Below are 56959 nucleotides of genomic sequence, written 5' to 3'. Positions count from 1 at the left end.
GTGAAGGCAAGATAGGTTGGCATCCCGAACATCACTTGCCGCACCGGATCGACCGCCACGCCACCCCAGTTGAACGTGCCGAAATTGCCGGAATAAACCAGCGATCCCTGCAGCGAAGGCGGCGTGTAGCGGCCTTCATAGCGCAATTTGTGAAGCGCGATGCGGCACGCCAGCTGGTCGAACATGGTGATGCCCCACATATCGTGCTCGGTCAGCGGCGGCGGGTTGAAGGAAAGGTCGGACGCCGGCTGCGCCGGCGATGTGTGGTCGCCCTCGATGGCGCCGCCGGGCGCCGCCACTTCCTTGACGGGGATGACCGGCTCGCCGGTGCGCCGGTCGAGCACATAGAGGTCCCCCTGCTTGGTCGGCCCGACCAGCGCGGGCACCACGGAGCCGTCGGCCTTGGTGATGTCGATCAGGCTCGGCTGCGCCGGCACGTCCATGTCCCAGAGGTCATGGTGCACGGTCTGGCGCACCCATTTCAACTGCCCGGTGTTGAGGTCCAGCGCGGTGATCGAGGAGGAGAATTTCTCCACATTGGCACTGCGGCCCATGCCGAGCTGGTCCGGCGTCTGGTTGCCGAGCGGCACGTAGAGCAGGCCGAGCTTCTCGTCGGCGCTCGGCGTCGACCACATGTTGGGCGAGTTGGCGGTGTAGGTCTGGCCGGCCGGCAGCGGCGTCGTCTGGTCCGGATTGCCGGAATCCCAGTTCCACAGCAATTTGCCGCTGCTCGCATCATAGGCGCGGATGACGCCGGACGGCTCCTGCGTCGAATAATTGTCATTGACCGCCCCGCCGACGATGATCTTGCCGCCGGCAATCAGCGGCGCCGAGGTCGAGTAGTAATAGCCCGACTTCGGATACGGCATGCCCGTCAACAGATTGAGCGTGCCGCCCTCGGCGAAGGCCGGGCAAACCTGCCCGTTGGCGGCGTCGAGCGCGATCAGCCGCGCATCCGAGGTCGGCAAGTAGACGCGCGCCGCGCAGGGCTGGCCGGCGGCGCCCGCCGCATCGGCATAATAGGAGACGCCCCGGCAGGTCTGGTGCTGGCGGTCCTTGTCGAGCTTGACCTTGGGATCGTAGCGCCACTTCTCCTTGCCGGTCGCCGCATCGACGGCGATGGCGAAGTTGTGCGGCGTGCAGATATAGAGCGTGTCGCCCACTTTGAGCGGTGTCACCTGATAAGTGGTCTCGCCGACATCGTCGGGGCCTTTGACGTCGCCGGTGCGATAGGTCCAGGCCGGCTTCAGGTTGGCGACGTTTTCCGGCGTGATCTGGTCGAGCGGCGAATAGCGCTGGCCGAACTGCGTGCGCCCGTAATAGTGCCATTCGCCCGCAGGCACATCGCCGCCGAGATTGGCGTTGGGGATCACCTTGTCGGTGTCGAGGGCGCCGCCGATGTCCTTCGGGTCCGTGGTCATCGAATAGCCGGCCACCGCCAGCGATGCCAGCACGGCAAGGATCAAAGGGGCTCGCCCGTCCGGACCGGCAAGGCCGCGCCGCGCCCACGGCGTCAGCAGCCACAACGCCACCAGCACGATGATGCCGCCGCGCGGGCCGAGCTCCCACCAGTCGAAGCCGGTTTCCCAGACCGCCCAGGCCAGCGTGCCGAGCACGATCGCCGCGTAGAGCCAGAGCGCCGTGGAACGGCGCCGGTAGAGCAGCCAGGCGGCGACCAGGAAGGCGAGACCGACGATGATGTAGTACCAACTGCCGCCCAGCGAAGCCAACCAGATGCCGCCGGCGCCAAGCGCCAGGCCTATGAGGAAGAGAATGAGGGAGGTGATGGTGACAGCCAAGATGATACTCCTTCGACTGTTGCGCGCATGGGGCGGGCTAGGGCAACCCGGCATTGCGTGTTGCCCGTGCAACTTTCTCCCGACGGCGGCGCCTGTCAAGCGTAGGTCGCGGACCCGCGAGCAGCAACCTCGTTCCGCCTGGGATTGTTCCACAACGGCGGTTCCCATATCGGTGAAGCCGCCGTATCGGGCACTTTGCCGGAACAAAACGTAGACAGTTCTGGTCTTTCCCTCCCGAATCACTACATTCGGGGGAGATGTCCGGCTTTTCCGAAGACATGCCCTTTTTCGACGAACCCAATGCGCGGCCCACGGCCCCGTCGGGCATTGCCGCGCGCGCCATGGCTGCCCGCGGCGGCCAAAACAATGCGCCCGACTATCTCAGGGGCTTGAATCCCGAGCAGCGGCTGGCGGTGGAGACCACCGAAGGCCCGGTTCTGGTGCTGGCCGGCGCCGGCACGGGCAAGACGCGTGTGCTGACCACCCGCATCGCCCACATCCTTGCCACCGGCAGGGCCTTCCCCTCGCAGATCCTGGCCGTCACCTTCACCAACAAGGCCGCGCGCGAGATGAAACAGCGCATCGGCATCCTGATCGGCGAAGGCAATGTCGAGGGCATGCCGTGGCTCGGCACCTTCCACTCGATCGGCGTGAAGCTGCTGCGCCGCCATGCCGAGCTTGCCGGCCTGAGGTCCGACTTCACCATCCTCGACACCGACGACGTCGTGCGCTTGATCAAGCAGCTGATCCAGGCCGAGGGCCTGGACGACAAGCGCTGGCCCGCGAAACAGTTCGCCCAGATGATCGACGGCTGGAAGAACAAGGGCCAGGGTCCGGCCGATATCGCCGAGGGCGATGCGCGCAGCTTCGCCAACGGCAAAGGCCGCGAGCTCTACAAGGCCTATCAGGAGCGGCTGCAGACGCTGAACGCCTGCGATTTCGGCGATTTGCTCTGCCACCCGATCCGCATCCTCCGCGCCAATCCCGATGTGCTGAAGGACTATCACCGGCGGTTCAAATACATCCTCGTCGACGAGTACCAGGACACCAACACCGCCCAATACATGTGGCTGCGGCTTCTGGCGCAGAGGCCGAGCGGACCACAACCAGCGCGAAGTGGTTCTCCGGATGGGCGCGTTCCAAGTTTTTCCGGTGTTTCGGATAGAACGGAAGCGGCTAGCTATAGACCCGCAACTCCAGAGGACGATTCAGCAGTTTCGGCCGAAGGCCGCAAGTCCGACCGGGCGTCCGAGCCGTTGCGAGGCCCCCGCGGAGGGCCCGCGCCGGCAGGCGCGGAACAGCCCGTGAGCGAAAACAAAGTCAATATCTGCTGCGTCGGCGATGACGACCAGTCGATCTACGGCTGGCGCGGCGCCGAGGTCGACAACATCCTGCGCTTCGACAAGGATTTTCCGGGCGCCACCATCATCCGGCTGGAGCGCAACTACCGCTCGACCGCGCACATACTGGGGGCCGCCTCCCATCTCATCGCCTACAATGAGGGCCGTTTCGGCAAGACGCTGTTCACCGACCGCAACGATCCGGAGGACGGCAAGGTCAACGTCCACGCCGCCTGGGATTCGGAGGAGGAGGCCCGCGCCATCGGCGAGACCATCGAGGCCTACCAGCGCCAGAAGCATAATTTGAACGACATGGCGATCCTGGTCCGCGCGTCCTTCCAGATGCGCGCCTTCGAGGACCGCTTCATCACGCTCGGCCTTAACTATCGCGTCATCGGCGGTCCGCGTTTTTACGAGCGCATGGAAATCCGCGACGCGCTGGCCTTCTTCCGCGTCGTCGCCAACAGCACCGACGACCTCGCCTTCGAGCGCATCGTCAATGTGCCCAAGCGCGGCTTGGGCGAAGCGACCATCCGCCAGATCCACGACACGGCGCGCGGCTTGCGCATCCCGATGCTGGAGGCGGCGGGTACACTGGCGGAAAGCGACGAGCTGAAGCCGAAACCGCGCGCCGCGCTGCGCGAGGTCGCGGCCAATTTCGAACGCTGGCAAAAGGCGCTGGAAACCACGCCGCACACCGAACTCGCCGAGACCATTCTCGAGGAGAGCGGCTACACCGACATGTGGAAGAACGACCGCTCGGCGGAAGCCCCCGGGCGGCTTGAGAACCTGAAGGAACTGATCCGTTCGATGGAGGAGTACGAATCGCTGCGCTCCTTCCTCGAACATGTCGCGCTGGTCATGGATGCCGAGCAGAATGCCGGGCTCGATGCCGTCTCCATCATGACGCTGCATTCGGCCAAGGGCCTCGAATTCGAGACCGTCTTCCTGCCCGGCTGGGAAGAAGGCCTCTTTCCCCATCAGCGCGCGCTCGACGAAGGCGGCCGCTCGGGGCTCGAGGAAGAGCGGCGTCTCGCCTATGTCGGGCTGACGCGGGCCAAGAAGAACCTGCATATCTGGTTCGTCTCCAACCGCCTCATCCACGGGCTCTGGCAATCGACCATCCCGTCGCGCTTCCTCGAGGAACTGCCGGAAGCCCATGTCGAGGTCGCCGAATCCGGCAACTCCTATGGCGGCTACGGCAATCCCTATGGCGGCGGCTCGTTCGCATCCGGCCGCGGCGGCGGCCAGGGGGCAGGAAGACAGAACCCCTATGGCGCTTCGCGCTTCGACAATATCGGCGGCACTTCGGGCGGCGGGGAAAAATCCGGCGCCTTCTCCAACACCTATTCGACGCCGGGTTGGCAGCGTGCGCAGGCCAACCGCACCGAGGCGACCGACCGCAACTGGGGCACGCGTTCGGGCCATCAGGTCGAACGCATCGGCTATGGTGAAACAGACTCCGGCTACGGCGCCGGCCGCACCAGCGTCAAGGGCCGCACCATCGACGGTGAACTGGTCGCCAAGTCCGTCTCCGACACGCCGTCCGCCTTTAGCGTCGGCGACCGCGTCTTCCACCAGAAATTCGGCAACGGCAACATTTCAGCCATCGAGGGCAACAAACTGACCATCGATTTCGACAAGGCCGGCCAGAAACGCGTGCTGGACGGGTTTGTAACCGGGACAATAAAATAAACTGGATAGGTCGACAAAACATGTCCCTTGAAGACGATTTGACTAAACTATTTAAAGCAAAGGCGGCTGGCCCTTTTCTATTTGTTGGATCTGGTTTTTCTAGAAGATACTTGGGCCTCGAGGATTGGTCAGGATTGCTAAGGCGATTTTGCCGCGGCGAGCAACCATTTGAGTTTTATCTTGCGTCGGCCGATGGAGATCTGCCACTCGCTGCCAAATTGATCGCAGAGCAGTTCAATGAGTTTTGGTGGACAGCCGAGGAGTTCAAAGAAAGTGTATCCAAGAATAAATCAAAGATAAAAGGAATAACATCCGCCCTCAGGATCGAAATTTCCAATTACTTATTGAAATTAGATCAAAACACAGCAAAAAAATCCGAATACGAAGCTGAAGTAAAACTACTTTCGTCCCTAAACGTTGACGGCATAATAACTACAAATTGGGATCCATTTCTAGAGCAAGTTTTTCCAGATTATAAAATTTACGTGGGTCAGGAGGAGCTACTTTTTTCTAATCCTCAGGAAATCGGCGAGATATACAAAATTCATGGATGCGCTTCTCGCCCAGAATCTCTCACACTAACATCCGATGACTACCATGATTTCAACAACAAGAATGCCTATCTTGCTGCGAAACTAATCACAATTTTTGTTGAACATCCGGTCGTTTTTATAGGGTATTCGATATCTGATCAGAACATTAGTATGATGCTGCGATCAATTTCATTATGCATAGGAAAAGAAAACGTTGAGAAACTCAGAAGAAATTTGATATTTGTTCAGAGATCAAACGGAACAGAGAAAGACAGCATTTCTGACACGTATATATCTATTGATGGAGTACAAATACCACTTGTCCTTGTAAAAACAAATGATTTCACTCAGATATACCGATCACTAGAATCGACCAAGAGAAAGATACCAGCTAGAGTTCTGAGATATTGCAAAGAGCAGCTTTACGAGCTGGTGAAATCTTCTGAGCCAGAAAAGAAAATTTGTGTAGTAGACATCGATGAAATCGATAGAAAGGAAGATGTCGAATTTCTGGTGGGAGTGGGAGTTGTATCGCAACAGCAAGTTCCCATTTCAGGCATAGGTTATGCCGGCATAGATGCGAGGGATCTGATCTCAGATTTGCTTTTCGAAGATCGAGGGTACGACCCGAAGCAAGTTATCGAACAATCAATAAAGATCGCAGGCCGAAATACGAAAAATGTTCCTGTCTTCAAGTACTTGCATGCTTGTGGCACTAGGACTAGAGGCGAATATTCGAAATCAGGATACAACCTTGACAAATGGGTTAACAGGCCGCCTAAAGATTTCAAACTTGGAATGTACGCAAAATCCTTTTTGTCCAAATACAGAAGCTTTAAATTGGAGGAAATATAGGAAAATGCACACCTGAGAACGCGGCAATATACATTCCATTTTTGAAAATTGACGAAATTGACCTAGATAAACTGCAGTCATTTCTAATCGAGAATTTTGATAAAACCGACTACTCGAAATCAAATTACGCAAGTTATTTTCGGAAGCTTTGTTCCTTTTACGACAAGCTGAAGTGGGGGTTCTGACAACGGGCTTTGATCCCGCTGAAATTGGGATAGATGTATCAGGTCGGTGGACATTCAGATTCGCTCAATCCACCTTCTTCTCGCCCTTCTCCCCGGCCTTCACGATATCCCCCGTCGTAAACAGGATTTCCTTCAGTTCCACGCGCCAATCCGTCTTCTGGCGCAGCAGGAATTCGAGGTCCATGCCGAAATGCTTGAACTCCTCGCTCTGCGCGTTCTTCATGATCGCCTTGGCCTGCGGGTTCTTCTCGACCGACATGCGCTGTTCGTACCAGCTGATCGCTTCCGCCTCCTCGATCAGCGAGGTGATCATGCGGGCAAAGGTCCGCACTTCCTGCGACAGTTCTTCCGGCGGTTCGTGGTACTGGTCGAAACCCATGTCGTCCTCCCTCAACGGCTCGCGGATGGAGCCAGGCATTGGCCCGCATCCATGAATGCGTGGGACGCGCCGCGGGTTCCGGGATCACGGCCACAATTCGGGATGATGGATCCGCGAACTATCTCACGACACCGGCGCAGCGCCGCCCTCTTCCGTGCGCCGCGCGATGAACGCGTCGAGCACGCCTGACGTGGCGGCCGCCGCGGCCGGCGGCTCGAAATCGGCAAGGGTGCGCTTCCAGATGCCGGTGGCGCGTTCGGTGGCGGTCTTCGAGCCGCTTTGCGTCCAGTTGCCGAAATTCGACCAGTCGGCCACCAGCGGCTCGTAGAAGGCGGTGCGGTAGCGCGCCATGGTGTGGCCGGCCGAGAAGAAGTGGCCGCCCGGCTGCACTTCGGCGATCGCCTCGAAGCCTATTGCGTCGTCGTCGCCGGGGGTCGCCGCACAAAGTTCCGCGACCGTCTGCAGCGCCTCGATGTCGGTGACCAGCTTTTCCAGGGAAACGCTCAAGCCCCCTTCCAGCCAGCCGGCCGCGTGGATGCAGACGGTGGCGCCCGACAGCACCGAGCCCCATAGCGCGAACTGCGTCTCGTGCGCGGCCTGCGCGTCCGAAGTGTTGGCCGCGCTGCCGCCCCCCGAGCGCCAGGGCAGACCGGTGAAGCGCGCCAATTGGCCTGCCCCCAGTGTGGCTTTGACGTGCTCCGGCGTGCCGAAGGCCGGTGCGCCCGATTTCATGTCGACATTGGAGGAGAAGGAACCGTAGACCACCGGCGCGCCCGGCCGCACGATCTGCGCCAGCGTCAGCCCGGCCAGCGCTTCGGCATGCTGCAAGGTCAGCGCGCCGGCCACGGTGATCGGCGCCATCGCACCGGCCAGGCAGAACGGCGTGATGATCAGGACCTGGCCCGCCTTGGCGAAATCGATGATGCCTTGCGCCATCGGAATGTCGAGCTGGCGCGGCGAGTTGGTGTTGATGACGGTGTAGCAATGCGCGCCCGAGCGGAACTCGTCCTCGGACAGCCCGCGCGCCAGCCTGATCATCTCGAAACTGTCATCGACCTGCGGCGTGCCGCGCGCGAACACGAACGGAAATTTGTCCGACAGGGTCAGCTGCGCCCGGTTGACGGCATAGTGGCGGAAACGATTGTCGATGTCCTGCGGTTCGATGCATGGCCCCAGCATGTGCAAGACGTCGAAATGCTGCACCAGCTTGATCAACTCCTCAAAGGCGACCAGCGTCCCGGGCCGCCGGCCGCGCTCGAGATCGGTGACATTGGGCGCGCCGGAGCCGGCCAGGAACGTCATCGAGCCCAGTTCGAGCGACAGGTCCCGAGAGCGCGCGCCGGCATAAGCGTGGATCGATCGCGGCGCCGAGGCTAAGGCTGCCGCCACCATGTCGCGACCGATGCGCACCATGTCGGTGTCGGGGTCGACCAGGGCGCCGGCGCGGGCGAGCACCTCGCGCGCCTCGGGCAGCAGCACCTTGATGCCCAATTCTTCCAGCACGCGCAGCGCCGTGTCGTGGATCGACGCCACCTGGTCGTCGGAAAAGATCGGCTGCGGCAGGAATGGATTCTTCAGCGACCGGTAATTGGGCTTGCGGCTTGATTCGCTGCCCGCCTCGCCCATGCGTCCCCGCCGGCGTTCGCGCCTCGTATCCCGTGCAGCGTCATCGACCATCAGAAACTCCTCCTCATTGCCGCATCGCCCTGCCCTGGGGACCGTAGGGCGAAGCCGCGATGACCCGCGCCGTCCGTTCGACGCCGACAATGTGCACGCAAAGCGCCATCCCCTCCCCGGCGAAACCGTCGTCCACCAACGCCAGCGCGACGCTCTTGCCGATCGTGGTAGCCAAATCCACCCGAGGCGCCGACAAAGCCACCCCCGATAACCACTGCGCGATAGTGCGGCTTCAAGGCCTCCGCTCGCGGTCAGTTCGAAGCCGGCATCATATCCGTACTAGACATAAGTGTCTATTACGCCAGAGACGCTCATGGGCGGTCACCAATTCCCGCTCTCCAGCGTTTTTCATCTGCACATGGAGAGACCGGCGGACCCGTATCGCGCGCTGTCACGCAAGCATCATGTTGACGCCTTAGATCGCTTTCGGGGAGGCACGCGCGGCATCATCGATGCGGCACCTCTTTTTCATTTTTCCTTCGGCCGCTCCGGCGTGCTTCGTAATAAAGAGGATTGTCCATGAAACACCTGCACCGAACCGCCTCGCTCGGCGTCGCGCTGGCCTTGTTCACCGCCCTCACCCCGGCGCTTGCCGATGGCGTGGCCTACATCAACAAGGGCCTCGTCGGCGTCGGCCGCATCCGGGCCGACCAGCGCGACAAGTTCGGCGAGACCTTCGGCTCGGGCTCGGGCATGGCGATTGACATTTCGGGCTGGACGCATGATGCCGGCACCTACAAGGGATCGCTCTGGCTCTTGCCCGACCGTGGCTACAATGTCGCCGGCACCACCGACTACCGGCCGCGCCTCAACACCATCGCCATCGAGTTCACGCCTGTCGCGCCGGGCGCTGCTCCCGCCGCCGGCCAGGAACAGACGGGCGTCAAGGCGACGCTTGCCGACACCATGCTTCTCACAGACGACAAGGGCGCCGATGCCACCGGCCTCGATCCGCTGTCGGACGTACGCGCCGCGGCCGGCGACATGCCGATGCTGCCCGTCGCCACCAATGGCAAGCTCGCGCTCGACAATGAAGCCATCGTGCGGCTGCCGGACGGCTCGATGTTCATCTCCGACGAGTACGGCCCAAACATCTACAGGTTCTCCGCGCAAGGCCGCCTGATGTCGGCGACCCAGCCGCCGGCGGCTCTAGTGCCGATGCGCAAGGGAGCGCCGAACTTCTCCTCCGACAATCCCGGGCCGGGCGCCGCCGACCCTGATCCGAAGGATCCCGAAACCGGGCGCCAGAACAATCAGGGCCTCGAAGGCATGGCGATGACGCCGGACGGCAAGTTTCTCATCGCCGTGCTGCAGTCGGCGCCGCGCCAGGATGGCGGCGATTCACCCTCGACACGGCAGAACACGCGGGCGCTGGTCTACGATGCTTCCGACCTCGCCCATCTGAAGCTCGCGCATGAATATGTCGTGCCGCTGCCGGTGTTCAAGGATGCCAAGGGCAAGACTAAAATCGCCGCGCAGAGCGAGATCGTGGCGCTTTCGGCCACGTCCTTCCTGATGCTGGCGCGCGACAGCGGCAACGGCCAGGGCTTGAAGAAGGGTGACGCTTCGCTCTACCGCCAGATCAACATCGTCGACGTCTCCGGCGCGACCGACATCGCGGGCGGCGCGTTCGACGCGGCCGACAAGCCGGTCGCGCCCAAGGGCGTGCTTGATCCCTCGGTGACGCCGGCCAAGCTGACACCGTTCATAGACATCAACGACGCCACCGCGCTTGGCCACTTCGGCCTGCACAATGGCGGCGCGAAGGACCACAACGAGCTTTCGGAGAAGTGGGAAGCGATGTCGTTGGCCAGCGTCCTCGATCCCAAGCTGCCCGACGACTATTTCCTGTTCGTCGGCAACGACAATGACTTCCTCGCCCAGGACGGCTTCCAGGTCGGCGCGCCTTACAAGGCCGACGACGGCGCCGATGTCGACACCATGTTCCTGGTCTATCAGGTCACGCTGCCAGGTCTCGGCAAGAAGTAACGATCACTGCTCAAGCGGGCGCGCCTGGCGCGTCCGCTTGAGCAGGTGGTGAAGGCCTACTTCAGGAATTCCGCGTCCTTCGGCACGCCGGCATCGATCGGCTCGGCCGTCCTGCTCGACACGGCCATGATCTTGCCGGCTGCCGACAGGTTGGGCCGCACGAAGACCTGAGCGGGAGGTCGATGATGTCCTGGTTCATAAGCGCACGCAGCCGGACGACGTTCTTGCCGATGGAATTCCATTCCGGCGTGCCTGACCGATCGACGGTCACTGCGCCTCGGCGCAGGGTGCATCTCGGTCCGGCCTGCGATATCGTCGCGGGCCAGAGTCACATTTGCCAGGTTGGCCGCCATGGACGAAAAAATGCCCGCACGCCGGCGTACCGGCGACCTGACCAGCGGCCCGATCCCGCGCACGCTGCTGTTCTTCGCCTTGCCGGTGCTCGGCTCCAACGTGCTGCAATCGCTGAACGGCTCGGTCAACGCCGTCTGGGTGGGCCGCTTCCTCGGCGAGTCGGCGCTGACCGCGACGTCCAACGCCAACCTCGTCCTGTTCCTGATCCTCGGCACGGTGTTCGGCATCGGCATGGCGGCCACAATCCTGGTGGCGCAGTCGGTCGGCGCCCGCGACCTGCCCGAGGCGCGCCGCATCGTCGGCACCAGCGCCACCTTCTTCTTCCTCGTTTCAGTGGTGTTCGCGGTCTGCGGCTGGATCTGGGTCGACGCCATCCTGGGCGCGCTCGGCACGCCGGCAGACGCCTTGCCGCTTGCACGCTCCTACCTGCGCATCATCTTCGTCGCCGTGCCGATGATGAACCTTCTGTCCTTCGTCATGACCGTGCTGCGCGGTGCGGGCGATTCACGCACCCCCTTCATCTTCATGGCGCTGGCGGTCGTGCTCGACATCGTGCTCAATCCCCTGCTCATCCGCGGCATCGGCCCGTTTCCTGAACTCGGCATCGCCGGTTCCGCCACCTCGACGCTGATCGGCCAGACCGTGAGCGTCGTCGCCATCCTCGTCGTGCTCTACGCGCGCAAGCATCCGTTGCGGCTGGCCGGCGCCAATCTCGTCCTGCTGCGCCCGGATCCGGCGCTGCTGCGCATCGTCGTCTTCAAGGGCGTGCCGATGGGCCTGCAGATGATCGTCATCTCGGCGGCCGCCCTGACGGTGATGGGCATCGTCAATTCCTACGGTTCGCAGGTCGCCGCCGCCTACGGCATCGCCGCGCAGCTCTGGACCTACATCCAGATGCCGGCGCTCGCCATCGGCGCCGCGGTCTCTTCCATGGCGGCGCAGAATGTCGGCGCCGGCCACTGGGACCGGATCGGCCGCATCGCCGCCTCCGGCGTCGGTTTCAACCTTGTCCTGACCGGCGCCCTCGTCGCGCTGCTATGGGTCTTCGACCGTTCGATCCTGAGCCTGTTCCTGAGCAGCGACAGCGCGGCGATCGATATCGCCGCGCATATCAACACGGCCGCGTCCTGGTCGTTCATCCTGTTCGGCATCACCATCGTGCTGTTCGCCACGGTGCGCGCCACGGGTGCCGTGATGCCGCCGCTGATCATCCTGGTGATCTCGGTGCTCGTCGTGCGCACCGGCTTTGCCTATTACATGCGCGGCGTGATCGGCGAGGAAGCGCTGTGGTGGAGTTTTCCGGCCGGTTCGATCACCTCTCTGATCCTGGCCGCGATCTACTACCGCTTCGGCGGCTGGCGCAGCTTGCACATGATCGAGAACAGGCCGGCTGCCGGCGAACCGCCCGACACCGGCCTTGGCATGCCGCGCCAGCGCGCGAACATGGCGCCTGAAACACCGAACGGCTGATGCCGGCCCGCCTTGCCGGCGTGCCTTGCCGGGCTGGCGCGGCGGTCTCAGCGCCTCTGTCCGAGCCCGAAGGCGAGCGCCACCAGCGCGAACGCGATGATCATGGCCGCGAAGGCCAGGCTCGCGACGACAGCACTGGCATAAGTCGACACGACGCCGATGCCGATGACAGGCAAGGCGTTGCCGACAAAGCAGCAGACGAAGAAACTGGACACGACCTCGGCGCGGCGATCCCGCGACGCGATCTCATTCACCACTTGCAGGCCGCCGCGATAGCCGAGCGCTGCCGCCACGCCGCAGCAGGCCGTCGCCGCGATCATCAGCGCCATCGAGGCCAGCATCTGCGCCGCCACCACAAGCATGGTGCTTGGGATCATCAAGGCCAGCGCGGCCAGCATCGCCTTGCTGCTCCCCATCCGCGCCAGCGCCACGATGCTGATTGCCGCGACCATCGCCAGTTCGAAGAACAGCGCACCGGCCACGGCGTGGTTGGCCTCATGCAGTTGCTGCGCCAGGATGCTCGGCGCCACCGCCGCATAGAAGCCGACCAGCGCCATCGCGCCAAAGCCGGTCACCGCCGGCGCCACGAAGCGCGAACGGATCTGCGCCGGCACGGAAAGCCGCGGCCGCATGGAGACCTTGCCAAGGCCGCCTGGCTTCATCACCGTTTCGCGCGTGCGCCAGACCATGATCGTCACCACCGCGAGCGCCGCCAGGTAGACAATGAAGACCAGACGCAATGGCCACGGCTCGTATTGGGCCAGCAGCCCCGAAACAAGCGCCCCGAAACCGAGGCCGAGAAAGTTGGTGCTGGTGGCGATGACGCTGGCGCGCGACTTGCCGGCCTCTGGAAGAAGCTCGGCGATCCACGCGGTTCCCGTCCCGGCGCCCACGCCGATGCCAAGTCCGCTCAGGATCCGCGCAACATCGAGCGACGCGACATTGCCGGCAAACAGGAACACAACCGCGCTGATGACGGCGACGATCATGGCTGCAAGCGCCGCCGGCCGGCGCCCGACGACATCCGAAACGCTGCCGAACACCAGCAGGGCGCCGAGATTGCCGACGACATAGACCGCGTAGGTCAGCGTCAAGGTGATTTGCGAAAAGCCGAATTGCTGCTTGTAGACGATATAGAGAGGCGTCAGCACCGTGCTGCCGGCAAACAGCACCGCGATCATCGCCGCGACAGTCGGGATCGCGAGGACGTCGCTGCCGGCTTCGTTCTGAGTTTGCGTCAGATCGCGAAAGGCCATGGCCAACCTCGTCACCAGGTTCAGGGGTCGCGACGTTAACGCCTCCTCACCGCCGACGTTCCGGTCGATGGCCAGGCTCCTGACACCACGCTGGGCGTTGCCCGGCCAGCAAGCCGATGATCGCAAAAAATGGCTCGGGGCCAGCGGCCCGATCCATCACGGCATCCTTGCCGTACTAGGCGCAATCAGTCCTGTTTGCAGAAAAAACCGGGCCTACTTGCAGGAGAAACCAGGTGCGATCTTGCACTTGCCGGGACGCGGCTTGTGCGGCGGGCGGTGGTGGGGAGGACGGTGATGGGGCCGATGATACCAGTGCGGCGGCCGATGCGGCGGGCGCACGATGATAACCGGCGGATGCACGACTTGGGTCCGCGAGAGATAGCCGGAACTGGCCCAGCCGCTGACACCGCCGCCATGGATCCTGCACCAGCCCGGCTGACAGCCGGTCACGTCGACCCTGAGACCGGCCGGCAACGTCCCGACCTTCGCGTATCCCGCGCCAGGTCCGGTACGCACGTTGAGGCTCGTCGTCGTGTGGGCGCCGTAGGCGAAGGCCGCGGCGGACGTCCCGAAGACGGCGGCCAGAATGGTCGCTATCGCAAGCAGAAATCGAAATCTCATCAGTCCCTCCATCGAGCGCCGGCCGTTCGACTGCTTCGGCCGGGACTGCGTCGCAAGGGGAGAGGCTGGGCAGGGAAAAGTCAACAAGTTACCAAGGCCAATCACCACGATCACCGATCCGGGTGGAAGTTTCCCCTGATATAGTTGAGGAATTTTGCGTACGCCGTTTATCGGCATGCCAACATCCGCTAACGATTTACTATCTTTCGGCAATTCGTCGCGGACCGAGGTGGTGATCATGGGCAAGGGCAGGGTCGAGGCATTCACCGACGGCGTGGTGGCGATCATCATCACCATCATGGTGCTGGACTTGAAGGTACCGGAAGGCGAGGATTTTTCGGCGCTGCTGCCGCAGTGGCCGGTCTTCCTGTGCTACGTGCTTTCGTTCATCAATGTCGGCATCTACTGGAACAATCTGCACAACATGTTCCATACCGTGCAGCGTGTCGACGGCCGCGTGCTGTGGGCGAACCTGCATCTGCTGTTCTGGTTGTCCCTGATGCCGGTGACGACCGCCTTCATGGGCGAGAACCATTTCGCCGCGGTTCCGGTCGCGGTCTATGGTTTTGACCTTGTAATGTGTGCGACCGCCTACAGCATCCTGGTCATTGCGCTGCATCGGCTGCATGGGCCGGACACCGCATTCGCCAAGGCAATCGGCCGCGATCGCAAGGGAAGGATTTCGCTCGCCGTCTACATAGCGGCCGTTGGGCTGACCTTCCTCGACCGGTGGATCGGCGTGGCGCTCTATGTCGCCGTCGCCCTGATCTGGCTGGTGCCGGACACGCGCTTTGCGCGGGTGATCGAAAAATAGCCATCTGCCTGACGCAATCCGGCAGGGCAAACCGCTTCACACGTTTCGTGGAATTGCCTAACCGCGCATCGCCTTCAGCTTTTCCGCCACGGAAGCGGCCAGATCGGCATAGCGCTCTTCCAGCCGCTCCGCCGCCTTGATGATCGAGAAATCATGGCCGAACTTTTCCAGCGCCATGCGCAGTTTCTCGACGAACTCGGCCTGTTGCTCGAGCGCCGAAAACAGAGTCTTCACCTGGGCTTCGCTGATATCGGGGTTGGCCAGCATCTGCGGCACCTCGCGCCCCATCCGGTCGCCGGTGGCGGTCTGTTCCTTCAGAATTGCAACCCAATCCGTCAATCGGAAATCTCCTTTTTGGCGTCGTAGCATGCGCAGCCCCGACCGGGCCGGTCAACCCGACAAGCCCGACGGAGGCTTGCGCAGGCCCGTTCCGGCGCTAAGTTCGGCGCCATAAAAAAAGGAAACCATCGCCGATGATCGCCGACACCGAGATCCAGACCGCCCTGCCAGCGCTTGCCCCTGGCAACACCGCCGTCATTACCGGCGCCGCCAGCGGCATCGGCCTTGCCGCGGCCAAACGGCTGGCGCTGATGGGCATGAAGATCGTGCTGGCCGACATTGGCGGGCCGCGCCTCGACGATGCCGCGCGGGCCGTCTCCGCGATTGCCGGTGACGACGCCGTGCTTGCCGTCGCATCGGACGTTTCGAAGGCCGATGAGGTCGATCGCCTCGCCGACCGGGCATTCGGCGCCTTCGGCGAGGTCTCGCTGCTGATGAACAATGCCGGTGTCGGCGACAACCCCGGAAAGCCCTGGGAAAACCGCGACGGCTGGAAGCGGCTGCTCGACATCAATTTCTGGGGCGTGGTGCATGGCGTCGAAGCTTTCGCGCCGCGCATGCTGGCGTCGGCCAAGCCGGGCCTGATCGTCAACACCGGCTCCAAGCAAGGCATCACCACACCGCCCGGCAACCTCGCCTACAACGTTTCCAAGGCTGGCGTGAAAACCTTTACCGAGGGCTTGGCGCATGCGCTGCGCAATGAACCCGGCGCCCGCCTGTCGGCGCATCTGCTCATCCCCGGCTTCACCTATACCGGCCTGACCGAGGGCGCGACCGAAAAGCCGGCGGGAGCGTGGACGGGCGAACAGGTGATCGATTTCATGCTGGAATCGCTGGTCGGGGGCGACTTCTATATCCTGTGTCCCGACAATGAGGCGGCGCGACCCATGGACGAAAAGCGCATGGCCTGGGCGATCGGCGACATCATCGAAAACCGCCCTGCCTTGTCGCGCTGGCACCCCGACCACAAGGATGCATTCGCGGCGTTCATGAAGCGATGAGCATGTCCCGAACATTGGCTGCGGTGCGGATCACATAACTCGAACACCGGCGGAACACTCGGGATTGACCGCGGGTTCAGCCGCCGGCGCTTCGTGCTACCTCTTTTTTCGGTTTGCGTTTTGCCGCCACGACTTTCTTTGCGGCCATGGTCGCGACTTTGTCGTCATGCCGCTTCGCCGCGACCTCGCATTTGGCGCGGATCTCCTGGACCTCGGCTTCAGTCAGGTGCTCGATGCCGATGAAGGTGTTTTTGGCCTCGCTGACCCGTATCAACTCGTCGAGCTTGGCCTGGATCGCGGCGCCGTCCCGATTCTGGGTGTTTTGGATGAGAAACACCATCAGGAAGGTGATGATCGTGGTTCCGGTGTTGATCACCAACTGCCAGGTGTCGGAAAAATTGAAGAACGGCCCGCTCACCGCCCAGACGATAACGATCAGGCAACACACCGCAAACGTCAGCGGTAGGCCGGTGAGATGGGCGATCTGGTTGGCGAATTTGGTGAAAAGCTTCTCGATCATGAGGTCCCTCAAAACAGCGCCGCGTCATGCGGTCCGCCGGAAGAAACAACCAGCAGCCATTTCGGGTTCCCGCCGGTAAAAAATACGACCCACGCAATCGAATGCACGCAAAGCGCGCATCTGGAACAAAACACACCTTATCGGTTTAAGGTCATTGTAGCCGTGCAGGCAAAGAGCCTGTTCCTTCCGCTTCACAGCGGTTTACCTCCAGCCCCTTCCGCTGCGCCACCCCCGCATGGCGGAAGGGGTTTCATTCCGTCAGACGGCGTCGTTTTCCCAGCGGTCGAGGAAAGCCTCGATCGGCATTGCCTGCATGTCGGGAACCGCCCTGGCGAGTTTCTCGACGGGCCAGTCCCACCAGGCGAGAGCTTCGATGCGTGCCGCTATTTCAGGGGCAAAGCGCTGCTTGAGCGGCTTCGCCGGCACGCCGGCAACGATCGTGTAGGACGGCACGTCCCGCGTCACCACCGCATTGGCGCCGACGACGGCGCCATTGCCGATGGCGATCCCAGGCAAGATGACCGCGCCATGGCCGATCCACACATCATGGCCGATGGTCACGGCCTTCGACCGCCGCCGCTCACGGAACGCGGCATCGACGCCCAGCCAGCGGAAATACTCGTTCGGCCGATAGCTGACCTTGTGCTGGGTCAGCCGCTCGATCGGATGCTCCAGCGCATTGATGCGGCTGTTGGCGGCGATCGAGCAGAATTTGCCGATCGTCGTGTAGATCGCCTCGGCATGGCGTTCGAAATAGGAGAAATCGCCGACGATGACCTCGCGCAGCACGACGCGTTCGCCGATCGCGGCGTAGCGGCCAAGCTTGCAGCCCTTCATCTCAGCGGTTGGATGAATGCGCGGCTCGGGATCTTTCGCAACGAGATCTTCAGAACGGTCCATGCCGGCGGCTTTACGTCAGACCGATTGGTCCCGCAAGCGGGGCCAATCGTCAGTCGGAACGGACAGGGTAGAGTTCGACCCGCCTATTTCGGCTTGCCGTTGCTCCACACCACGTTCTGGCCATAGAGCGGCACCGTCGTAACCGACATCTTGGCCGAGCCGTTCTGGACTTGGCGCGAATGCGACAGATAGATCAAGGTCTCGTTGGCCTTGTCGTAGATGCGGTTCACCACCTGCTTCTTCCAGATCAGGCTGATGCCTTGTTTGAAAACCTCCTCGCCGCCTTCGCTCGTATCAATATCCCCGATGGTGATCGGACCGGTCTGACGGCAGGAGATCGAGGAATCGCTGGGATCCTCGAACCAGTTGCCCTTGTGCAAGCGGTCGATGACACTGCGATCGAAATAGGAAACGTGGCAGGTCACGCCCTCCACTTTCGGATCCTTGATCGCCTCGACGATGATGTCGTTGCCGATCCAGTCGACGCCGACCTTGCCGACTTCCTCGGCAATGGCGCTACCGGCGGCAAGCACGACACACGCGGCCAAGGCACCGCCGATCAGTTTTCGCCCAATCAATCCTCGCCCAATCAATCCTCGTCCGATCAATCCTGGCCCAGTCAATCCCGGCAAAGAATCCTCCTGCGGTTCGGGTTGCCGGGGTCTCAAGTGGGGCCAAGGCTGACACATTGCAAGCCGGAAGGTCGGATCAAACCGCAGGCATCCGCCACAGCCGGTTGCGTCAACGCGGCATCTTTGCGTGTACCCCGTCGAACCGCTAAGACTGTGGCCGACAACGGGTGCATGGTTCTGGCCGGCGCACCGTGACATTACGGACGGACTTTTTTGATGATGCGTTCTATCCTGGTCGGCATTCTCGTTCTGATGGCGGCCGGCATCGGCTGGCTGACCTTCGACTGGTATCGCGGTCACTATGGCGGCGAACCGTTCGGCGCGCCCTTTACCCTGGTCGACCAGAAAGGCGCACCGATCACCGAAGCCGCTTTCCGGGGCCAGCCCAGCGTCGTCTTCTTCGGCTTCACCCACTGCCCCGAAGTTTGCCCGACCACGCTGTTCGAACTCTCCGGCTGGCTGAAGACGCTCGGCGACGACGGCAAGAACCTGCATGCCTATTTCGTATCGGTCGATCCGGAGCGCGATACGCCGCCGGTGATGAACGCCTATGTCAGCAATTTCTCCGACCGCATCACCGGCATTACCGGCGATCCGGACAAGGTCCATGCCATGGCCAAGGCGTTCGGCATCTATTGGAAGAAGGTCGATACCGGCGACGGCGACTACACCATGGACCACACCGCCTCGGTGCTGCTGCTCAACGCCAAGGGCGACTTCGCGGGCACGATCGCCTATGGCGAGAATGCCAGCACCGCCGTGGAGAAGCTGAAGCGCCTCGCCGCGAAGGGCTGACAAGAATTCACATGACCCAGACGCGGCTCCATTTCACCACCGGAAAGATCGAGGCCGAGCGCATCTTCGCGGCGCTCGAAACGGCCTTCGAGGATGAGGGCCTGCCGATCGCCGTGCTGGAGGTCGATGAAGAGGCCGACATCCACGAGGTCTCGCTCTACGCCGATGACGACGTCGAAGCGGTCGAGGCGCGGCTGAAGGATGTTCTCGCCGGCCTGGCTTTGTCGAGACCGGTCGAGCGCGAGGCGTTGCCCGACATCGACTGGGTGGCACGGTCCCTGGAAGGGTTGAAGCCGGTGCGCGCCGGCCGTTTCTTCGTCCACGGCGCGCATGACAGCAGGAAGCGCCACAGCGGCGAACTCGCCATCGAGATCGAGGCGGGCCTTGCCTTCGGCACCGGCCATCATGGCACCACTGCGGGCTGCCTCGAAATGCTGGAGAAAGTCGTGCGGCGCGAGCACCCGCGCAACGCGCTCGACCTCGGTACCGGCAGTGCGGTGCTGGCGATCGCCGTCGCCAAGCTGGCACATATTCCGGTGCTGGCCACCGACATCGATCCGGTCGCGGTCAAGGTCGCCGCCGCCAATGCGCGTCTGAATCACGTCAAAGGCCTGATCGAGACGGTGACCGCGCCTGGCTTTCACCACCCGATCTTTGCCAGGCGCGCGCCCTTCGACCTCATCGTCGCCAACATATTGGCGCGGCCGCTGATGCGGCTGGCACCGCAAATGGCAGGGCATGTCACGCTTGGCGGCTCGATCGTGCTGTCAGGCATTCTCGACCGCCAGCGCGACGCTGTGATCTCGGCCTATGTCGGCCAGAATTTCCGCCACGTCAGTACTTTGCACCGCGAAGGCTGGGTGACGATCCATCTCAAGCACTGAGGCCGGCAAGGCGGTTGCCGGCCCTCAACGGTCCCGGTTGCTGGACTTCGATGCGTGTCGGCAAGAGAATGCCGCCGCCCCTTCATCCATGGCTGGACCAGCCTCATTTGGTTGTCACCCGGCGGACGCTGTAGCAGTTTGCACCAGCCGGAAATCGATTCCGCTTTCCAGGCCCATAGGTTACGGTCGCGCGGATCCCAAGGAGGCCCCATCATGTTCCAGAGCTTCGATTCCACGGGCGACCCGGCAGTCGGCAAACCGCGCGTGGCGCTGCTGCGCCAGTGGCTGGGCGCCAATGGCCTCGATGGCTTCATCGTTCCGCGCGCTGACGAGCACCAGGGCGAATACGTCGCCGACCGGTCGGCACGGCTGAAATGGCTGACCGGCTTCAGCGGCTCGGCCGGCGTCGCCATCGTGCTGCGCGACCGTGCCTTCGTCTTTGTCGACGGGCGCTACACGCTGCAGGTGCGCAATGAGGTCGATCTCGGCATCTTTTCGATCGAAAGCCTGGTCGACAATCCGCCCGCCGTCTGGCTCAAGGACAACATCGGCAAGGGGGCGCGGCTGGGCTTCGATCCCTGGCTGCACACCATCGGCGAGGTCAAGGCGCTGCAGGCCTCCGCCGACAAGACCGGCGCGGTGCTGGTGCCGCTCGACAGGAACCCGATCGACATCATCTGGAAGGATCAGCCCGCCGCACCCGTGACCCCGATCGAGCTTCATCCGATCGGCTTTGCCGGCGAACTCGCCAAGGACAAGCTGGCGCGGCTGGCGACGGCGATCGGCAAGGACGGCGCCACCCATGCGGTGCTGACCGACCCATCATCCATCGCCTGGGCCTTCAACATCCGTGGCGGTGACGTGCCGCACACGCCGCTGGCGCTCGGCTTCGCCATACTCGCCGCCGACGGGTCGCACCAGCTTTTCATGGATCGGCGCAAGTTCTCGCGCCAGGTGGCGGCCTACCTCACCCAGCTCGCCGATCCGCATGAGCCCGGCGAATTCGAAGCGGCGATCGCCGCACTTGCGAAAAGCGGCGCGAAAATCGCGCTCGATCCGGTGCTGGCCGCCGACCGGCTGCGCATGCTGGTCGAGGACAATGGCGGCACGGTGATTGCCGCGCCCGACCCTGCCCGCATTCCGCGCGCCACCAAGAACCAGGCCGAGATCAACGGCTCGCGCGCCGCGCATCGCCGCGACGGCGCGGCGGTGGCCAAGCTGTTGTGCTGGCTGGAGCGCCAGAAACCCGGCTCACTCGACGAAATCGCGGTTGTCACCAGGCTCGAAGAAACCCGCCGGCAGACCGGCGAGGAAACGCAGATGCCGCTGCGCGACGTCTCTTTCGACACCATTTCGGGCGCCGGCCCGAACGGCGCCATCATGCATTACCGCGTCTCGCGCGCCACCAGCCGCAAGCTTCAGGCCGGTGAGCTGTTCCTGCTCGATTCCGGCGCGCAATACCAGGACGGCACGACAGACATCACCCGCACCGTGCCGATCGGCCAGCCGACCGAAGAGATGCGCGAGCGCTTCACGCTGGTGCTCAAAGGCATGATCGGCATTTCCACGCTGCGCTTCCCCGCCGGCACGCGCGGCTCGGAGATCGACGCCGTCGCCCGCATGGCGCTGTGGAGGCATGGCTGCGACTTCGCCCATGGCACCGGCCACGGTGTCGGCTCATACCTGGCCGTCCATGAGGGTCCGCAGCGCATCGCCCGCACCGGCACCGAAAAGCTGCTCGAAGGCATGATGCTGTCGAACGAGCCCGGCTACTACAAGGAAGGCGCCTACGGCATCCGCATCGAGAACCTCATCCTGGTGACGCCGGCCGAACAGATCGAGGGCGGCGACATCGCCATGCACGGTTTCGAGACGCTGACGCTGGCCCCGATCGACGTCAGGCTGGTGCGATCGGATCTGCTGACGCGAGACGAATTGCACTGGCTCGACTCTTACCACGCCCGCGTGCTGGCCGAGATCGGTCCGATGCTCGACGGCGAAACGCTGGCCTGGCTCGAAAAGGCAACGGCACCGCTGCCGCACGACGCGAAGATTTGATTTTCTGAAGCGCTGAAGGGCGTGTCGAGGTTCAGGCCAGGCCGGTTCGAATACGGTTGATACGGAGAACCGGATTGGAGCACCGAAGCGCAGGTATCGGCCGTCTGCGGGCCGGAATCACCTGGATATCGATACGCCCTACCCGACGAACTGGCGCGCTACGATCAATACAGCCGCGCCCGCCAGAAACATCGCCATCAGCCCGCCACGCAGCGCCACCAGCGCGGAGACGACCAGCGCTGCCCACTCCGCCGGGCCCGCGCCGAGCGCCGCCGGCGCCACCAGCGTCGTCAGCACCGCCGCAGGCACGGCGTTGAGCCCGGCCTCGACGCGCGGATGGATGTGATCGAAACGCGAGATGACCAGATGCCCGCCAATACGGGTGAGATAGGTGGCGATGGCGCCGGCGATGATGATCCAGAAGGTCGTGCTCATGGCCTTGTCTCCACACCGCTGTGATGCGGCGGCAGGACGACGGCGAGCAACACACCGGCGATGGCGCCGATCGAAACGTGCCAGGGCGAACCCACTGTCTTGTAGGCGATGATCGAGGCGCAGGCACTGGCGACGACCACCGGCAGCCACAGCGGCCGCTTGCGGAAGCCCATCACCAGGCCAAGGAAATAGATCGGCAGCAGGAAATCGATGCCCAGGGCATGGGGATCGGGAATGAGCTTTCCAAACAGCGCGCCGAGCGCGCTTTCGATGGTCCAGAATACATAGACCGGCAGCCCAAGTCCCAGATACCAGGCAAAGCCGACGGTCTGGCCCGACTGGGCCCTGGCCTCGGCGACGGCGAATTGCGGATCGGTGAGGATGAAGAAACCGAGCGCCTGCTGCACCCCGGACCAGTGCGCGATGCGCCGGCCAATGCCGGCGGAATAGAGCACGTGGCGGAAATTGACGGCGAAGATCGACAGCACGATCAGCCACGGCGCGACATGCTGGCCGAACAGTTCTATGCCGACCATCTGGCTGGCGCCGCCGAAGATCAGCGCGCTCATCAGGAAGGCTTCGAAAACGGAAAAGCCGTTGTCGACGGCGATCGCGCCGAACAGCAGCCCGAATGGCGCCGCCGCCACCACGACCGGCATGGAGAGCCGTACGCCTTGCCAGAAATCGCTTTTCACGCCGTTCTCGGAAATTGCTTGCGCCGACATGTCTCTCCCCGGTCAGAGGGCTGATGTAGGAAGCACTGCCCGGCTTGTCACACGAATTCGCTTGAGCCAAACGATCAGCGGAAATGATCCCTGTTAGGATTCACGCGATATCCTATTGTCGCCCGGCAGGCATTTGGCAGAAATACACGAGGGGGATTCTAATGATTGCTTATGATTTCACCGGCAGGCACGCAGTCGTCACCGGGGCCGGTGGCGGCATGGGCGAGGCGATCACGCTGGCGTTGCTCGATGCCGGCGCGTCGGTCACCGCCATCGACGTCAAGCCACGCCCGACAGCGCTCGCCGCCTATGACGACCGGCTGACCTTCGCCCAGGGCGACCTCACCGACGCCGGCTTTGTTGAACGGACCATCGGCGCTGCGGGCCGCGAACGCGGCGGTATCGACTATCTCGCCAATGTCGCAGGCGTGCTCTGGTTCGGCCGCGACAAGTCGGCTCTCGAGATGGACCTCGACGTCTGGGACCAGGTCTTCAACATCAACCTGAAATCCTTCGTGCACACGGCGCGCGCGGTTGTTCCGCAAATGCGCGCAGGCGGGCGTGGCGGCGCCATGGTGCATTTCTCGACCATCCAGTGGTATCGCGGCGATCCGAAGCCACAGGATGCCTACCAGGCGTCGAAGGCCGGCGTCTGCGCGCTGTCGAAGTCGCTCGCCATGCAGTTGGCCGGCGAGCGCATCCGCTCCAACGCCATCTGCCCGGGCATGGCGCTGACGCCGCTGCAGGCGCGTTGGGACACCGAGGAGAAGCGCGCCGCCGTCGCCGACTACACACCGCTCGGCCGCATCGGCACGCCGCAGGACATGGCCAACGCCGCGCTCTTCCTGCTTTCCGACGCGGCAAGCTACATCACCGGAATAGAGCTGGCCGTCGATGGGGGTCTCCTGATGCGGATGTAGCCCGCCCTGTCCAACGGATCGGAAAACTAACCGGTCACCTTGCCCTGGATCGCCCTGCCCCAGTCGAGCAGCGGCTTGGCGCGTAATGTAAACTCGACAAGCTCGTCGACCAGCGCCGGCGCGTGAATTTCGGTCGGATTGATGACACGCTGGACGACGAAATGCCGGTTGCGCACGGCCTCCGCGAGATCGGCGTCCGCGATCTGCTCAAAACCGCGCGGCGCCCGCTTCATGCGGCCTTCGGTTTCGAATTCAAGGCCGTTTTTCTTCAACGTTGAAAGCAGCTTGCGGAATTCGCCGGGCCGATCGGTGATCGCCTTGCGCATCGCCAGCAAGAGCGGCGGCTCAGGGTTCCACCAGGCCACGTCGGCAAAGCAGCGCTCGAGCCCGATATGCACGTAGAAGACGCCCAGGCCTGTCTTGCTGCCGTCTGGTGACAGAATGGCCGAAACATGCCTGTTGTAGGGACGTTTGTCCTTGGCAAAGCGGACGTCGCGATTGATGCGGAACAGCGATTTCTTGCGGTCGCCGCGCAGACCAAGCCCCGCCGTTGCGAAACGCTCCGTAAGGACCTCGACCAGATCGCCGATCGGCCCATGCAGATCGCTGTCGAAAAGCGCGCGGTTCTCCGCAAACCATTCGCGGCTCTGGTGGAAATCCAGCGCCTTGAAGAACGGCATGGCTTTCGGACCAAAACCTTTGAACGTTCCGTCCGTCACGACTTGCCGACCCGCTGCAGCCAGGTGTCCTCGTCGATGACCTCGACGCCGAGTTCGCTGGCAAGCTTGAGTTTGGAGCCCGCACCCGGTCCCGCCACCAAAAGATCGGTCTTGGCCGAAACCGAACCGGCCACCTTGGCGCCGAGACGTTCGGCCATCGCCTTGGCTTCGGAACGGGTCATCTTTTCCAGCGAACCGGTAAAGACAATCGTCTTGCCGGCAACTTCGCTGTCGGCCGAGACGGTAACGATATAGGGCTTCGGCTTGACCTGTTGCAGCAACTTCTCGAGCACCTCGTCATTGCGCTCGTTGCCGAAGAAATCGCGCAGCGCATCGATCACCGTATCGCCAATGCCGTTGATCGACGGGAAGACCGAATGCGGATCCTCCGCCGCCGCCGTCTCCTTGCCGACCCGGATCAGCTCCTCGATGGTCGAGAATGTTCGCGCAAGCACGGCGGCCGTCGTCTCGCCTATATGGCGGATGCCGAGCGCGAAGATGAAGCGGTCGAGCTCCGGCTCGCGGCGCGAATCGATGGCCGCGAACAATTTGTCGAGGCCTTCGTAATTGCGGTCCTCGACGCTGCGCACATTCTTGCGGGTCTTGCCGGATGCGGCCTCGCGTTGCCTGGCCTGCTCCTCGCGCCGCTCGGCCAGCGCCTTGGTCACGGCGGGGCGGCGCTCCCTGAGCGTGAAGATGTCGGCGGCTGTCTTGATCAAACCCGCATTGAAAAACGTGTCGATGTTCTCCGCGCCCAGGCCTTCGATATCCAGGGCGCCGCGCGACACGAAGTGGCGCAGCCCTTCCACGGCCTGCGCCGGGCAGATCAGTTCGCCCGTGCAGCGGCGGCGCGAATCCTCCTTGCCGGTCTTCTCGTTGATCTCGCGCGTCGCCGGCGAGCCGCAGATCGGGCAAGAGTGCGGGAATTCGTACGGCACGGCATCGGGCGGACGCTTGTCGATGACGACGCTGACGATCTGCGGGATGACATCGCCTGCCCGCTGGATCACCACCGTGTCGCCGATGCGCACGTCGATGCCGTCGCGGATCGGCTGGCCGGTGCTGTCCAGGCCCTTGATATAATCTTCATTGTGCAGCGTGACGTTCTCCACCACCACGCCGCCGACCGTCACCGGCGCAAGCCGCGCGACCGGCGCCAGCGTGCCGGTTCGGCCGACCTGGATGTCGATCCTCTGCACGGTCGTCATCGCCTGTTCGGCCGGGAATTTGTGCGCGACGGCCCAGCGCGGCTCACCGGTGACGAAACCCCAGCGGCGCTGCAGCTCCAGCTGGTCGACCTTGTAGACGACCCCGTCTATGTCATAGCCGAGCGACGAGCGTTGCTCCTCGATCAGGTGATAATGCGCGACCAGTTCCTCGACCGATTTCGCCCGCACCATCAGCGGGCTGATCTTGAAGCCCCAATCGGCGAATCTCTGCACCGCTTCATACTGCGTTGGTGCCGGATCCGCCGTCGTGTAACCCCACGCGTAGGCAAAGAATTTGAGGTTGCGGCTGGCGGTGACGGATGGATCCTTCTGGCGCAGCGACCCGGCCGCCGTGTTGCGCGGATTGACGTAATCCTGGCCCCCCACAGCCGCCGAGCGCGCCTTGAGCGCCTCGAATTCGGCATAGGTCATATAGACCTCGCCGCGGATCTCGATGGTCTCGGGCCAGCCTGAACCCTTCAGCTTGGCGGGAATGTCGGCGATGGTCCTGAGGTTGGCGGTGATGTCCTCGCCGACAGCGCCGTCGCCGCGCGTCGCGCCTTGCACGAACACGCCCTTTTCGTAACGCAGCGAAGCCGACAGCCCGTCGATCTTCGGTTCGGCGGTGAAGGCAATGTCGAGGTCCTTGTCGCGGTCGAAGAAGCGCCGGCCGCGCTCGATGAAATCGGTGACGTCGGCGTCGGTATAGGCCTTGGCGAGGCTGAGCATCGGCACGGCATGGCGCACCTTGGTGAAGCCTTCCGCCGGGGCGGCACCCACCCTGAGCGAGGGCGAATCCTCACGCACCAGCCCGGGAAAGCGCTCCTCGATGGCAAGATTGCGCCGCCGCAGCGCGTCATACTCGGCGTCCGTGATCGTGGGCGCGTCCTCGGCATGGTAGCGTCGGTCATGACCGGCGATCTCCTCGGCAAGGCGCTGGAGTTCGGCTTCAGCCTCGCTTTCGCTGAGCGAATCGACAGGTTTTTCGGCCATGCTTTTTGTCCCTGAACGGTGGCGCGCCACAATAGAGCATGATCTTGAAAGGTGGGAACCGGTTTTCGGAAAAGATCATTCCTGAACAGCAGGATGGAGCCATATCCTGACTCGCCCCATGATGCCTGATCGTTTCATGACGCCTGATCGTCTCATGACGCCGGATCGTCTCATGCCGCGTTTGTATTCTCGCGCAGCAGCCGCTCGGCGGCGGCGCGCGCCTCGTCGGTGATCGTGGCGCCAGCCAGCATGCGGGCGATCTCCTCCTGCCGCGCCGTCCTGTCCATCTCGGCAATTCCGGTCGCGACACGGTCGGTGCTGCCCGATTTGGAGATCAGGAAATGTGTTGCCGCGCGCGCCGCCACTTGCGGCGCATGGGTGACGGAAAGCACCTGGACGCGCTTCGACAGCCGCGCCAGCCGCTGGCCGATGGCGTCGGCGACAGCGCCGCCCACCCCGGTGTCGATTTCGTCGAAAACCAATGTCGGCGCCGAGCCACGGTCGGCCAGCGCCACCTTTAACGCCAGGAGAAAGCGCGAAAGCTCGCCGCCGGAGGCAACCTTCATCATCGCCCCGGGCCGCGTGCCAGGATTGGTGCGCACCCAGAACTCGATCTGGTCGATGCCCTCTTCCATGCGCGCCTCGGCCTCGCTCTTCATCTCGACGATAAAGGCCGCGCGTTCGAGCTTCAGCGCCGGCAGTTCGGCCATCACCGCCTTGGTCAGACCGACCGCCGCGGCATGGCGAAGCGAGGACAGCTGTGCGGCGGCGATGTCATAGGCTTCGCGCGCGGCGGCCGCCTGCTTTTCCAAGCCGTGCAGGCGTTCTTCGCCGGCGTCGAGATCGGCGAGATCGGCAACCATCGTGTCGCGCAGCTGCGCCAGGTCGTCGACGGCGACGCTGTGCTTGCGTGACGCCGCGCGCAGCGAAAACAGACGTTCCTCGGCTTTCTCCAGCCGCTGCGGATCATACTCCGTGGCACGAAGCGCGGCCTCGACGCCCGACTGCGCCGCGTCGAGAGACAGCATGGCTTCGTCCAGCGACTTCACCACGTCCTCGAGCAGGCCGGGCGCCTCCGTCGCCTTGCGCTGCAGCCGTCTCAGCAGGCTGGCCAGTTGCGGCAAGGGCGAGGACGGGCCCGACAGCACATCCTGCGCGTCGTGAATTTCGGAAGCGATCTTCTCGGCGCGCATCATGTGGGCACGCAGCTCGGCAAGTTCGGTTTCCTCGCCCGGCTGCGGATCGAGCTTGGTCAGTTCGGCAACCGCGGCGCGCAGATAGTCGGCTTCGCGCGCGGCGGCTTCCACCTTGGCGCGATGGCGCGTCAGTTCCTGCTGGGCGGCGCGCCAGTGCCGCCATGCCTCGCCGGTCGAGCGGACGGCGCCGAGATGGCCGCCGAAAGCATCGAGCACATCGCGATGCGCGCCGGGATCGACCAAGGCGCGCTCGTCATGCTGGCCGTGAATCTCGACCAGGGCGCGGCCGACATCGCGCATCAGCGTCACGGAGGACGGCTGGTCGTTGACGAACACACGGGTCCGGCCATCCGCCGTCTGCACACGCCGCAGGATGACGTCGCCATCGTCCTCGATGGCGTTTTCGGCGAGCAGCGCGCGCACCGGATGGTTGCGCGGAACATCGAACACGGCAATGACCTGGCCCTGGGACGCGCCGTGGCGCACCAGCGAGGCATCGCCGCGCGCGCCGAGCGCCAGCGACAGGGCATCGAGCAGGATGGACTTGCCGGCGCCGGTTTCGCCGGTCAGCACGGAAAGGCCCGGCTGGAAGTCGATGTCCAGCTTTTCGATCAGGACGATATCGCGGATCGACAGTCTGGAAAGCATGAGAAACCGGACCTATTGCATGCCGCCCAAAAGTGGACCCGGTTTCGGGATAACGACAGGCACGAAAAACAAAAGGATAAAGCGGCACCCGACAGTTGGAGTCGCAGCGCCGCACTATCTTTTTGTTTGAGCTTCGGATCAATCCGAAAAAGCGCGCTGCGCGCTTCGCTCGGAGGCTCCGCGGTCAGGCGCCGGTGATCAGCTTCCCGGCCTTGGATATCCACGACCCGGCATTTTCACGCGGCGCCAACCCGTTGCTCTGCAGCAGCTTGTAGGAATCCTTGTACCACGAACTGTCGGGATAGTTGGTACCGAGCACCGCGGCCGCCGTCTGGGCCTCCGAGGTCAAGCCCAACGCGTAATAGCTTTCGGTAAGGCGCGCGAGCGCTTCCTCGACATGGCGGGTGTTGGAATAGTTTTCGACCACGGTGCGGAAGCGTTTGACGGCGGCGATGTACTCGCGGCGTTCCAGATAATAGCGGCCGATCTGCATTTCCTTGCCCGCGAGCTGGTCGTTGGCGAAGCGGATCTTTTCCTTGGCATCGTCGACATATTCCGACGTCGGCCAGCGCGTCACCAGGTCCTGCATCGTCTGCAGGGTCTGGCGTGCTTCCTTCTGGTCCTGCGTCACATCCTTGATCTGGCGATAGTAGCTCAGACCAATGATATACTGGGCATAGGCCGCGTCATCCGTGGACGGATAGAGCGCCAGGTACCGCTTCGCCGACTGGATCGCATCGTCGTAGCTGCCCTTTCGATAGTCGGCGAACGCGCCCATCACCATCGATTTGCGGGCCCATTCCGAATAGGGGTGCTGGCGGTCGACCGCGTCGAATTTCTTGCTTGCCTCGTCCAGGCGGCCGGCGTTCAGATTGGCCAGGCCCTGATTGTAGAGAACGTCGGCCGGTTCGGTCTGATCGACATAGGTCGACAGGTCGATGTCTTTTTCCGACGACATGCAAGCCGCCAGAAAGAGCGATGGAACAACCACCGAAAGCGCCAGGAAAACAGACCGCTGCGGCGCTTTCGATTGACCGACTCGCTTGAAGAACATGATTGGATTGCGCCCTTTCGGCGTTATTTTAATGCTCGTTGCATGCAGTTGTCCCAAAACTGGTCCCCACCTTTGAGCGACATGCACTAATCGACGGCAGCAGCCATAAACCATAACCGCCTTGCCCGGCAACGCTATGTCCAGCCAATCGCACATTTTTGTGGCGGCGGACCGTGGCGTGAAAATCTACGCAATTTCGCCGATGGATGATGCATTCATGCAACACCCATACCGCCATGAATCCGAAAAAGATTAAGAAAATCAGATCATCCAGGGCGCATAGAGAGGCGCATTGACGGCGTTCATCTCGGCGGCGCGACCACGCTCACGGCGTGTCGTCTCGACTATCTCGAAGGCGGTGCGGTCCGACAGCAGGCGCCGCAGTGCGGCGGCGTTCAGCCGATGGCCGCCGCGATAGGAGCGGAAACAACCGATGAAGCGCGCGCCGGCCAGCGCCAGGTCGCCCATGGCGTCGAGCGTCTTGTGGCGCACGAACTCATTGGGATAGCGCAGGCCGCCCATATTGATGACGCGGTTGTCGTCACCGATCACCAGGGAATTTTCCAGCGAGGATCCCAGAGCATAGCCGGCGGCCCACAGCCGCTCGACGTCCTTCATGAAGCCGAAGGTGCGGGCCCGCGCGATGTCGCGGCGGAAAATATCGGCGTTGATGTCCGATGCGAAGAGCTGACGGCCGATCGCCGGGCTTTCGAAATCGATCTCGACCTCGAAACGGGTGCCGTCATAGGGCCTGAACTCCGCCCAGGAGGCGCCGTTCTCGATGCGGACCGGCTTGACCACCCTGATATAGCGCCGCTTGACGGCCAGCGTCTCGATGCCGGCCAGGTCGATGGCTTCGACGAACGCCATGGCGCTGCCGTCGAGGATTGGGACCTCGTGGCCGTCGATCTCGATGATGACATTGTCGATGCCGAGCCCGAACAGGGCAGCCATGATGTGCTCGACCGTGGCGATGTGCTCGCCCGAAGGATCGCCAAGCATGGTGCAAAGGTCGGTGGCGCCGATCTCGGAAAACAGGGCGCGGAACTCACGGCCCTGCCCGTCTCCATTGAGGAGCGCGAATACGATGCCGGTATCGGCATCCGCGGGCAGGAAACTGATGGAAACTTCTTTGCCGCTGTGAACGCCGGTGCCTGTAAGCGACGCGCGCGTCTTCACTGTCGTCTGGTGGTCGTGCAAGACAATCCCCATGAGCCCGTAATGCCTAGGTCCGCTTCTCCAGCCCGAGGGCGCGGCTCTTGTAAAATCGGCAGGCAGGGCGACTTCCCCCGAATCCCGGCAAACCGACTATGGTAGGCAGCGAAGATAGTGTCCCGGCAGGGAGAGTCCAAATCACGGTTTCTTACTCTTTGTAACCGCGAACTGGAACATGTACGACGTCATAACCCTTTGATTACGCGGCATTTTAAACGTTAACAGGCAAGCAATTTCTTGCCTGCCTGTTAACAATTGTTACAGTCCGTTAACCGATCAGTTGGCCTGGCGGCGCAGGAACGCCGGAATCTCCAGCTGATCGTCGTCCTGAGTCGCCCTGGTCTGCGGCGTCAGGCGGCCCTGATCGTCCAACTGGCCGCGCCGCGGCGCGTAAAGCTGGGCGTCCTGGCTGGCGAGGCGGCGCACTTCCGGTGCCGCCTGGCGCAGCTTGGGCTCGCGCGGCTGCGCCGGCTGCAGCCGTGCGGGCTCCTCCTCGCGGCGGGTCAGGCCATTGGTCAGGCGCTTCAGGAGGCCCATCGGGCCGCTGTTCTCGTGGTCGGCCGGGCGGCTCTTGGCGTCGACCTCGGCCTTGACGACCGGCGGAAAGTCCTCGACGCGCGGCATGCGCTGCGGCGCCATCGCCACCGGCTGCTGGACTTCACGCAGCATTTCGCGTGGCTGCGGAGCCGGCTGCATCATCTGCTGGACGACCGGCTGCACCATCGGCTGCGGTTGTGCGGGCGGCGCCTGGAAGATCTTGCTCTGCGGGCGGAAATCGTCCGCATGGGCGACAGGAGCCGGACGAGCCTGCGCCATGGCCGCGGCATTGGCTTCGGCCAACTGGATGGCCTCGGCAACCGGATCGGCGGCGCGTGGTTCATACACCGTCTGCTGGACCGGCGCCGGGCGGCTTTCCACAGGGGCGACGGCCGGCCGGGCAGCCTGCTTCGGCGGTGCGGTCCGGATCGAGATCGGCGCGGCGGCGATTTCGGCCGCCGACTTGTCGATGCCGGTGGCTACCACCGAGACGCGGATGACGCCTTCGAGTTCCTCGTCGAACGTGGCGCCCAGGATGATGTTGGCGTCCTGGTCGACTTCCTCGCGGATGCGGGTCGCCGCTTCGTCGACTTCGAACAGGGTCAGGTCGCGGCCGCCGGTGATCGAGATCAGCAAGCCCTTGGCGCCCTTCATCGAGGTCTCGTCGAGCAGCGGGTTGGCGATCGCGGCTTCCGCCGCCGCCATCGCGCGGCCCTCGCCCGAAGCCTCGCCGGTGCCCATCATCGCCTTGCCCATCTCGCGCATCACCGAACGCACGTCGGCGAAGTCGAGGTTGATCAGGCCTTCCTTGACCATCAGGTCGGTGATGCAGGCCACACCGGAGTAGAGCACCTGGTCCGCCATCGCGAAGGCGTCGGCGAAGGTGGTCTTGTCATTGGCCAGCCGGAACAGGTTCTGGTTGGGGATGACGATCAAGGTGTCGACGCATTTCTGCAGCTCCTCGATGCCGAAGTCGGCCGTCTTCATGCGGCGCTGGCCTTCGAAGTGGAACGGCTTGGTGACGACGCCGACAGTGAGAATGCCCTTCTCGCGCGCTGCGCGGGCAACAACCGGAGCAGCACCCGTACCGGTGCCGCCGCCCATGCCGGCGGTGACAAAGCACATATGGGTGTTGGTGAGATGGTCGAGAATCTCGTCGATGCACTCTTCCGCCGCCGCGCGGCCGACTTCCGGCTGGGATCCGGCACCGAGCCCCTCGGTGACATGCGCGCCAAGCTGGATCAGCCGAGAGGCCTTCGACATGGTCAGCGCCTGCGCGTCGGTGTTGGCCACGACGAACTCGACACCGCGCAGTCCGGCGGTGATCATGTTGTTCACGGCATTGCCGCCGCCGCCGCCTACACCGAACACGGTGATGCGCGGCTTAAGCTCGGTGATGTCCGGCTTCTGCAGATTGATAGTCATTGTCTCCGTCCTTTGCCTTTCACGCCGCTTCGCCGCCGCGGCCGCCTATGGGGCTGTCCCCGTCAATTAGAAACTGTCTCTCAACCACTGACTCATGCGATGCAGTTTTCCACCCGTTCCGGTCATTCTGAGACCGGAAATGCCTTTCGCCGGATGGCTCTCGAAGCTCGCCATCTGCGGATAGATCAGAAGCCCGACCGCGGCCGAGAAAGCCGGGCCTTTCGCCGCTTCGGGCAGGCCCGCCACGCCGAGCGGGCGACCTATGCGTACATTGCGCCCCAGGATGCGGCGCGCCGCTTCCGGCAGGCCGGCCAACTGGCTGGCGCCGCCGGTGAGCACGACGCGCTTGCCGACCGCATTGCCGTAACCGGACTTGTTCAACCGGTCACGCAGGAGTTCGAGCGTCTCGTCGATGCGGGCGCGCACGATGCGCGTCATCACCGAACGCGGGATCTGCAGCGGCACGTCGCCATCGTCGCCGATCGGCTGGATCGAGACCAGGTCGCGGTCGTCGGCGCTGCCCGGCAGCGCCGAGCCGTGCATCACCTTCAGCCGTTCGGCGGCGTCGAGCGAGGTCGAAAGTCCCTTGGCCATGTCGAGCGTCACATGGTTGCCGCCGATGGCGATGGCGTCGCCATGGACGAACTTGCCTTCCGAAAACACCGAGATCGTCGTCGTGCCGCCGCCCATGTCGATGCAGGCGGCTCCGAGTTCCAGCTCGTCGTCGACCAGTGCCGCCAGCCCGCTGGCATAGGGCGTCGCCACCATGCGCTCGACCGACAAATGCGAGCGGTTGATGGAGAGCTCCAGATTGCGCATCGGCGCCGCATCGCCCGTCAGCACATGCATGTCGACGCCAAGCGTGTCGCCCACCATGCCGCGCGGATCGCGCACGCCACGCTCGGCATCCAGCGAAAAGCCGACGGGCAGCGAATGGACCACCTCGCGCTCGGCCTTCAGCGCCTGCTTGGCACCGGCGCCGAGCACGCGCTTGATGTCGGCTTCGTCGGCTTCGTGGCCGCCAAGATTGATGGTCGCCGAGAAGCTTTCGCTCTTCAGCCGGCCGGCGGTCATGTTGACGATCAGCGAATCGACCGTCAGCCCGGCCATGCGTTCGGCGGCATCGACGGAGAGGCGAATGGCATGCTCGGCCCGGTCGAGATCGACGATGACGCCGGACTTCACGCCTTGCGATTTCTGGTGGCCGATGCCGATGACCTGGATGCGATGCGAGCGGCCGCGCAGGAGCTTGCCGTCATCGTTCGGCTTCAGCTTGGCCACCATGCAGCAGACCTTGTTCGAGCCGACATCCAGCACCGTCAGGGTGCCCGACCGGCGCGACGAGGCATCGCCAGAACCGCCAAGCCAGCTCATATCTTCGTCTCCGGCTTGCGCTTGAGGGCTTTCGGCTTCTCGTTGAGCGCGGCTTCGCGCTGCGTCGCCGCCTGCGGCGTCAGCTCCACGACCAGCCGGTCTGTCAGGCGCATGTCGACGGCGGCGATGTCGCGCGACAACAGCCCCTTGTCATGGTCCATCTTGACGAGTTCGGCGAGCGCCTGGTCCTCGTCATCCTCGGGCAACTTGATGGTGATGCCGTTGTCCAGCTTCAGGTCCCAGCGCCGTTCGCCAACACGGACATAGCCTTTGATGCGGCTGGCGAGGTCGGGATAATGTTCGATCCTGGCCAGGAAATCAGGCGCCTTGGCGGGCGCGCCGGTGCCGATCAGCAGCGGCAGGAGCACCTGCTTGCCGCCCGAGAACGGCGCGATGACGGCGCCATCCTTCTCGATGACGGAGAGGTCGCTGCCCTGCTGCCAGAGCGCGAAAGCCGCGCGCTCCTCGACGCGCACTTCCAGCGTGTGCGGATAAACCTTGCGCACCGCGGCAACCTGGATCCACGGCAGGGTGGCGATACGCTCCCGTGCGGCCTCGGCATCGAAGCCGATCAGCGACGTCCAGCCATCGAGTTCCAGCCTGTCGAGAATGTCGATCTCCGAAGTCTGACGGTTGCCGACCACCTTGACCTGGTCGACCGCGAAGCCGGTGCGGGCGGTGATGCTTTGAATGATCCCGTCGGCGTGACCGCCGAGGTAGGCGCCATAGGCGCCACTCGACACCAGCAGTACCGACGACATGATCGCGGCGGAGAAGCGCGGCGCCTGGAATTCACCATCGCCCAGGCGCGTCAGGATGCGTACCGGGCGACGAAGCACGCGCGGCAGAACGAAATGGTCCAACGACAATGGCAGGCCGAACAGCGACGGCCCGGCCGCGCCCCTCACCTTACCCTGTCCCCATTTCAACGCAGACACGAAGCGTCCTCCACCATCCAACTCAACAATTCACCAAACGAATGCCCGGCATGGGCGGCAATTTCAGGCACCAGAGACGTCGGCGTCATGCCCGGCTGAGTGTTGACCTCGAGCCATACAACCTCGCCATTTTCGGAGTGACGATCGTCATAACGGAAGTCCGACCGGGAAACGCCCCGACAGCCGACAGCTTGGTGAGCCTTGAGCGCCAGTGTCTGTATTTTTTGGTAAATATTCGGTGAAACTTTTGCGGGGCATTCGTGTTTTGATCCGCCCGCGACATATTTTGAATCATAGTCGTAGAAGGAATGGCCCGTCGGGATGATCTCGCAGACGCCAAGCGCCACATCGCCCATGACGGCGCAGGTCAGCTCGCGCCCATGGATGTAGCGCTCGACCATGACGGTATCGCCATATTTCCATTCGGACGACCCGATCACCTGCGGCGGGTGCGACTGCCCCTCCGACACGATGACGACGCCAAAGCTCGACCCCTCGCTGACCGGCTTGACCACATAGGGCGGCTTCATCGGATGCTTGTTCTGGATGGAGAACCGATTGGAGACCTTCGATTCGGCAACGGGGACGCCGACCGATTTGACGATCTTCTTCGCCTGCTCCTTGTTCATGGCAAGCGCCGAGGCGAGCACGCCGGAATGGCTGTAGGGAATGCCGAGATATTCGAGGATGCCCTGGATGGTACCGTCCTCACCAAAAGGCCCATGCAGCGCATTGAAGGCGACGTCAGGCTTGAGCTCGGCAAGCACCGAGCCGACATCGCGCCCGACATCGACGCGGGTGACCTGGTAACCCTCCTGCTCCAGCGCATCGGCACAGGCCTTTCCGGAAGACAGAGACACGGGCCGCTCGGACGAGAAACCTCCCAGCAATACGGCCACATGCTTGCTTTTCATTCCCCGTCATCCCCTCTCACCGCGGACCAAAAACACAAGATTTCCGCAACATTGAGTCTGAGTCTCCCGGCAGGTTGCCCCCCAGACGGAAAACGCTGAAAACGCGTCGAACGACTCAAATCAGGAAACGCTTCAGGGCAGAGAATCAGAGAGTTGATTCACTGGCAAGCACTTATGATTCCGAGAGATTCACTTTCTGAGAAAATGGATGCGAAAACCGTGTCGCTGAGTCTTTGCGGCAACGATTTCACGGTATTTCGATCCGGTTGAAGTTCACGCATCACGTGAACTTCAAGAGGCGCTAGAGAAGCTGGCCGAGGAACTCCTGGACGGCATATCCGGAACGGAAATTGCCGATGCGCTTGATCTCCCACTGCAACCGGATGCCGGAATGCTCGAGCACCCGCGCGCGCACCGTCTCGCCGAGATATTCGAGGTCGTAGCCGGTCGCCGTTCCGGTGTTGATCATAAAGTTGCAGTGCATCGGCGACATCTGCGCACCGCCGATCATCAGCCCGCGGCAACCCGCCTTGTCGATCTCCTTCCAGGCCGACGTGCCTTCCGGATTCTTGAAGGTCGAGCCGCCCGTCTTCTCGCGGATCGGCTGCACGGTCTCGCGATGGTTCTGCACCGCATCCATCGCCGCCTTGATCACCGCCCTGTCCTCGACAAAGCCTTCGAAAACGGCCGAAGTGAAGATCAGCCCGGCGGGCGCCGCCGAATGGCGGTAGGCATAGCCCATCTCGGCATTGCTCAGCGTTTGGGCGTTGCCCGCGCGGTCGAGCGCCCGCACCTCGACGACGCGCTCGCGCGTCTCGACCCCGTTGGCGCCGGCATTCATCCTGAGCGCGCCGCCGATAGCGCCTGGAATGCCGTGATAGAAATGGAAGCCGCCAATGCCGGCCTCGAGCGCTACCGCCGCCATGCGCTTGTCTGGCGTGGCGGCACCTGCCTTGATCCTGATCGGGGAAACGACTTCGGCCTCGCCAAAGCCCTTGGCCGAAAGCCTGATGACGAAACCCGGAATGCCGCCGTCGCGGACAAGAAGGTTCGAGCCGACGCCGACGATGGTCAAGGGTATCTCTTCGGGAACCGCTCTGAGGAAGGCGGCGAGATCTTCTTCATCCGCCGGCTGGAACAGCGCCTCGGCAAGGCCGCCAGCCCGGAACCAGGTGATCTTGTCCATCTCGGCATTCGGCGTGATGCGGCCGCGCAGGCCGGCTAGCCGGTCGCCAAGTCTGTCGATCAGGGCCTGGCCGTTCATCATGGGGCGGCAAGCTCCTTCGGCAGCGCATAGGCCCACTGAGTGATATTGCCGGCGCCGAGAAAGACGACGAAGTCGCCGGGCTTGGCGATGTCGCGGATGACGGGCGCGATGTCGGCCGGCCCCTCGATGTAGCGGGCGTCCCGATGACCGCCGGCGCGGATACGCGACACCAGCGCGTCCGATGTCACGCCGTCCATCGGCTCTTCGCCGGCGGCGTAGACCGGGGCGACCATCACCGTGTCGGCATCGTTGAAGCAGGCGGAGAACTCGTTGAACAGATCATGCAACCGGGTGAAGCGGTGCGGCTGGGCAATGGCGATGACACGCCCGTTGGTGGCGCTGCGCGCCGCCTTCAGCACCGCCGAGATTTCGACCGGGTGGTGGCCGTAATCGTCGAACACGTCGACACCGTTCCAGGAACCGGTGTGGGTGAAGCGGCGCTTGACGCCGGCGAAAGACGACAGGCCTTTCTTGATCGCCTCGGCCGACAGGCCGAGTTCATGCGCGACCGCGATCGCGGCGGTCGCGTTGGAAACATTGTGGCGGCCGGGCATCGGCAGGCGCAGGCCCGAAATTGCCGTCTGGCCGCGCCCCTTGCGGTCGCGGATGATCACGTCGAACTCCGAGGTCGCCCCCGCCATGCGATGGTTGGTGAAGCGCACATCGGCCTGTGCGTTCTCGCCATAGGTGATGACGCGCCGGTCCTCAATGCGCCCGACCAGCGCCTGCACTTCCGGGTGATCGGTGCACATCACTCCGAAGCCATAGAAAGGCACGTTCTCGACGAACTGGCGGAACGCTTCGCGCACATTGTCGAAATTGCCATAATGATCGAGATGCTCGGGATCGATGTTGGTGACGACGGCGATGTCGGCCGGCAGCTTGAGGAAGGTGCCGTCGCTCTCGTCGGCTTCGACCACCATCCACTCGCCATCGCCCATGCGGGCGTTGGTGCCGTACGCATTGATGATGCCGCCATTGATGACGGTCGGGTCGAGCCCGCCGGCCTCGAGCAGCGTCGCCACCATCGAGGTCGTCGTGGTCTTGCCATGCGTGCCGCCGATCGCCACCGCCTGGCGAAAACGCATCAGCTCGGCCAGCATCTCCGCGCGGCGCACGATCGGCAACAGCTTTTCACGCGCCGCCTTCAGCTCCGGATTCGACTTCTTGATCGCCGTCGAGACGACGATGACCTCGGCGTCACCGAGATTCTCCGCCTTGTGGCCGACGAAGCATTCGATGCCCTTGTCGCGCAGCCGCTGCACATTGGCGCTGTCGGCCTGGTCGGACCCCTGCACCTTGTAGCCGAGATTGTGCAGCACCTCGGCGATGCCGCTCATGCCGATGCCGCCAATGCCGATGAAATGCACGAGGCCGATGGTCTGCGGCATCTTCATGGGTGCGTCCCCTTCCTGAAATCCGATACTGTTTTGCGGGACGCAATAGCCTCTGTGAGGTCGGCGAGCAACCGCGCCGCGTCGGGCCTGCCGACCGACTTGGCCGCGGCAGCCATCGTCGCCAGCCGCTCCGGTTGGTCTATCAGGGCGCCGAGCAGTGCCGCGATGCGCTCGGGCGAAAGCGAGGATTGCACATGCACCTCGCCACCGCCGGCGGCCGCAAGGGCGGCTGCATTGGCCGCCTGGTCGTGGTCGAGCGCGAAGGGATAGGGCACCAGCAGCGCCGGCCGGCCGATGACGGCGATTTCCGACACGGTCGAGGCGCCGGAACGAGAGATTACAAGATGCGCCGCCGCTATGCGCGCCGCCATGTCGGTGAAGAACGGCGAGACCTCGACGGCGACGCCGAGCGCGGCATAGGCCGCCTTCACCCGCGCCACGTCGTCCGCGCGAGCTTGTTGGGTCACGACAAGGCGCTTGCGCTGTGCGTCGGAAAGCAGCGCGATGGCCCCTGGCATGGCATCGGAAAAGAACTGTGCGCCCTGGCTGCCGCCGAACACCAGCAGGCGGAAAGGCTCATCCCCGGTTGAAGCCGCGTAAGGCGTCCTGGCCGCTTCGAGCACAGCCGGCCGGACCGGATTGCCGGTCGTCACAGTCTTGGCGCCGGCCGCGCTTTCATCCTGCGGCAGGAAGCCGCCGGCGATCGCGTCGACACGGCCGGCCAGCGCCCGGTTGGCGCGCCCCATCACCGCGTTCTGCTCGTGGATCAGCGTCGGCACCTTGCGCCGCGTCGCCGCGTAGAGCGGCGGCAAGGTCGGATAGCCGCCAAAGCCGACCACGGCCTCCGGCTTGACCCTGCCGATGATGGCGGAGGCCTGACGCACGCCGCTCCAGATTTTCCAGAAGGCGCCGAGCAGGGCGAAGGGATTTTTCGAGCCTAACGTCGCCGACTGGATCGGATGGACGGCCGCCGCAGGAAAATGGGCGGCAAACCGTTCGGCCCGGGTGTCGGTCGCCAGATGCACCGCCCAGCCGCGATCGAGGAGTTCATGCGCCAGCGCTTCGGCTGGAAACAGATGTCCGCCGGTTCCGCCCGCCGCGAGAAGGATAACGCCTCTGGCCATGTCACTCCGCCGGCATGGCGCGCTGCGGCAGGGTAAAGCCCATCTGCTTGCGCTTTTCCGGCCGCTTGCGCGTCAGCGCCAGCACCATCCCCATCGAGATGGCGATGGCGATCTGCGAGGAGCCGCCATAGGAGATGAAGGGCAGCGTCATGCCCTTTGCCGGCACCAGCTGCAGGTTGACGCACATGTTGATGACGGCCTGCAGGCCGAACACGGTGACCAGACCGCCGACCGCATAACGGGTGAAGTCGTCATGCTCCTTGAGCGCCGTGTTGAGACCGCGCAGCACGATGAAGGCGAAGATCGACATGATGAAGAAACACATGATCAGCCCAAATTCTTCGCCCGCGACCGAGAAGACGAAGTCGGCATGGCTGTCGGGGATGACCCGCTTGACCGTGCCCTCGCCCGGCCCGACGCCGAACCAGCCGCCATTGATCAGCGCATCGCGGCCCATGTCGACCTGGAACGTGTCGCCTTCGCCGGTGAGGAATTTGTCAATGCGCAGCGCGACGTGCGGAAACACCGTATAGGCGGCGAAGACGCCGCCGACGCCGGCAGCGCCCAGCACGATGATCCAAAGCCATGGCAGCCCCGCCATGAAGAACATGATGCCCCAGGTGCCGGTGGTCAGCATGGTCTGACCGAGGTCAGGCTGCGCCACCAGCAGCGACACTACCAGCACCAGGAGCAGCATGGCGAACAGATTGCCCGGAATGTCGGGCTGGCGCTTGTGCTCGGCGAACAGCCACGCGCACATGATGACGAAGGCCGGCTTGAGGAATTCCGAAGGTTGGATCGACAGGCCGGCAAGCGACACCCAGCGGCGCGCGCCCTTCACCTCGACGCCGACATAGAGCACCGCCACCATCAGCACCAGCATCAGGCACAGCATGATCAGCGACATGCGCCGGATCTGCCTGGAATCCAGGAACGAGACCGCCAGCATCACGCCGAGCGCAGGCACGGTGAAGATGATCTGCCGGGTGGCGAAATGGAAACTGTCGAGGCCGATGCGTTCGGCCACCGCCGGACTTGCCGCGAAGGACAACACGATGCCGAGCCCCATCAGCGACAGAAACGCCGCCAGGAACCAGCGATCGATGGTCCACCACCAGGTTGCGACCGGACTTTTGTCGAGACGGCTCTGCATTATCGTGCCCCTCCGATGGGTTTGACGCCATCCATAGCGCTCGCAGCTTGCCTGAAGGCTTCGCCGCGGACCTCGAAATTCTTGAACTGGTCGAAACTGGCGCAGGCCGGCGACAACAGCACCACCGCCTCGCCACTGTCGTCCTTGGCCGCGTCATGCGCGGCATGCTCGACCGCTGCCGCCAGCGTGCCCGAGATCTCGTAGGGCACGGCCTCGCCGAGCGTCGCCGAAAAGGCGGGCGCCGCCTCGCCGATCAGATAAGCCTTGGCGATGCGCGGGAAGAAACCGCGTAGCGGCTCGATGCCGCCTTCCTTGGGCAGGCCGCCGGCGATCCAGTAGATGCGATTGAAGCTGGACAGCGCGGGTGCGGCGGCATCGGCATTGGTCGCCTTGGAATCGTTGACGAACAGCACATGGTCCTTGCGGCCAACCTGCTCCATGCGGTGCGCCAGACCCGGGAAGCTTTCCAATCCAGACTGGATCTCGCCAAGGTTGAGCCCGACCTTGAGGCAAGCGGCGACGGCGGCCAACGCGTTTTGCGCATTGTGCTGACCACGCAGCGAGCCAATGCCTTCGAGGAAGGCTACCCGGCTGTAGCGGCCGTGCACGGCTTCCATCAGATTGGTGCCGTCGGCGAAATAGCCGTCGGTCAGCGGCAGGCGCTTGGAAATGCGGACGACCTGCCGCCCTGCCCGCTCCAGCCGATCGGCGATCTGCGCGCACCAGGAATCGTCGATGCCGATGATCGCCGTCTCGCTGCCCGCCACCAGCCGCTCCTTGATCGAAGCGTAGTGCTGCATGGTGCCGTGGCGGTCGAGATGGTCGGGCGTCAGATTGAGCAGGATGCCGGCCGTCGGATTGATCGAGGGCGCAAGGTCGATCTGGTAGGACGAGCATTCGACTACATAATGCCGGCCGGGCTTCGGCGGATCGAGCGTCATCACCGCACGGCCGATATTGCCGCCCATCTGCGTGTCGCGCCCGGAGGCTTGAAGGATATGCGCTGTCAGCGCCGTCGTCGTCGACTTGCCGTTGGTGCCGGTGATGGCGATGAAGGGAGCATCCGGCGCACGCTGCGTCCGTTCCCTGCAGAACAGCTCGATATCGCCGATGACCTCGACGCCGGCCCCACGTGCCAATTCCACGGTCCAGTGCGGCTTGGGGTGGGTCAGCGGCACGCCGGGCGACAGCACGAAGGCGGAAAACCCGGCCCAGTCGGCGCCACGCAGATCGCCGGTGGCGATGCCGGTGGCAGCCGCCTTGGCGACGCTGCCGGGATTGTCGTCCCAGGCCAGCACCTCGGCGCCGCCCTCGATCAGCGCGCGCGCCGTGGCGATCCCCGAGCCGCCGAGCCCGAAGAGCGATACACGCTTGCCTGCGAAGGATGCGGCGGGGATCAAGTGGCGGCCTATCTGAGCTTGAGGGTGGAAAGACCGACCAGCGCCAGGATGACGGCGATGATCCAGAAGCGGATCACCACCTGGCTTTCGGTCCAGCCGAGCTTTTCGAAATGATGGTGGATCGGCGCCATCAGGAACACGCGCTTGCCGGTCATCTTGAAGTAGCCGACCTGGATGATGACCGAGAGAATCTCGACCACGAACAGGCCGCCGACGATGACGAGCACGATCTCGTGCTTGGTGGCGACCGCGACCGTGCCGATCAGGCCGCCCATGGCCAGCGATCCGGTGTCGCCCATGAAGATCGCCGCGGGCGGCGCGTTGAACCAGAGAAAGCCGAGGCCGGCGCCGATGACCGCGCCAAGCACGACCGCCAGTTCACCAGTGCCAGGCACGAAATGGATCTGCAGATATTCGGCGAAAACCGCGTTGCCCGAGAGATAGGCGATGACGCCGAAGGACGCCGCCGCGATCATGATCGGCACGATCGCAAGGCCATCGAGGCCATCGGTCAGGTTCACCGCATTGCCGGCGCCGACGATGACGAAGCAGGAGAACGGAATGAAGAACCAGCCGAGGTTGATGATGAATTCCTTGGCGAAGGGGAATGTCAGCGACGACGAGAACGGCGCCTGGCCATTGTGCATGATCGCCCAGGCGGCGATGCCGGCGATAACGAATTCCAGCGCAAGCCGCGCCTTGCCGGAGAAGCCGAGATGCGACTGCTTCGTCACCTTCAGATAGTCGTCGTAAAAGCCGATCGAGCCGAAGCCGAGTGTCACCAACAGCACCACCCAGACATAGATGCTGGACAGGTTCGCCCATAAAAGCGACGAGCCGATGATGCCGGACAGGATCATCAGTCCGCCCATGGTCGGCGTACCTGCCTTTTTGAAATGGGTCTGCGGCCCGTCGGCGCGGATCGGTTGGCCCTTGCCTTGCCTGAGCCGCAGCGAATTGATGATGGTCGGCCCGAAGATGAAGACGATCAGGGCGGAGGTGATCAGCGCCCCGCCGGTGCGGAACGTGATGTAGCGGAAGACATTGAAGACAGAGACCTTGTCCGCGAAATCGACCAGCAGTGTGAACATGCGCTTTCGTCCCCCGACTAGGTCTGGTTGCTTGTTGTCGTTTCAGCCGGGAATTTGCCCAGCAGCGCATCGACCAGTTTTGCAAAACCGATGCCCTTCGACGATTTGATCATCACCACGTCGCCCGGCTTCAGCGCGGCGAGCAGCACCGGCTTCAACTCCTCGACGCCGGCGCGGTATTCCGTCCTGATATCGTCCGGCAGCGCTTCCGCCAGCGACCGCATTTCCGGGCCGCCGAGAAAGACCGTCCGCGTGCCGGTGCCGACGATGAGATCGGCAAGAGCGGCGTGCAGCTTGGCCGAGTGATCGCCGAGTTCGAGCATGTCGCCAAGCACGGCGATGCGCCTGCCCTCGCCCGTCACCGGCGTCGCGTTGAGCAGCGCCATCGCGGCCGCCATCGAGGCAGGATTGGCGTTGTAGCTCTCGTCGATCAGCGTGATCGAGCCCCCGGCCCGGCCCGAAATCGGGCCACCGGGATGCCGCAGCACGTGGCGCTTGCCGCGCCCGCGCTCGGCCGAGAGATCGGCCAGCGCCAATGCAACCTTGTCGAGATCGGCGCCAACCAGATGGGCGGCGCCAAGCACCGCCAGCACGTTCTGCACCATGTGCCGGCCGGGCGCGCCGATACGGGCGATGATATCGTGGCCGCTGATCCTGGCGGCGATGTCGGAATGGTCGGCATGCAACTCGCACTTGACCAGCTTGAAGGTCGAGCGCGCATTCTCGCCGAAGCCATGGATATGCTCGACGCTGGCAGCCTGTGCCATCTTGTACAGCAGCTTGAAACGCGCATCGTCGCGGTTGAGGACGGCAGCACCATCGGGCTCCAGGCCCTCGAAAATCTCGGCCTTGGCCTTGGCGATCTCGTCCAGGTTGCGGAAGAAGCCAAGATGCGCGGCCGCGATCATGGTGACGATGGCGACATGCGGCCGCACCATCTTCACCAGCGGCCGGATCTCATCGGGATGGTTCATGCCGATCTCGAACACGGCATAATCGCAATCGGCGGGCATGCGCGCCAAGGTCAGCGGCACGCCCCAATGGTTGTTGAAGGACTGCGCCGAGGCATGCACCTTGCCGACAGCCGAAAGCACGTGGCGCAGCGCCTCCTTGGTCGTGGTCTTGCCCGCCGAGCCGGTCACCGCGATGATCTTGGCTTGCGAGCGGGCGCGCGCCGCGACACCGAGCTTTTCCAGCGCAACCAGGACGTCGTCGACGACGATGATCGGCGCGGTCAACCGGCCAAGTGAGGGCAGCTTGCCTTCGGCCACCACCAGCACGCCGGCGCCGGCCTTGATGGCCGCGGTGACGAAGTCATGGCCGTCCATCGCCTCGCCCTTGATGGCGAAGAAAGCATCGCCCGGCTGCAGGCTGCGGCTGTCGATCGAAATGCCCGATATGCCTTCGGGCATGGGGCCGAGCGGCCGTCCGTCCGTGGCGGCAACCAGAGCTTCCGACGTCCACAGCAAGCTCATGCGGCATGCTCCCGGAGCGCGGCGCGCACTTCCTCGTGGTCGGAGAAATGCAAGGTTTCCGAGCCGATCGTCTGGCCTTCCTCATGACCCTTGCCGGCCACGATCAGCGTATCGCCGGCATGCAGCATGCCGACAGCCTCGTGGATAGCCTTGCGCCGGTCGCCGATCTCCATGGCGCCGGGCGCGGCCTCAAGAATGGCGGCGCGGATGGTTTCGGGCACTTCCGAGCGCGGATTGTCGTCGGTGACGATGACGACATCTGCAAGCCGTGTCGCGATCTCGCCCATGATCGGTCGTTTGCCACGGTCGCGGTCGCCACCACAGCCGAAGACGACCATGACACGGCCGGTGGTGAACGGACGCACCGAGGCCAGCACGTTCTCGAGCGCATCGGGCTTGTGCGCGTAATCGACATAGACCGGCGCGCCGCTCGCCGTGGTGCCGACGAGATCGAGCCGGCCCGGCGCGCCTTTCAATTTCTCCAATGCCGCCAAGGCTTTGGCGACAGGCGTTCCGGTGGAAATGGCAAGCCCTGCCGAAACCAGCGCATTCGCGATCTGGAAATCGCCGGCGAGCGGCAGGTCGATCTCGTGGATCACACCGTCGGCCTCGACCTCGGCACGCTGGCGATGACGCTCATGCTCGACCCGCTTCAGCCTGAGGAAATCGCCATGGCGGCCGACCGTCAGCACATCAAGCCCGGCGGCCCGCGCCGCCTTTATCGTCGGCTCGGACCACGGATCGTCCGCGAAGACGATGGCGGGGGCGCCCTTCAGCAGCAGCGTGTCGAACAGGCGCAATTTGGCGCGATGATAATCCTCGATCGTCGGATGGTAATCCATGTGGTCGCGGCCGAGATTGGTGAAGCCCCCGGCCGAGAGCTTCACCCCATCGAGGCGGCGCTGGTCGAGCCCGTGGCTGGAGGCCTCCATCGAGGCGTGGGTAACGCCGGCATCGGCCAATTCCCTGAGCAACCGGTGCAGGGCGACCGGATCGGGTGTCGTCAGCGAACCATATTCGTTGCGGCCGGGCGCGACCACGCCAGTGGTGCCGATCGAGGCGGCGGCATATCCCGCCTGCTCCCAAATCTGCCTGGTGAAGGCAGCGACTGAGGTTTTGCCGCTGGTGCCGGTAACCGCGACCATGGTTTGCGGCTGTTTGCCGAAGTAGCGGGCGGCACTCAAGGCCAGTGCCAGGCGCGGATCATCGACGGCCAGTACCGGAACCGGCGAATCGGCAAAGGCGCTTCCGTTGCCCAAGACGATCGCGGCAGCGCCACGCCGGACCGCGTCGGCGGCATAGCTCGCGCCATCGGCCTTGGTTCCGGCAAGCGCGAAAAAGACGACGCCCGGTTTTACCTGGCGGGAATCGGACGAGATGCCGGTAACCTCCAGATCGGCGGAAGCTGTTCCTTCGACTGGCAGGATACCGGCTAGATCTTTGAGCTTCATCGAGTCCCGTTCACCGCAACAAAATAGCGCGCAGTTGCCGGCGCGCCCCAAGAATCACTGATAGGAAACCAGCGTTGCACCATTTTCATGGCTGAAATCTGGCTTCACGCCAAGCATGGCCGCTGAACGCCTGATGATATTGCCGGCCATAACCCCAGCATTGTTGGCGGCGACGTCGGTCATCCCAGGCTTTTCCGGATGCGGGGCGTCGGCGATCGTGAACACCAGATATTGCGGATCGTCCATCGGGAAGGCGGCGACGAAGGTGTTGAAATTCAACTCCTTCGAGTAACGGCCGTTGATGACCTTCTCGGCCGTTCCGGTCTTGCCGCCGACGCGGTAGCCGGGAACGCGGGCGTTTCTGGCCGAACCCTTCTCGGCGTTGAGCGTGTAGAGGTAGCGCATGCCCTCGACGGTCTTTTCGGTAACCACTTTCTTGGCCGCCGCCATCGCGTCCTCTTGGCTGCGGACCAGGAATGTCGGCTGCATCAGGAAGCCGCCATTGACCAGCGCCGCGCAGCCGACAGCCGCTTGCAGCGGCGTCGTCGACACGCCATGGCCGAAGGCGATGGTGAACGAGTTGACCTGCTTCCAGACTTTCGGCTCGGTCGGGCGGGCGACTTCGGGCAGTTCGGTCTGCATCTTCTCCAGAATGCCGAGGCGGTGCAGGAATTCGCGGTGCGCCTCGATGCCGACCAGCTCTGCCTCCCTGGCCGATCCGATGTTGGACGAATAGAGGAACACCTCCGGCAACGACAGCACACGGTTCTTGCCGTGGAAATCGTGAATTGCCTGGTGGCCGACGCGGATTGGATGCGAAGCGTCGAAGCGGCTCGACATCGTCGCCTTGCCGGAATCGAGCGCCATGGCCGAGGTGAAGCTCTTGAACGTCGAGCCCATTTCATAGAGCCCCGCCGACATCCGGTTGAGCCGGTCCTTGTCCTGCGCATTGTAGGGATTGTTCGGATCGAAATCCGGCACCGAGGCCATGGCCACCACTTCGCCGGTCTTGACGTTGAGCACGACCGCGCCAGCGCCCATGGCGCGATAGCGCTCCAGGCCGGCGGCAATCTCGTCGCGCACCACATGCTGGACGCGCAGGTCGATCGAAAGCTTCACCGGCCTGAGATCCTTCGCCACCGCCAGGCCCGACGCCTGCAGGTCGCTCAGGCCCTGCTCATCGATATATTTCTCCATGCCGGAAATGCCCTGGTTGTCGATGTTGGTCAGGCCGACAACGTAGGACGAGGTTTCGCCGCTTGGATAGAAACGGCGCTTTTCGGTGCGGAAGCCAAAGCCGGGAATGCCGAGCTGCATGATGTCGGCCTGCTGCTTGGGCGTCAGCTGCCGCTGCAGCCAGACGAAGCCGGCGCCGCTCTTCAGCTTGTGATAGGTCTGCTCGTAGTCGATTTCGGGCAGCACCGTCGACAGCTTCTCGATCGCCTCGTCGGCATCGACGATGCGGCGCGGTTCGGCGAACAGCGACGCCGTCTTGATGTCGGTGGCCAGCACTTCGCCGTTGCGGTCGACAATGTCGGGCCGCGAGGCGGTCACCCGGCTCTGCGGGCCGCCCGACAGGTCGGGTGTCTGGAAACCAAGATAGACCAGCCGCCCGGATATGGTCGAGAAGATGCCGAAGAACACGGCCATCGTCATCACGATGCGCGCCTTGCCCTTGCCGCCTGTCGCCTTGCGGGCGCCTTCGACCACGATCGATCTGTCCTCGCCCGTCCTGGCGCGCCTTACCGACGCGAAGCGCTTCAGCAGTTTGCCGATCATTGGGCGATGTCTCCGGTCACGACGGGATCCTTGTCGCCTGAAGGCGCCTTATCGGAATTGTCAGCCATCGTGCCCTGGCGCCCGTTCAGGATGTCCTGGATATCGAGGGCCTTGGCCGGCAGGTCGCCCAGGCCCACGATCTGGCGGGCACTGACCGGCTCCAGCGCGAGCTGCGACTTATAGAGTTCGGCCAGCTTCTGCAGGCGCGACGGCTGGGTGAGCAGGCTCCAGTCGGCCTTGAGCAGGTCGATCGTGTCCTCCTCGTAGCGGATCTCGGCATGGATCTTCTGCACGGCCGCCAACTGGTCCTCGGCCTCGCGCTTGGCCTTGTAGGTCAGGGCGGCCGCCGAAACCATGACGGCGATCAGGACAATGTCGCTGGTACGAAACACGTGCTTACCTCTCCCCCGGCCGGTCGATGCCGGGAAGTTTTGGAAGGCCGAAAATCGAAAAATCGTCGCCGCGCGCCGGAGCCTCGGTGCGGATCGCGGCACGCAACCTGGCCGAGCGGGCGCGTGGGTTGGCCGCAACCTCGGCATCGCCTGCGGTCACCCCGCCACCAGCCTTGCGGAATGTCGCGGTGCGCGCCTGCGCCTCCGGCATGTGGCGCGAGCCGGTCATGGTGTCGGCGCGGTCGGCGATGAAGCGCTTGACGATGCGGTCTTCCAGCGAATGGAACGTCACCACGGCGAGCCGTCCACCAGGCTTCAGCGCGCGTTCGGCCGCGAACAGCGCCCTGGCCAGTTCGCCGAGCTCGTCATTGACGAAGATGCGCAGCGCCTGGAAGACGCGGGTCGCCGGATGGATCTTGTCCTTCGGCGCGCGTCCAATATGCGTTTCGATCGCATCGGCGAGTTCGAGCGTGCGCTCGAATGGGCGTTTTTCCCGGCGCGCCTCGATCATGCGGGCGATGCGGCCGGCGTGACGCTCTTCGCCGAGGAAGCCGAAGATGCGGGCAAGGTCGCCCGGCTTGAAACTGTTGACGACATCGGCAGCACTCAGGCCCGCCTGCGCCATGCGCATGTCGAGCGGTCCGTCGCTGCGGAAGGAAAAGCCACGCTCGGCCTGGTCGAGTTGCATGGAAGAAACGCCGATGTCGAGCACGACGCCGTCGACGCTTTCGACGTGTTCGTCGAGCGTCGAGAACGGCGCCTGCACCAGCTTCAGCCGGCCGCCGGATTGCGCCTCGAGGTCGCGGCCGGCCGCGATGGCATCCGGATCGCGATCGATGGCGACAACGGACGCGCCGGTCGCCAGTATGGCCTTGGTGTAGCCGCCGGCGCCGAACGTGCCGTCGATGACGATGTCGCCCTCCGCCGGCGCCAGCGCTTCCAGCACTTCGCCAAGGAGGACCGGAATGTGGCGGACCGATCCGCCAACGGCGTTGATATCATCGCCGTGGCCCACCGTCATTCCGGTCGCTCCCCAGCCTTGGCCTCGTGAGTCTTCGTGCCCTGCCGAAGCTGCAAAAGCCTGGCCCGCGCCTGCGCGCCGTAGGTCGCAAGCCGTCCCGGCTCCCAGATCTGAAAGAAATTGCCGCGCCCGACAAAGGCCACCTCCGCGGAAATGCCGGCATGTTCGCGAATGAAATCGGTCATGGTGATGCGGCCGTCCTGGTCGAGCTTCAGGAACGCTCCGTCGCCATGGCAGAAGAACGACATGTCGTCCGCAGTCTGCAGGAACGGGTCTTCCCGCGCGATGCGTTGCTCGTAGCGATCGAGCAGATCGAGCCCGCCGACATCCATCGCCGGCAGGTCCAGGCACCGCAGCGCATAGAGTTCCGAATAGCCGCGCTTCTGCACCACGGCACGGAAATGCGCCGGAACGGACACCCGCCCCTTCGCATCGATCCTGCTCACCGTGTTCGACAGAAACCGGTCCATCACACGTTGCAGCCGCTTGCGCAACCGCACCCCTCTTCATCGTGTCGCACGCGCCACCGCAGCGCTGCGCCCGCCCCGCACCAACCTCGTCCACAGGGGCAAAAAACGGCAAACGCGCAGCCGCCGCGGCTGCCCGATTGGCGTACGCTTTACCCTGACGCGGAACGAAGGCTTTGATGTCGAAATGGGATACCATGGGGCACTATGGGCGTCAACGGGAATAGGGCTTCACAAACATGCGCATCACGGCGACGAGAAGGCTTTGACGGCACGTCTCGTCTTTATGGTCTATTAAGCCTAACGAACCGTTTAGAGCCTCGCTGGTCTAACTGGAGACGCCTTGCCGCGAGCCGCGGCCGGGCATAGCGTCTCCCCATATCACCGATCGCCAAGGGACTTGAAACTCGATGTCTGAAACTGCCAAATCGCGCGCTGCGGCCCTTCCCCATTTGCGTCGCAGCGGGTTTGCCATGGGCGATTCCATTCCCCTGCCACTGACCATGGCCGCCATCTTCCATGCACCGGGCGATGCCACCGGCTTCAACCAGTACGGCCGTTTCAGCAACCCGACCTGGGATGCCGTCGAACACATGTTGTCCCATTTGGAAGACGCGCCCTGCGTCGGTTTTCCCTCGGGGATGGCAGCAATCTCGGCGACATTCTTTGCCGTGCTCAAGGCCGGCGACCACGTCCTGCTGCCTTCGGACGGTTATCACACGACCAGGGCGCTGGCTGATCGCTTCCTGAAACCGCTCGGCGTCTCCTACGATGTCCGGCCGACGTCGACTTTCCTCGACGGCGGTTTTGCGGGCTATCGCCTGGCCTTCGTCGAAACGCCGGCCAATCCGGGGCTGGACATCTGCGATATCGCCGCTGTCGCCGAAGCCGTCCACAAGGCCGGCGCGCTGCTGGTGGTCGACAACACGACGATGACGCCCTTCGGCCAGCGCCCTCTCGATCACGGCGCCGATATCGTTGTCGCCGCCGACACCAAGGCACCCAATGGCCATTCCGACGTGCTGTTCGGACATGTTGCCAGCCGCAACGTGGATATCATCGCCGCCGTGACCGGCTGGCGCGAGGTCTCGGGCAGCATCCCCGGGCCGTTCGAAGCCTGGCTGGTGCATCGCGGCCTGGAAACATTGGATGTGCGCTTCGACCGCATGTGTTCGTCGGCGGAAGTGATCGCGCGGCGCCTGCAAGGCCATCGGGCGATCAACGGCCTGCGCTATCCCGGCCTGGAAGGCGATCCCTCGCACAATCTTGCCCGCGCCCAGATGGAGCGCTTCGGCTTCCTCATCTCCTTCGAACTCGCTTCCGAGCAGAAAGCCGAGGATTTCATCAACAATTGCGACCTGATGCAGGCCGCAACCTCCTTCGGCGGCGTCCACACCTCGGCCGAGCGGCGCTTGAAGCGAGGCGACGCGGTTCCGGCCGGCTTCGTTCGCCTGTCGGTCGGTTGTGAGCCGGTGGAAGAACTCTGGAAGGCGATCGAGGCCTCGCTGGACAGGATCAGCGACTGACAAATCGACCACGAGCGGGTCAGCGTTTGATGGGATCGCCGAACCGCCCTAACTCCTTGTTTTACGCAATTACGCGATTCCGCAAGGGAAAGCGCTAGCGCTTCTCCTGGATTGCTTAGGAGCCGAGGTCATTGGCTTCGATGTTGCGCCGACCATGCAGCACGCGAAGAACTTCGATCGCATCACCGCCGACCCGGTACAAGGTGAGATATTCGCCGACAATCAGATGGCGGATACCCGGCGCAATGTCGTCGCGTGGCGCACCTGAGAAGGGATTAAGTCGACAATTGCTGCCATCTTGCCGCTAAACGATCAAGCAACCGGTCCGCTGCTGCCTCGTTGTTGCCCGCAATATGAAGCCAGATCGCAACCAAATCCTCTTCCGCCCGAGCGCTGCGGTCGATTGGCAGCAACTTCATGCCGCGTCGTCAGATCGCAGACGCCTGCGGGCCTCCGCCTTGATTTCGTCCATCGAGGCAAACCGACCAGGCCCGCTGTCGATCCCCTCCTGCACCAGCTTGCGCAGTTCCTCAACCGTGTAGCCCATCAGGTCGCGGCGGTCCTTCCATTGCCTCAACGCATCGCGGATCACCTCGCTCGCCGAAGCGTATTCTCCAGCCGCGACCACATCGTCGACGGCCTGAGCCAACTCCGGCGAAAGCGTGATGCTGCGTTTGTCGACCTGACCCACGATAGGCTCCTGATGATGAGCCGTGATGGTACGATTTAATCGCACCAATTTCAAGAAAAGTCGGCGGATATCTCTGTCTTGCGGCGGGGCAAATGAGCGCCATGCGTTGAATCAGAAGCTGCGCCCATGGGCGTAACCTTCTGGCACCAAAGGCTTTATCCCAGATGTCGTGGAGAGGAACTGCCAGCTGGCCTGTAAGCCGGGTTTTGTATGGCCCTCGCCCCTTGCGAGGCGAGAACGTGGCGGCCATTCATCTTGGGCGCATGTTGCCATGCGCCTCACGCAACCTACCCGGACGGTGGGCCGGAAACAGCCCTCGAGGGTTCCCCCTCGCACCGCCCCTATTCGGTCTTGCTCCCGGTGGGGTTTACCGTGCCGCTCCTGTTGCCAGTCGCGCGGTGGGCTCTTACCCCACCCTTTCACCCTTACCCCGACAAAGTCGTGGCGGTTTGCTTTCTGTGGCACTTTCCCTGGGGTCGCCCCCGCCGGCCATTAACCGGCACCGTGTTTCCATGGAGCCCGGACTTTCCTCACCCGCGGCCTTTCGGCGTTTGCGGGTGCGGCCGCCCGGCCAGCTGGCAGGGCGTATAAAGGCGTTCACACCGCAAAACGCAACCGAAAAAGCCGTCGTGTCCGGTTCTTGTCAAGCCGGTGCGCCGACAGCCGCCAACTGGACCTTGACCTTGCTGCAATAGGCCGCCGAAACCGGGTTCATGCGGGTGGCGCCATGGCCGGCATTGTATTTCAGGATGGTGCCGCAGGTCGTGCCGCCGCCGAGGTCGCGCGCCATGGCGAGGTACTTCATGCCGTATTTGATGTTGGTGTCGGGATCGAACAGGCCCTTGGCCGACCCGCTGTAACCCATCATGCGCGCGGTTGCCGGCTTGATCTGCATCAATCCGATCTCGCCGGCGCCGCCGACCATGTTCGGCCGGTAGTTGCTTTCGATCTTGATCACGGCCTGGGCCAGCGACACCGGAACCCCGTAGGTGGCCGCGTAGCGGCCGACAATCGCGGAATACTGGCCACCGCTCGTCACCGCTGCGGTCGCCGCAGCGACGTTGCCGAGACCGATCGATGCCGTCGTCGTCATGTCCACGGTTTTGCGGCCGCGCTTTGTCTGCCTCTTGGCGGAGGACTTCCCTGCCCCGGTCTTACTTGCCTTGGTCCCACTTGCCTTGGCCCAGCTTGCCTTTTCCACTTTCGCGGAAACCTGCTTCGTCGTCTTGTTGCTTTTGGCCGAAATGGCCTTGCCTTTGGCGGATGCCGCGACGAGGCCCTGGTCGGCCCGTGGGCTTAACGGCGCGGCGTCGGCCGCACTGAAGGCAAAACTCATTACCCCGGCAGCAAGAGCTGCCGTTAAAACGGTCAATTTCTGCATGTGATCCTGTTCTGTTGGGGCCGCGCGAAGATCTTCGCGGGGCATCGCTTGATCAATATCGGAACACCCGGGGGGATGGACGTCCGACAAACTGTACGGAACGCCCTTTGAAGTCCGATTTGGCGTCAATGAAGGCGAGGCAAGTCACTTTCAGTGACAGTTTGTAACTTTATGACCAGGGAGGATTACTTGGACCGGCTCTTGACCTGAGGTCAATTCCTCACGGAAGCAAGCAATTTCTGCAGCGTGCGCATCGTCGAGCCGTCGGCGGTGCCATCGATTCGGCGCGGTCGAAAATGCCGTTGAAAGGCCTCAACGACAACTCGTGTCCGGTCGTCGAAAATGCCCGATATCTCGACGCCATAGCCATAAAGCGACAGCATCGACTGCAGCGTCTCCACATCGGCACCGCGGTCACCGGACTTCAGCGCGGCTCCGCGCCTGACGGGAGCGGCCGGCACGAGATGACCGACACCGGCCTTAAACAGCGCGGCCCATGGGAACTTCTCGCCGGGATCGATCTTGCGCCCCGGCGCCACGTCGGAGTGCGCCAACACCCGCTGGGGGGTGATCGCGTGCCGCGTGACAATCCCCTTGCACAGCTCGATGACCGCCGTGATCTGACGTTTCGGAAAGCCGGGATAGCCCAGTGAATGGCCGGGATTGACGATTTCGATGCCGATCGAGCAGGAATTGATGTCGGTGCGTCCGAACCAGGAACTCTGGCCGGCGTGCCACGCGCGATCGCTTTCCCGCACCATCTGCACGACGTGACCATTCTCATGGACGAGATAATGCGACGAGACTTCACTCGCCGGATCGCACAGCCAGGCTTCGGCCGCGGCCCCGGTAGCCATGCCCGTGTAGTGCAGCACAATCATGTCGGGCTTCTGCGCGTCGCGCCTTGGCCCGAAATTCGGCGATACCCTGACCTCGGCGCTTGGCTCGTCGGGCAGGAAGCCGCTCATGCGTGCCGCAGACCCCGCTCGATCATCTCGTAGGCGGCGTTGATCGCCGCGACCCTGGTCGTCGCGATCTTGATGAATTCCTGCGGCAGCCCGCGCGCGATCAGCCGATCCGGGTGGTTGTCCGACACCAGCTTGCGATAGCGTTTCCTGACCTCCTCGAACGGCTTGCCCCGCTCGATGCCGAGGACGACATAGGGGTCGCCGGCACCAAGATTGACGTGCCGCGCCATGATCGATTCGTAATGCGTCTCGTCAATGCGGAAGATCTCGGCGATACGGTGCAGGAAGATGCCTTCGCGCTCATGCACCAACCCATCGGCCTTGGCGATGTGGAACAGGCCATCGAGTATGTCTTCCAACATCACGCAATTGGAGTGCCCGGAGCCGCAGAGCTGCGCCATGCGCTCGGCATAGGTCTCGAAACCGGCCACATCCCGCTGGGCCAGATCGAACAGCCGCGCGACGTTGCGCGTCTCCTTCGGCGGCACTTCGAAAATTTCCTGGAAGGCGCGCACCTCATCCTGGGTGACGATACCGTCGGCCTTGGCCATCTTGGCCGACAGCGCGATCATCGCCACCGAGAAGGCGACGCGGCGGCGCAGGTCGGCATCGCCGGAGAAAACCGTGCGCACAGCTTCAACCACGTCGGCGACGCCTGACGTGGTTGAAGACGAAACCCGCGTGATGAAGTCGCCGAGGCGGTCCCAAATCGACATGGCCAGCTTCATAGAGCCAACCGGTCCCCGCTATCAAGCCAATAACGGCCACTCTCTATCGGGTCCGTGGCCACCGACGATCCACGGTCCCGAGCGCGGTCTCCACGAGAAAGGCCGGCATGAAGCCGGCCTTCCTCCCAAGACACCTACTGCTTACAAACTACTGCGCGGGCGCAGGAGCGGGCGTTGCCGGAGCCGGCTCGGCAGGCTTGGTCGAATTATCGGCCGGGGCCGCGGGCTTCATCGGCTGCTCGGCAGCCGGCGGATTGGTGCTCTGCGTGGTGGTGTTGTCAGTGCCTGTGCCACTGTCGCTGCAGGCGGCAACGCCCAGCAGGGCCAGGGCGGACACCGAAGCAAGAATGAGCTTTTTCATTACGTCTCTCCTTCAACACACGTTCACGTTGCGGTGAACGGTCGAAGGAGAAATGCCCCGGACGGCCATGGGTTTCATAACGTTGCGTTTCCGCCTGTAACATCAATGGCATGCAGGCGACATTGCTGCCGGCGCTTGGGCGCTTTAACAACGATAACGAAAACGAATACCGGAGACAGCCGCATGACCGCGAAATGGGATTTCTGGATCGATCGCGGCGGCACCTTCACCGATATTATCGGCCGTGACCCGCAAGGCGGGCTGCATCCGCGCAAATTGCTGTCGGAGAATCCTGAAGCCTATGCCGATGCGGCCATTCAGGGTATCCGCGACCTGCTCGACCTTGAAGCGACCGCCGCGATCCCGTCCAGCCTGATCGGCGACATCAAGATGGGCACGACCGTGGCCACCAACGCCCTTCTGGAGCGCAAGGGCGACCGCGTGTTGTTGCTCATCACCAAGGGGTTTGGCGATGCGCTAGGGATTGCGTACCAGGCGCGACCGGACATCTTCGCCAAGGAGATCATCCTTCCCGAACAGCTCTATGAGCGCGTCATCGAGGTCGACGAGCGCGTGCTCGCCGACGGCCGCGTCGAGCGGCTGCTCGACATATCAGCCTGCCGGCCGGCCATAGAACAAGCGAAAGCCGATGGTATCGACGCCGTGGCGATCGTCTTCATGCATGCGTGGAAATATCCCGATCACGAGAAGGCGGTGGCCAAGGTCTGCCGCAAGCTTGGTTTCGGACAGGTCTCGGTCAGCCACGAGGTCTCGCCGCTGATCAAGCTGGTCGGCCGCGGCGACACCGCGGTGGTCGACGCCTATCTGTCGCCGATCCTGTCGCGCTATGTGCAAAGGGTGGCGGGAGAACTGGGGGTGGCGGGAGAACC

53 protein-coding genes and 1 other RNA gene (1 of these 54 cut by a window edge) are annotated in these 56959 nt (G+C 63.5%); 13 read left to right on the top strand and 41 right to left on the bottom strand.

The genetic code is table 11. From position 1 onward, the window contains the following. Positions 1-1799, bottom strand: the 5' portion of a protein-coding gene (locus FJ954_RS07400) for a glucose/quinate/shikimate family membrane-bound PQQ-dependent dehydrogenase (protein WP_140660934.1). 517 nt of this gene lie to the left of the window's left edge; 1799 of the gene's 2316 nt are visible here — the first part of the coding sequence; it begins with the start codon at positions 1797-1799; its stop codon lies off the left edge, out of view. 257 nt (positions 1800-2056) lie between these two features. Here FJ954_RS07400 and FJ954_RS07395 point away from each other — a divergent pair, with 257 nt between their 5' ends. Continuing rightward, positions 2057-4834: a UvrD-helicase domain-containing protein gene (locus tag FJ954_RS07395; protein WP_140660933.1), complete on the top strand. Its 2778-nt coding sequence runs from the start codon at positions 2057-2059 to the stop codon at positions 4832-4834. A gap of 20 nt (positions 4835-4854) precedes the next feature. Continuing rightward, a complete protein-coding gene (locus tag FJ954_RS07390) occupies positions 4855-6222 on the top strand; it encodes an SIR2 family protein (protein ID WP_210243310.1) in 1368 nt (455 codons plus the stop codon). A gap of 249 nt (positions 6223-6471) precedes the next feature. Here FJ954_RS07390 and FJ954_RS07385 read toward each other — a convergent pair whose 3' ends face one another. The 3 genes from FJ954_RS07385 to FJ954_RS31490 form a co-directional block, all read right to left on the bottom strand. After that, positions 6472-6786 carry a hypothetical protein gene (locus tag FJ954_RS07385; RefSeq protein WP_140661187.1) on the bottom strand — a complete coding sequence of 105 codons (315 nt, stop codon included), beginning with the start codon at positions 6784-6786 and terminating at the stop codon, positions 6472-6474. 123 nt (positions 6787-6909) lie between these two features. Next, the gene (locus FJ954_RS07380; protein WP_140660932.1) at positions 6910-8463 is read right to left on the bottom strand and encodes a trimethylamine methyltransferase family protein; all 1554 of its coding nucleotides are present in this window, start codon (positions 8461-8463) and stop codon (positions 6910-6912) included. Between the two features lie 13 nt (positions 8464-8476). Then, complete coding sequence (locus FJ954_RS31490) at positions 8477-8644, bottom strand: hypothetical protein (protein WP_181177786.1); 168 nt, start codon at positions 8642-8644, stop codon at positions 8477-8479. 132 nt (positions 8645-8776) lie between these two features. Here FJ954_RS31490 and FJ954_RS07375 point away from each other — a divergent pair, with 132 nt between their 5' ends. Beyond that, the gene (locus FJ954_RS07375; protein WP_140660931.1) at positions 8777-8986 is read left to right on the top strand and encodes a hypothetical protein; all 210 of its coding nucleotides are present in this window, start codon (positions 8777-8779) and stop codon (positions 8984-8986) included. Beyond that, entirely contained in the window at positions 8983-10452 is a 1470-nt protein-coding gene (locus FJ954_RS07370; RefSeq protein ID WP_140660930.1) for an esterase-like activity of phytase family protein, read from the top strand. The genes FJ954_RS07375 and FJ954_RS07370 overlap by 4 nt, the downstream gene beginning before the upstream one ends. Positions 10453-10508: 56 nt before the next feature. Here FJ954_RS07370 and FJ954_RS07365 read toward each other — a convergent pair whose 3' ends face one another. After that, entirely contained in the window at positions 10509-10805 is a 297-nt protein-coding gene (locus FJ954_RS07365) for a hypothetical protein (protein ID WP_224523296.1), read from the bottom strand. A 10-nt stretch (positions 10806-10815) separates the two neighbouring features. Between FJ954_RS07365 and FJ954_RS07360 the strand changes: the two genes are divergently transcribed. Next, positions 10816-12276 carry an MATE family efflux transporter gene (locus FJ954_RS07360; RefSeq protein ID WP_246681031.1) on the top strand — a complete coding sequence of 487 codons (1461 nt, stop codon included), beginning with the start codon at positions 10816-10818 and terminating at the stop codon, positions 12274-12276. Between the two features lie 47 nt (positions 12277-12323). Here the strand turns inward: FJ954_RS07360 and FJ954_RS07355 are convergent, their stop codons facing one another. Both FJ954_RS07355 and FJ954_RS07350 read right to left on the bottom strand, forming a co-directional pair. Further along, positions 12324-13532 (bottom strand): MFS transporter, encoded by a 1209-nt coding sequence (locus FJ954_RS07355; RefSeq protein WP_140660928.1) that lies wholly within the window; start codon positions 13530-13532, stop codon positions 12324-12326. A gap of 213 nt (positions 13533-13745) precedes the next feature. Beyond that, positions 13746-14153 carry an SH3 domain-containing protein gene (locus FJ954_RS07350; RefSeq protein ID WP_140660927.1) on the bottom strand — a complete coding sequence of 136 codons (408 nt, stop codon included), beginning with the start codon at positions 14151-14153 and terminating at the stop codon, positions 13746-13748. 238 nt (positions 14154-14391) lie between these two features. On the opposite strand from FJ954_RS07350, the gene FJ954_RS07345 reads away from it, so the two are divergent. Further along, complete coding sequence (locus FJ954_RS07345) at positions 14392-14967, top strand: TMEM175 family protein (RefSeq protein ID WP_140615661.1); 576 nt, start codon at positions 14392-14394, stop codon at positions 14965-14967. Between the two features lie 57 nt (positions 14968-15024). Here FJ954_RS07345 and FJ954_RS07340 read toward each other — a convergent pair whose 3' ends face one another. After that, complete coding sequence (locus tag FJ954_RS07340) at positions 15025-15306, bottom strand: hypothetical protein (RefSeq protein WP_140660926.1); 282 nt, start codon at positions 15304-15306, stop codon at positions 15025-15027. Between the two features lie 134 nt (positions 15307-15440). On the opposite strand from FJ954_RS07340, the gene FJ954_RS07335 reads away from it, so the two are divergent. Further along, complete coding sequence (locus tag FJ954_RS07335; protein ID WP_140660925.1) at positions 15441-16307, top strand: SDR family NAD(P)-dependent oxidoreductase; 867 nt, start codon at positions 15441-15443, stop codon at positions 16305-16307. A gap of 76 nt (positions 16308-16383) precedes the next feature. On the opposite strand, the gene FJ954_RS07330 is transcribed toward FJ954_RS07335, so the two are convergent. The 3 genes from FJ954_RS07330 to FJ954_RS07320 all read right to left on the bottom strand — a co-directional run bounded on the left by FJ954_RS07330 (position 16384) and on the right by FJ954_RS07320 (position 18302). Continuing rightward, positions 16384-16827, bottom strand: coding sequence for a low affinity iron permease family protein (locus tag FJ954_RS07330; protein ID WP_181166289.1), 444 nt, complete (start codon positions 16825-16827; stop codon positions 16384-16386). A gap of 258 nt (positions 16828-17085) precedes the next feature. Continuing rightward, the gene (locus tag FJ954_RS07325) at positions 17086-17727 is read right to left on the bottom strand and encodes a DapH/DapD/GlmU-related protein (protein WP_140615655.1); all 642 of its coding nucleotides are present in this window, start codon (positions 17725-17727) and stop codon (positions 17086-17088) included. Positions 17728-17810: 83 nt separating this feature from the next. Beyond that, positions 17811-18302: a CreA family protein gene (locus tag FJ954_RS07320; RefSeq protein ID WP_167331157.1), complete on the bottom strand. Its 492-nt coding sequence runs from the start codon at positions 18300-18302 to the stop codon at positions 17811-17813. A 273-nt stretch (positions 18303-18575) separates the two neighbouring features. Between FJ954_RS07320 and FJ954_RS07315 the strand changes: the two genes are divergently transcribed. The 3 genes from FJ954_RS07315 (at position 18576) to FJ954_RS07305 (ending at position 22096) form a co-directional block, all read left to right on the top strand. Beyond that, positions 18576-19154: an SCO family protein gene (locus FJ954_RS07315; RefSeq protein ID WP_015317227.1), complete on the top strand. Its 579-nt coding sequence runs from the start codon at positions 18576-18578 to the stop codon at positions 19152-19154. An 11-nt stretch (positions 19155-19165) separates the two neighbouring features. Next, on the top strand, positions 19166-20038 hold the full coding sequence (locus tag FJ954_RS07310) for a 50S ribosomal protein L11 methyltransferase (protein ID WP_140660924.1): 873 nt from the start codon (positions 19166-19168) through the stop codon (positions 20036-20038). Between the two features lie 213 nt (positions 20039-20251). Continuing rightward, positions 20252-22096: an aminopeptidase P family protein gene (locus FJ954_RS07305; RefSeq protein ID WP_140660923.1), complete on the top strand. Its 1845-nt coding sequence runs from the start codon at positions 20252-20254 to the stop codon at positions 22094-22096. A 138-nt stretch (positions 22097-22234) separates the two neighbouring features. Here the strand turns inward: FJ954_RS07305 and FJ954_RS07300 are convergent, their stop codons facing one another. Both FJ954_RS07300 and FJ954_RS07295 read right to left on the bottom strand, forming a co-directional pair. Next, entirely contained in the window at positions 22235-22531 is a 297-nt protein-coding gene (locus FJ954_RS07300) for an AzlD family protein (RefSeq protein WP_023769676.1), read from the bottom strand. Beyond that, positions 22528-23256 carry an AzlC family ABC transporter permease gene (locus tag FJ954_RS07295; protein ID WP_140615647.1) on the bottom strand — a complete coding sequence of 243 codons (729 nt, stop codon included), beginning with the start codon at positions 23254-23256 and terminating at the stop codon, positions 22528-22530. The genes FJ954_RS07300 and FJ954_RS07295 overlap by 4 nt, the downstream gene beginning before the upstream one ends. Positions 23257-23417: 161 nt before the next feature. Between FJ954_RS07295 and FJ954_RS07290 the strand changes: the two genes are divergently transcribed. Then, complete coding sequence (locus tag FJ954_RS07290; protein WP_140615645.1) at positions 23418-24176, top strand: SDR family oxidoreductase; 759 nt, start codon at positions 23418-23420, stop codon at positions 24174-24176. 26 nt (positions 24177-24202) lie between these two features. On the opposite strand, the gene FJ954_RS07285 is transcribed toward FJ954_RS07290, so the two are convergent. From FJ954_RS07285 to mraZ, 21 genes are all read right to left on the bottom strand, one after another. Continuing rightward, positions 24203-24895, bottom strand: coding sequence for a TIGR02453 family protein (locus FJ954_RS07285; protein WP_224683959.1), 693 nt, complete (start codon positions 24893-24895; stop codon positions 24203-24205). Then, entirely contained in the window at positions 24892-27096 is a 2205-nt protein-coding gene (gene ligA / locus FJ954_RS07280; RefSeq protein WP_140660922.1) for an NAD-dependent DNA ligase LigA, read from the bottom strand. The genes FJ954_RS07285 and ligA overlap by 4 nt, the downstream gene beginning before the upstream one ends. Positions 27097-27266: 170 nt before the next feature. After that, entirely contained in the window at positions 27267-28940 is a 1674-nt protein-coding gene (gene recN, locus FJ954_RS07275) for a DNA repair protein RecN (protein WP_140660921.1), read from the bottom strand. Positions 28941-29124: 184 nt separating this feature from the next. Further along, positions 29125-29994, bottom strand: a complete 870-nt coding sequence (locus FJ954_RS07270) for an outer membrane protein assembly factor BamD (protein WP_015317218.1) — start codon at positions 29992-29994, stop codon at positions 29125-29127. Between the two features lie 261 nt (positions 29995-30255). Then, the gene (lpxC, locus tag FJ954_RS07265) at positions 30256-31206 is read right to left on the bottom strand and encodes a UDP-3-O-acyl-N-acetylglucosamine deacetylase (RefSeq protein ID WP_140660920.1); all 951 of its coding nucleotides are present in this window, start codon (positions 31204-31206) and stop codon (positions 30256-30258) included. A gap of 279 nt (positions 31207-31485) precedes the next feature. Next, entirely contained in the window at positions 31486-33171 is a 1686-nt protein-coding gene (ftsZ, locus tag FJ954_RS07260) for a cell division protein FtsZ (RefSeq protein ID WP_015317216.1), read from the bottom strand. Between the two features lie 66 nt (positions 33172-33237). Beyond that, positions 33238-34545 (bottom strand): cell division protein FtsA, encoded by a 1308-nt coding sequence (gene ftsA / locus FJ954_RS07255; protein ID WP_015317215.1) that lies wholly within the window; start codon positions 34543-34545, stop codon positions 33238-33240. Further along, positions 34542-35483, bottom strand: a complete 942-nt coding sequence (locus tag FJ954_RS07250) for a cell division protein FtsQ/DivIB (protein ID WP_140660919.1) — start codon at positions 35481-35483, stop codon at positions 34542-34544. Before FJ954_RS07250 ends, ftsA begins: the two co-directional genes overlap by 4 nt. Next, on the bottom strand, positions 35471-36397 hold the full coding sequence (locus FJ954_RS07245) for a D-alanine--D-alanine ligase (protein WP_015317213.1): 927 nt from the start codon (positions 36395-36397) through the stop codon (positions 35471-35473). The genes FJ954_RS07250 and FJ954_RS07245 overlap by 13 nt, the downstream gene beginning before the upstream one ends. 301 nt (positions 36398-36698) lie before the next feature. Further along, positions 36699-37664: a UDP-N-acetylmuramate dehydrogenase gene (gene murB / locus FJ954_RS07240; protein WP_015317212.1), complete on the bottom strand. Its 966-nt coding sequence runs from the start codon at positions 37662-37664 to the stop codon at positions 36699-36701. Beyond that, positions 37661-39061 (bottom strand): UDP-N-acetylmuramate--L-alanine ligase, encoded by a 1401-nt coding sequence (gene murC, locus FJ954_RS07235; protein WP_015317211.1) that lies wholly within the window; start codon positions 39059-39061, stop codon positions 37661-37663. The genes murB and murC overlap by 4 nt, the downstream gene beginning before the upstream one ends. After that, a complete protein-coding gene (murG, locus tag FJ954_RS07230; RefSeq protein ID WP_140660918.1) occupies positions 39058-40185 on the bottom strand; it encodes an undecaprenyldiphospho-muramoylpentapeptide beta-N-acetylglucosaminyltransferase in 1128 nt (375 codons plus the stop codon). The genes murC and murG overlap by 4 nt, the downstream gene beginning before the upstream one ends. 1 nt (position 40186) lies before the next feature. Continuing rightward, positions 40187-41338, bottom strand: a complete 1152-nt coding sequence (gene ftsW / locus FJ954_RS07225; protein ID WP_015317209.1) for a putative lipid II flippase FtsW — start codon at positions 41336-41338, stop codon at positions 40187-40189. Next, positions 41338-42738: a UDP-N-acetylmuramoyl-L-alanine--D-glutamate ligase gene (gene murD / locus FJ954_RS07220; RefSeq protein WP_140660917.1), complete on the bottom strand. Its 1401-nt coding sequence runs from the start codon at positions 42736-42738 to the stop codon at positions 41338-41340. Before murD ends, ftsW begins: the two co-directional genes overlap by 1 nt. Positions 42739-42746: 8 nt before the next feature. After that, positions 42747-43829, bottom strand: coding sequence for a phospho-N-acetylmuramoyl-pentapeptide-transferase (mraY, locus tag FJ954_RS07215; RefSeq protein ID WP_015317207.1), 1083 nt, complete (start codon positions 43827-43829; stop codon positions 42747-42749). A gap of 17 nt (positions 43830-43846) precedes the next feature. Then, complete coding sequence (locus tag FJ954_RS07210) at positions 43847-45304, bottom strand: UDP-N-acetylmuramoylalanyl-D-glutamyl-2,6-diaminopimelate--D-alanyl-D-alanine ligase (protein WP_140660916.1); 1458 nt, start codon at positions 45302-45304, stop codon at positions 43847-43849. After that, the gene (locus FJ954_RS07205; RefSeq protein ID WP_140660915.1) at positions 45301-46755 is read right to left on the bottom strand and encodes a UDP-N-acetylmuramoyl-L-alanyl-D-glutamate--2,6-diaminopimelate ligase; all 1455 of its coding nucleotides are present in this window, start codon (positions 46753-46755) and stop codon (positions 45301-45303) included. The genes FJ954_RS07210 and FJ954_RS07205 overlap by 4 nt, the downstream gene beginning before the upstream one ends. Before the next feature lie 54 nt (positions 46756-46809). Further along, the gene (locus FJ954_RS07200) at positions 46810-48534 is read right to left on the bottom strand and encodes a penicillin-binding protein 2 (protein ID WP_140660914.1); all 1725 of its coding nucleotides are present in this window, start codon (positions 48532-48534) and stop codon (positions 46810-46812) included. Then, the gene (locus FJ954_RS07195) at positions 48531-48926 is read right to left on the bottom strand and encodes a hypothetical protein (protein ID WP_140660913.1); all 396 of its coding nucleotides are present in this window, start codon (positions 48924-48926) and stop codon (positions 48531-48533) included. The genes FJ954_RS07200 and FJ954_RS07195 overlap by 4 nt, the downstream gene beginning before the upstream one ends. Before the next feature lie 4 nt (positions 48927-48930). Beyond that, on the bottom strand, positions 48931-49947 hold the full coding sequence (rsmH, locus tag FJ954_RS07190; protein ID WP_140660912.1) for a 16S rRNA (cytosine(1402)-N(4))-methyltransferase RsmH: 1017 nt from the start codon (positions 49945-49947) through the stop codon (positions 48931-48933). Then, positions 49944-50417, bottom strand: a complete 474-nt coding sequence (mraZ, locus tag FJ954_RS07185) for a division/cell wall cluster transcriptional repressor MraZ (protein ID WP_140660911.1) — start codon at positions 50415-50417, stop codon at positions 49944-49946. The genes rsmH and mraZ overlap by 4 nt, the downstream gene beginning before the upstream one ends. Positions 50418-50824: 407 nt before the next feature. Between mraZ and FJ954_RS07180 the strand changes: the two genes are divergently transcribed. Beyond that, a complete protein-coding gene (locus tag FJ954_RS07180; protein WP_140660910.1) occupies positions 50825-51940 on the top strand; it encodes a cystathionine gamma-lyase in 1116 nt (371 codons plus the stop codon). A 115-nt stretch (positions 51941-52055) separates the two neighbouring features. On the opposite strand, the gene FJ954_RS32235 is transcribed toward FJ954_RS07180, so the two are convergent. The 7 genes from FJ954_RS32235 to FJ954_RS07145 form a co-directional block, all read right to left on the bottom strand. Next, the gene (locus tag FJ954_RS32235) at positions 52056-52163 is read right to left on the bottom strand and encodes a hypothetical protein (protein ID WP_281405543.1); all 108 of its coding nucleotides are present in this window, start codon (positions 52161-52163) and stop codon (positions 52056-52058) included. A 192-nt stretch (positions 52164-52355) separates the two neighbouring features. Further along, positions 52356-52631 carry a type II toxin-antitoxin system ParD family antitoxin gene (locus FJ954_RS07170; protein WP_140615618.1) on the bottom strand — a complete coding sequence of 92 codons (276 nt, stop codon included), beginning with the start codon at positions 52629-52631 and terminating at the stop codon, positions 52356-52358. A 179-nt stretch (positions 52632-52810) separates the two neighbouring features. Continuing rightward, an RNA gene (gene rnpB, locus FJ954_RS07165) (RNase P RNA component class A) lies at positions 52811-53210 on the bottom strand. Positions 53211-53274: 64 nt separating this feature from the next. Further along, positions 53275-54012, bottom strand: coding sequence for a transglycosylase SLT domain-containing protein (locus tag FJ954_RS07160; protein WP_140615616.1), 738 nt, complete (start codon positions 54010-54012; stop codon positions 53275-53277). Between the two features lie 212 nt (positions 54013-54224). Next, positions 54225-54980 carry an N-acetylmuramoyl-L-alanine amidase gene (locus FJ954_RS07155; protein ID WP_140660909.1) on the bottom strand — a complete coding sequence of 252 codons (756 nt, stop codon included), beginning with the start codon at positions 54978-54980 and terminating at the stop codon, positions 54225-54227. Beyond that, positions 54977-55696 carry a DnaJ family molecular chaperone gene (locus FJ954_RS07150; protein ID WP_041163805.1) on the bottom strand — a complete coding sequence of 240 codons (720 nt, stop codon included), beginning with the start codon at positions 55694-55696 and terminating at the stop codon, positions 54977-54979. Before FJ954_RS07150 ends, FJ954_RS07155 begins: the two co-directional genes overlap by 4 nt. 160 nt (positions 55697-55856) lie before the next feature. Further along, positions 55857-56069: a hypothetical protein gene (locus FJ954_RS07145; RefSeq protein ID WP_015317194.1), complete on the bottom strand. Its 213-nt coding sequence runs from the start codon at positions 56067-56069 to the stop codon at positions 55857-55859. A 183-nt stretch (positions 56070-56252) separates the two neighbouring features. On the opposite strand from FJ954_RS07145, the gene FJ954_RS07140 reads away from it, so the two are divergent. Beyond that, positions 56253-56959: hydantoinase/oxoprolinase family protein (locus FJ954_RS07140; protein WP_140660908.1), on the top strand; the 707-nt coding region annotated here is incomplete at its 3' end.

Origin of the sequence: Mesorhizobium sp. B2-3-15 (genome assembly GCF_006442875.1) — a bacterium.
Classification (GTDB): Bacteria; Pseudomonadota; Alphaproteobacteria; order Rhizobiales; family Rhizobiaceae; genus Mesorhizobium; species Mesorhizobium australicum.
The sequence above is the reverse complement of the archived record's forward strand: the minus strand, read 5'-3'. Positions and strand labels throughout refer to the sequence as shown.

Coding starts and splice junctions, on each gene's coding strand:
- FJ954_RS07395 (WP_140660933.1), top strand. CDS start 2,057: ATGTCCGGCTTTTCCGAAGACATGCCCTTTTTCGACGAACCCAATGCG.
- FJ954_RS07390 (WP_210243310.1), top strand. CDS start 4,855: ATGTCCCTTGAAGACGATTTGACTAAACTATTTAAAGCAAAGGCGGCT.
- FJ954_RS07385 (WP_140661187.1), bottom strand. CDS start 6,786: ATGGGTTTCGACCAGTACCACGAACCGCCGGAAGAACTGTCGCAGGAA.
- FJ954_RS07380 (WP_140660932.1), bottom strand. CDS start 8,463: ATGGTCGATGACGCTGCACGGGATACGAGGCGCGAACGCCGGCGGGGA.
- FJ954_RS07375 (WP_140660931.1), top strand. CDS start 8,777: ATGGGCGGTCACCAATTCCCGCTCTCCAGCGTTTTTCATCTGCACATG.
- FJ954_RS07370 (WP_140660930.1), top strand. CDS start 8,983: ATGAAACACCTGCACCGAACCGCCTCGCTCGGCGTCGCGCTGGCCTTG.
- FJ954_RS07365 (WP_224523296.1), bottom strand. CDS start 10,805: ATGGCGGCCAACCTGGCAAATGTGACTCTGGCCCGCGACGATATCGCA.
- FJ954_RS07360 (WP_246681031.1), top strand. CDS start 10,816: ATGCCCGCACGCCGGCGTACCGGCGACCTGACCAGCGGCCCGATCCCG.
- FJ954_RS07355 (WP_140660928.1), bottom strand. CDS start 13,532: ATGGCCTTTCGCGATCTGACGCAAACTCAGAACGAAGCCGGCAGCGAC.
- FJ954_RS07350 (WP_140660927.1), bottom strand. CDS start 14,153: ATGAGATTTCGATTTCTGCTTGCGATAGCGACCATTCTGGCCGCCGTC.
- FJ954_RS07345 (WP_140615661.1), top strand. CDS start 14,392: ATGGGCAAGGGCAGGGTCGAGGCATTCACCGACGGCGTGGTGGCGATC.
- FJ954_RS07335 (WP_140660925.1), top strand. CDS start 15,441: ATGATCGCCGACACCGAGATCCAGACCGCCCTGCCAGCGCTTGCCCCT.
- FJ954_RS07330 (WP_181166289.1), bottom strand. CDS start 16,827: ATGATCGAGAAGCTTTTCACCAAATTCGCCAACCAGATCGCCCATCTC.
- FJ954_RS07325 (WP_140615655.1), bottom strand. CDS start 17,727: ATGGACCGTTCTGAAGATCTCGTTGCGAAAGATCCCGAGCCGCGCATT.
- FJ954_RS07315 (WP_015317227.1), top strand. CDS start 18,576: ATGATGCGTTCTATCCTGGTCGGCATTCTCGTTCTGATGGCGGCCGGC.
- FJ954_RS07310 (WP_140660924.1), top strand. CDS start 19,166: ATGACCCAGACGCGGCTCCATTTCACCACCGGAAAGATCGAGGCCGAG.
- FJ954_RS07305 (WP_140660923.1), top strand. CDS start 20,252: ATGTTCCAGAGCTTCGATTCCACGGGCGACCCGGCAGTCGGCAAACCG.
- FJ954_RS07300 (WP_023769676.1), bottom strand. CDS start 22,531: ATGAGCACGACCTTCTGGATCATCATCGCCGGCGCCATCGCCACCTAT.
- FJ954_RS07295 (WP_140615647.1), bottom strand. CDS start 23,256: ATGTCGGCGCAAGCAATTTCCGAGAACGGCGTGAAAAGCGATTTCTGG.
- FJ954_RS07290 (WP_140615645.1), top strand. CDS start 23,418: ATGATTGCTTATGATTTCACCGGCAGGCACGCAGTCGTCACCGGGGCC.
- ligA (WP_140660922.1), bottom strand. CDS start 27,096: ATGGCCGAAAAACCTGTCGATTCGCTCAGCGAAAGCGAGGCTGAAGCC.
- recN (WP_140660921.1), bottom strand. CDS start 28,940: ATGCTTTCCAGACTGTCGATCCGCGATATCGTCCTGATCGAAAAGCTG.
- FJ954_RS07270 (WP_015317218.1), bottom strand. CDS start 29,994: ATGTTCTTCAAGCGAGTCGGTCAATCGAAAGCGCCGCAGCGGTCTGTT.
- lpxC (WP_140660920.1), bottom strand. CDS start 31,206: ATGGGGATTGTCTTGCACGACCACCAGACGACAGTGAAGACGCGCGCG.
- ftsZ (WP_015317216.1), bottom strand. CDS start 33,171: ATGACTATCAATCTGCAGAAGCCGGACATCACCGAGCTTAAGCCGCGC.
- ftsA (WP_015317215.1), bottom strand. CDS start 34,545: ATGAGCTGGCTTGGCGGTTCTGGCGATGCCTCGTCGCGCCGGTCGGGC.
- FJ954_RS07245 (WP_015317213.1), bottom strand. CDS start 36,397: ATGAAAAGCAAGCATGTGGCCGTATTGCTGGGAGGTTTCTCGTCCGAG.
- murB (WP_015317212.1), bottom strand. CDS start 37,664: ATGATGAACGGCCAGGCCCTGATCGACAGACTTGGCGACCGGCTAGCC.
- murC (WP_015317211.1), bottom strand. CDS start 39,061: ATGAAGATGCCGCAGACCATCGGCCTCGTGCATTTCATCGGCATTGGC.
- murG (WP_140660918.1), bottom strand. CDS start 40,185: ATGGCCAGAGGCGTTATCCTTCTCGCGGCGGGCGGAACCGGCGGACAT.
- ftsW (WP_015317209.1), bottom strand. CDS start 41,338: ATGCAGAGCCGTCTCGACAAAAGTCCGGTCGCAACCTGGTGGTGGACC.
- mraY (WP_015317207.1), bottom strand. CDS start 43,829: ATGTTCACACTGCTGGTCGATTTCGCGGACAAGGTCTCTGTCTTCAAT.
- FJ954_RS07210 (WP_140660916.1), bottom strand. CDS start 45,304: ATGAGCTTGCTGTGGACGTCGGAAGCTCTGGTTGCCGCCACGGACGGA.
- FJ954_RS07205 (WP_140660915.1), bottom strand. CDS start 46,755: ATGAAGCTCAAAGATCTAGCCGGTATCCTGCCAGTCGAAGGAACAGCT.
- FJ954_RS07200 (WP_140660914.1), bottom strand. CDS start 48,534: ATGATCGGCAAACTGCTGAAGCGCTTCGCGTCGGTAAGGCGCGCCAGG.
- rsmH (WP_140660912.1), bottom strand. CDS start 49,947: ATGACGGTGGGCCACGGCGATGATATCAACGCCGTTGGCGGATCGGTC.
- mraZ (WP_140660911.1), bottom strand. CDS start 50,417: ATGGACCGGTTTCTGTCGAACACGGTGAGCAGGATCGATGCGAAGGGG.
- FJ954_RS07180 (WP_140660910.1), top strand. CDS start 50,825: ATGTCTGAAACTGCCAAATCGCGCGCTGCGGCCCTTCCCCATTTGCGT.
- FJ954_RS07160 (WP_140615616.1), bottom strand. CDS start 54,012: ATGCAGAAATTGACCGTTTTAACGGCAGCTCTTGCTGCCGGGGTAATG.
- FJ954_RS07155 (WP_140660909.1), bottom strand. CDS start 54,980: ATGAGCGGCTTCCTGCCCGACGAGCCAAGCGCCGAGGTCAGGGTATCG.
- FJ954_RS07150 (WP_041163805.1), bottom strand. CDS start 55,696: ATGTCGATTTGGGACCGCCTCGGCGACTTCATCACGCGGGTTTCGTCT.
- FJ954_RS07145 (WP_015317194.1), bottom strand. CDS start 56,069: ATGAAAAAGCTCATTCTTGCTTCGGTGTCCGCCCTGGCCCTGCTGGGC.